Source organism: Dactylosporangium sp. CS-047395 (assembly GCF_050942185.1).
In the GTDB taxonomy this organism is placed as follows: domain Bacteria; phylum Actinomycetota; class Actinomycetes; order Mycobacteriales; family Micromonosporaceae; genus Dactylosporangium.
Genome location: NZ_CP192015.1, coordinates 7225374 through 7283044, shown reverse-complemented (window position 1 = coordinate 7283044; position 57671 = coordinate 7225374). Strand labels below are relative to the sequence as shown.

The 57671-nt window shown below is 72.4% G+C and carries 49 protein-coding genes (1 of these 49 only partly in view); 30 read left to right on the top strand and 19 right to left on the bottom strand.

Annotation, left to right across the window (positions count from 1 at the left end; all coding sequences use genetic code 11):
* Positions 1-168 precede the first annotated feature (168 nt).
* On the top strand, positions 169-1260 hold the full coding sequence (locus ACQP00_RS34320) for a serine hydrolase domain-containing protein (protein WP_433203544.1): 1092 nt from the start codon (positions 169-171) through the stop codon (positions 1258-1260).
* Here ACQP00_RS34320 and ACQP00_RS34315 read toward each other — a convergent pair.
* A complete protein-coding gene (locus tag ACQP00_RS34315; protein WP_433203541.1) occupies positions 1257-1934 on the bottom strand; it encodes a DinB family protein in 678 nt (225 codons plus the stop codon). The genes ACQP00_RS34320 and ACQP00_RS34315 overlap by 4 nt on opposite strands.
* A 49-nt stretch (positions 1935-1983) precedes the next feature.
* On the opposite strand from ACQP00_RS34315, the gene ACQP00_RS34310 reads away from it, so the two are divergent.
* Both ACQP00_RS34310 and ACQP00_RS34305 read left to right on the top strand, forming a co-directional pair.
* Positions 1984-2337, top strand: a complete 354-nt coding sequence (locus tag ACQP00_RS34310; protein ID WP_433203538.1) for a histone-like nucleoid-structuring protein Lsr2 — start codon at positions 1984-1986, stop codon at positions 2335-2337.
* A gap of 52 nt (positions 2338-2389) precedes the next feature.
* Positions 2390-3361 (top strand): glycosyltransferase, encoded by a 972-nt coding sequence (locus tag ACQP00_RS34305; protein WP_433203535.1) that lies wholly within the window; start codon positions 2390-2392, stop codon positions 3359-3361.
* Here ACQP00_RS34305 and ACQP00_RS34300 read toward each other — a convergent pair.
* Genes ACQP00_RS34300 through ACQP00_RS34285 form a run of 4 tightly spaced genes read right to left on the bottom strand, consistent with a single transcriptional unit; the run spans position 3356 to position 5345 of the window.
* Positions 3356-3610, bottom strand: a complete 255-nt coding sequence (locus ACQP00_RS34300; RefSeq protein WP_433203532.1) for a hypothetical protein — start codon at positions 3608-3610, stop codon at positions 3356-3358. The two genes, ACQP00_RS34305 and ACQP00_RS34300, sit on opposite strands and share 6 nt — an antisense overlap.
* Positions 3611-3649: 39 nt before the next feature.
* Entirely contained in the window at positions 3650-4060 is a 411-nt protein-coding gene (locus ACQP00_RS34295) for a VOC family protein (protein WP_433203530.1), read from the bottom strand.
* A complete protein-coding gene (locus ACQP00_RS34290) occupies positions 4057-4902 on the bottom strand; it encodes a helix-turn-helix domain-containing protein (protein WP_433203527.1) in 846 nt (281 codons plus the stop codon). The genes ACQP00_RS34295 and ACQP00_RS34290 overlap by 4 nt, the downstream gene beginning before the upstream one ends.
* 20 nt (positions 4903-4922) lie before the next feature.
* On the bottom strand, positions 4923-5345 hold the full coding sequence (locus ACQP00_RS34285; RefSeq protein ID WP_433203524.1) for an STAS domain-containing protein: 423 nt from the start codon (positions 5343-5345) through the stop codon (positions 4923-4925).
* A 470-nt stretch (positions 5346-5815) separates the two neighbouring features.
* On the opposite strand from ACQP00_RS34285, the gene ACQP00_RS34280 reads away from it, so the two are divergent.
* The 5 genes from ACQP00_RS34280 (at position 5816) to ACQP00_RS34260 (ending at position 10875) form a co-directional block, all read left to right on the top strand.
* Positions 5816-8032: a choice-of-anchor J domain-containing protein gene (locus tag ACQP00_RS34280; protein WP_433203521.1), complete on the top strand. Its 2217-nt coding sequence runs from the start codon at positions 5816-5818 to the stop codon at positions 8030-8032.
* A gap of 76 nt (positions 8033-8108) precedes the next feature.
* A complete protein-coding gene (locus ACQP00_RS34275; protein ID WP_433203518.1) occupies positions 8109-9392 on the top strand; it encodes a hypothetical protein in 1284 nt (427 codons plus the stop codon).
* 78 nt (positions 9393-9470) lie between these two features.
* Complete coding sequence (locus ACQP00_RS34270; protein WP_433203515.1) at positions 9471-10145, top strand: hypothetical protein; 675 nt, start codon at positions 9471-9473, stop codon at positions 10143-10145.
* Entirely contained in the window at positions 10034-10681 is a 648-nt protein-coding gene (locus ACQP00_RS34265) for a cytochrome P450 (protein WP_433224093.1), read from the top strand. Before ACQP00_RS34270 ends, ACQP00_RS34265 begins: the two co-directional genes overlap by 112 nt.
* Positions 10678-10875 carry a ferredoxin gene (locus tag ACQP00_RS34260; protein ID WP_433203512.1) on the top strand — a complete coding sequence of 66 codons (198 nt, stop codon included), beginning with the start codon at positions 10678-10680 and terminating at the stop codon, positions 10873-10875. Before ACQP00_RS34265 ends, ACQP00_RS34260 begins: the two co-directional genes overlap by 4 nt.
* Here ACQP00_RS34260 and ACQP00_RS34255 read toward each other — a convergent pair.
* Genes ACQP00_RS34255 through ACQP00_RS34245 form a run of 3 tightly spaced genes read right to left on the bottom strand, consistent with a single transcriptional unit; the run spans position 10872 to position 14821 of the window.
* Complete coding sequence (locus ACQP00_RS34255; RefSeq protein WP_433203509.1) at positions 10872-12551, bottom strand: MFS transporter; 1680 nt, start codon at positions 12549-12551, stop codon at positions 10872-10874. The genes ACQP00_RS34260 and ACQP00_RS34255 overlap by 4 nt on opposite strands.
* The gene (locus ACQP00_RS34250; protein ID WP_433203506.1) at positions 12548-12970 is read right to left on the bottom strand and encodes a MarR family winged helix-turn-helix transcriptional regulator; all 423 of its coding nucleotides are present in this window, start codon (positions 12968-12970) and stop codon (positions 12548-12550) included. The genes ACQP00_RS34255 and ACQP00_RS34250 overlap by 4 nt, the downstream gene beginning before the upstream one ends.
* A 39-nt stretch (positions 12971-13009) precedes the next feature.
* A complete protein-coding gene (locus ACQP00_RS34245; RefSeq protein ID WP_433203503.1) occupies positions 13010-14821 on the bottom strand; it encodes a discoidin domain-containing protein in 1812 nt (603 codons plus the stop codon).
* 289 nt (positions 14822-15110) lie between these two features.
* Here ACQP00_RS34245 and ACQP00_RS34240 point away from each other — a divergent pair, with 289 nt between their 5' ends.
* Complete coding sequence (locus ACQP00_RS34240) at positions 15111-16565, top strand: MFS transporter (RefSeq protein WP_433203500.1); 1455 nt, start codon at positions 15111-15113, stop codon at positions 16563-16565.
* 50 nt (positions 16566-16615) lie between these two features.
* On the opposite strand, the gene ACQP00_RS34235 is transcribed toward ACQP00_RS34240, so the two are convergent.
* A complete protein-coding gene (locus ACQP00_RS34235) occupies positions 16616-17221 on the bottom strand; it encodes a DUF6518 family protein (RefSeq protein ID WP_433203497.1) in 606 nt (201 codons plus the stop codon).
* Positions 17222-17269: 48 nt separating this feature from the next.
* Between ACQP00_RS34235 and ACQP00_RS34230 the strand changes: the two genes are divergently transcribed.
* The 10 genes from ACQP00_RS34230 to ACQP00_RS34185 all read left to right on the top strand — a co-directional run bounded on the left by ACQP00_RS34230 (position 17270) and on the right by ACQP00_RS34185 (position 30586).
* The gene (locus tag ACQP00_RS34230) at positions 17270-17677 is read left to right on the top strand and encodes a nuclear transport factor 2 family protein (RefSeq protein ID WP_433203494.1); all 408 of its coding nucleotides are present in this window, start codon (positions 17270-17272) and stop codon (positions 17675-17677) included.
* A 146-nt stretch (positions 17678-17823) separates the two neighbouring features.
* Positions 17824-18729 carry a hypothetical protein gene (locus ACQP00_RS34225; protein WP_433203491.1) on the top strand — a complete coding sequence of 302 codons (906 nt, stop codon included), beginning with the start codon at positions 17824-17826 and terminating at the stop codon, positions 18727-18729.
* Positions 18726-20111: a CHAT domain-containing protein gene (locus tag ACQP00_RS34220; protein WP_433203488.1), complete on the top strand. Its 1386-nt coding sequence runs from the start codon at positions 18726-18728 to the stop codon at positions 20109-20111. Before ACQP00_RS34225 ends, ACQP00_RS34220 begins: the two co-directional genes overlap by 4 nt.
* On the top strand, positions 20108-24169 hold the full coding sequence (locus ACQP00_RS34215; protein ID WP_433203485.1) for a tetratricopeptide repeat protein: 4062 nt from the start codon (positions 20108-20110) through the stop codon (positions 24167-24169). Before ACQP00_RS34220 ends, ACQP00_RS34215 begins: the two co-directional genes overlap by 4 nt.
* Positions 24170-24230: 61 nt before the next feature.
* Positions 24231-25421 carry a metallophosphoesterase gene (locus ACQP00_RS34210; RefSeq protein WP_433203482.1) on the top strand — a complete coding sequence of 397 codons (1191 nt, stop codon included), beginning with the start codon at positions 24231-24233 and terminating at the stop codon, positions 25419-25421.
* Positions 25422-25500: 79 nt separating this feature from the next.
* Positions 25501-26067, top strand: coding sequence for a hypothetical protein (locus tag ACQP00_RS34205; RefSeq protein ID WP_433203479.1), 567 nt, complete (start codon positions 25501-25503; stop codon positions 26065-26067).
* Complete coding sequence (locus ACQP00_RS34200; protein WP_433203477.1) at positions 26064-27428, top strand: flotillin family protein; 1365 nt, start codon at positions 26064-26066, stop codon at positions 27426-27428. Before ACQP00_RS34205 ends, ACQP00_RS34200 begins: the two co-directional genes overlap by 4 nt.
* A 56-nt stretch (positions 27429-27484) precedes the next feature.
* Positions 27485-28747, top strand: a complete 1263-nt coding sequence (locus ACQP00_RS34195) for a cytochrome P450 (protein WP_433203474.1) — start codon at positions 27485-27487, stop codon at positions 28745-28747.
* A gap of 3 nt (positions 28748-28750) precedes the next feature.
* A complete protein-coding gene (locus ACQP00_RS34190) occupies positions 28751-30088 on the top strand; it encodes an MFS transporter (protein WP_433203471.1) in 1338 nt (445 codons plus the stop codon).
* A gap of 57 nt (positions 30089-30145) precedes the next feature.
* On the top strand, positions 30146-30586 hold the full coding sequence (locus ACQP00_RS34185) for a universal stress protein (RefSeq protein ID WP_433043954.1): 441 nt from the start codon (positions 30146-30148) through the stop codon (positions 30584-30586).
* Here the strand turns inward: ACQP00_RS34185 and ACQP00_RS34180 are convergent.
* The 3 genes from ACQP00_RS34180 to ACQP00_RS34170 are packed head-to-tail and all read right to left on the bottom strand — an operon-like array spanning position 30570 to position 33923.
* The gene (locus ACQP00_RS34180) at positions 30570-31169 is read right to left on the bottom strand and encodes an O-methyltransferase (RefSeq protein ID WP_433203468.1); all 600 of its coding nucleotides are present in this window, start codon (positions 31167-31169) and stop codon (positions 30570-30572) included. The two genes, ACQP00_RS34185 and ACQP00_RS34180, sit on opposite strands and share 17 nt — an antisense overlap.
* Positions 31141-32904, bottom strand: a complete 1764-nt coding sequence (locus ACQP00_RS34175; RefSeq protein WP_433203465.1) for a PAS domain-containing protein — start codon at positions 32902-32904, stop codon at positions 31141-31143. Before ACQP00_RS34175 ends, ACQP00_RS34180 begins: the two co-directional genes overlap by 29 nt.
* Before the next feature lie 47 nt (positions 32905-32951).
* Positions 32952-33923 carry a phosphotransferase family protein gene (locus tag ACQP00_RS34170; protein ID WP_433203462.1) on the bottom strand — a complete coding sequence of 324 codons (972 nt, stop codon included), beginning with the start codon at positions 33921-33923 and terminating at the stop codon, positions 32952-32954.
* A 152-nt stretch (positions 33924-34075) separates the two neighbouring features.
* On the opposite strand from ACQP00_RS34170, the gene ACQP00_RS34165 reads away from it, so the two are divergent.
* From ACQP00_RS34165 to ACQP00_RS34155, 3 genes are all read left to right on the top strand, one after another.
* Positions 34076-36046 (top strand): hypothetical protein, encoded by a 1971-nt coding sequence (locus tag ACQP00_RS34165; protein ID WP_433203459.1) that lies wholly within the window; start codon positions 34076-34078, stop codon positions 36044-36046.
* Between the two features lie 18 nt (positions 36047-36064).
* Positions 36065-37099, top strand: a complete 1035-nt coding sequence (locus ACQP00_RS34160; protein WP_433203456.1) for an FAD-dependent oxidoreductase — start codon at positions 36065-36067, stop codon at positions 37097-37099.
* Positions 37100-37217: 118 nt separating this feature from the next.
* On the top strand, positions 37218-37721 hold the full coding sequence (locus tag ACQP00_RS34155) for a hypothetical protein (protein WP_433203453.1): 504 nt from the start codon (positions 37218-37220) through the stop codon (positions 37719-37721).
* On the opposite strand, the gene ACQP00_RS34150 is transcribed toward ACQP00_RS34155, so the two are convergent.
* From ACQP00_RS34150 to ACQP00_RS34130, 5 genes are all read right to left on the bottom strand, one after another.
* The gene (locus ACQP00_RS34150) at positions 37718-38872 is read right to left on the bottom strand and encodes an SWIM zinc finger family protein (protein ID WP_433203450.1); all 1155 of its coding nucleotides are present in this window, start codon (positions 38870-38872) and stop codon (positions 37718-37720) included. The genes ACQP00_RS34155 and ACQP00_RS34150 overlap by 4 nt on opposite strands.
* A gap of 90 nt (positions 38873-38962) precedes the next feature.
* Positions 38963-41755 carry a DUF6493 family protein gene (locus ACQP00_RS34145; RefSeq protein WP_433203447.1) on the bottom strand — a complete coding sequence of 931 codons (2793 nt, stop codon included), beginning with the start codon at positions 41753-41755 and terminating at the stop codon, positions 38963-38965.
* 132 nt (positions 41756-41887) lie between these two features.
* A complete protein-coding gene (locus ACQP00_RS34140; RefSeq protein WP_433203444.1) occupies positions 41888-43462 on the bottom strand; it encodes an ABC-F family ATP-binding cassette domain-containing protein in 1575 nt (524 codons plus the stop codon).
* 107 nt (positions 43463-43569) lie between these two features.
* The gene (locus ACQP00_RS34135; RefSeq protein ID WP_433203441.1) at positions 43570-44463 is read right to left on the bottom strand and encodes a septum formation family protein; all 894 of its coding nucleotides are present in this window, start codon (positions 44461-44463) and stop codon (positions 43570-43572) included.
* Positions 44464-44552: 89 nt separating this feature from the next.
* The gene (locus ACQP00_RS34130; RefSeq protein ID WP_433203438.1) at positions 44553-45275 is read right to left on the bottom strand and encodes a tyrosine-protein phosphatase; all 723 of its coding nucleotides are present in this window, start codon (positions 45273-45275) and stop codon (positions 44553-44555) included.
* A gap of 62 nt (positions 45276-45337) precedes the next feature.
* On the opposite strand from ACQP00_RS34130, the gene ACQP00_RS34125 reads away from it, so the two are divergent.
* The 3 genes from ACQP00_RS34125 to ACQP00_RS34115 all read left to right on the top strand — a co-directional run bounded on the left by ACQP00_RS34125 (position 45338) and on the right by ACQP00_RS34115 (position 48649).
* Entirely contained in the window at positions 45338-46480 is a 1143-nt protein-coding gene (locus ACQP00_RS34125) for an FUSC family protein (protein ID WP_433203435.1), read from the top strand.
* A gap of 138 nt (positions 46481-46618) precedes the next feature.
* Positions 46619-47818, top strand: a complete 1200-nt coding sequence (locus ACQP00_RS34120; protein WP_433203432.1) for a polysaccharide lyase family 7 protein — start codon at positions 46619-46621, stop codon at positions 47816-47818.
* A gap of 174 nt (positions 47819-47992) precedes the next feature.
* Positions 47993-48649: a DUF3159 domain-containing protein gene (locus ACQP00_RS34115; protein WP_433224091.1), complete on the top strand. Its 657-nt coding sequence runs from the start codon at positions 47993-47995 to the stop codon at positions 48647-48649.
* Between the two features lie 31 nt (positions 48650-48680).
* Here the strand turns inward: ACQP00_RS34115 and ACQP00_RS34110 are convergent, their stop codons facing one another.
* A complete protein-coding gene (locus tag ACQP00_RS34110) occupies positions 48681-49031 on the bottom strand; it encodes an STAS domain-containing protein (RefSeq protein ID WP_433203430.1) in 351 nt (116 codons plus the stop codon).
* Between the two features lie 253 nt (positions 49032-49284).
* Here ACQP00_RS34110 and ACQP00_RS34105 point away from each other — a divergent pair, with 253 nt between their 5' ends.
* Positions 49285-49941: a hypothetical protein gene (locus ACQP00_RS34105; protein WP_433203427.1), complete on the top strand. Its 657-nt coding sequence runs from the start codon at positions 49285-49287 to the stop codon at positions 49939-49941.
* Here ACQP00_RS34105 and ACQP00_RS34100 read toward each other — a convergent pair.
* Positions 49938-50411, bottom strand: a complete 474-nt coding sequence (locus ACQP00_RS34100) for a type II toxin-antitoxin system PemK/MazF family toxin (RefSeq protein ID WP_433203424.1) — start codon at positions 50409-50411, stop codon at positions 49938-49940. The genes ACQP00_RS34105 and ACQP00_RS34100 overlap by 4 nt on opposite strands.
* 61 nt (positions 50412-50472) lie before the next feature.
* Here ACQP00_RS34100 and sthA point away from each other — a divergent pair, with 61 nt between their 5' ends.
* From sthA to ACQP00_RS34080, 4 genes are all read left to right on the top strand, one after another.
* A complete protein-coding gene (gene sthA, locus ACQP00_RS34095) occupies positions 50473-51876 on the top strand; it encodes a Si-specific NAD(P)(+) transhydrogenase (RefSeq protein WP_433203421.1) in 1404 nt (467 codons plus the stop codon).
* 19 nt (positions 51877-51895) lie between these two features.
* Positions 51896-53392, top strand: a complete 1497-nt coding sequence (locus tag ACQP00_RS34090) for an NTF2-like N-terminal transpeptidase domain-containing protein (protein WP_433203418.1) — start codon at positions 51896-51898, stop codon at positions 53390-53392.
* Positions 53393-53497: 105 nt separating this feature from the next.
* On the top strand, positions 53498-54598 hold the full coding sequence (locus ACQP00_RS34085) for an MFS transporter (protein ID WP_433203415.1): 1101 nt from the start codon (positions 53498-53500) through the stop codon (positions 54596-54598).
* Positions 54599-54831: 233 nt separating this feature from the next.
* Positions 54832-57671, top strand: partial view of an EAL domain-containing protein gene (locus ACQP00_RS34080; protein WP_433203412.1) — the 5' portion only. The gene runs 265 nt beyond the window's last position; the window shows 2840 of its 3105 coding nt (coding positions 1-2840); its start codon is at positions 54832-54834; its stop codon lies off the right edge, out of view.

Here is a 57671-nt window from a genome sequence, read left to right as displayed (position 1 = left end):
TTCTGGTGTACCGCCGAATCGCTCCTGCCGCGCCGGCGAGCTTGACTTCGGCCGCCCCCGCACGCAGCGGAGTCTTTGCCAGGCTATTGCCAGCCTTCACCGGGTTCTGCCAGGCGATCGGCCACCTTGGGGTGCAGTGCAGTTGCCGGCGTCGTTATCTTGGGTTGCGTGCTGGACTGGAGCGAGCGCGACCCGGCCGGCGTCGACCGGGCGGGCCTGGAGCGGGCGGCCGGCCTGGCCCGCGCCCGCGGCGGCGCCGGGCACCTCGTGGTGGTGCGCGACGGCACGGTGGTGCTCGACCGGGCGCACGGCTGCGGGCCCGACGCGCTGTTCTGGCTCTTCTCCGTCAGCAAGCCGTTCGTGGCCCTGCTGGTGCACCGGCTGATCGAGCGCGGCGCCCTCGGCCTCGACGACCCCCTCGCCAAGCACTGGCCCGAGTTCGCCACCAACGGAAAAGCCGCCATTTCGGTACGCCACGTGCTCCAACACCGCTCCGGGCTCCCGGTCGCCAGGTCCACCGTGCAGGACGCGCTCGCCATGGCCGACTGGAACGCCTCGGTGCGGGCGCTGGAACTGGCCCGCCCGCGCTTCGAGCCGGGGGAGGGGCCCGCGTACCAGTACATCAGCTTCGGGTTCCTGCTCGGCGAGCTCGTCCACCGCGTCACCGGCGCCACCGTCGGCGAGCTGCTCGAGGCCGAGATCCTGCGGCCCCTGGGGATGCGCGACACGTTCCTCGGCCTGCCCGACGCCCAGTGGTCCCGGCACGTGCCGGTCCGCGGCCGGGGCCCCGGACAGCAGGTGGCCGCCGCCTTCATCAACCGCCGAGCGGTCCGCCGGGCCGTCATCCCCGCCGCCGGCGTCTCGGCCACCGCGCGGGACCTCGCGGTGCTCTACACGCTGCTGGTGCGCGGCGGCGACCTGGGCGGGGTGCGGCTGCTGCGGCCGGAGACCCTGGCCCTGGCCACCACCCCGACCAGCGACGGCACCGTCGACGCCCACATCGGGCTGCCGATCCGCTGGTCCTACGGGTTCCAGCTGGGCGGGCCGGGCCTCGACCCGCTGCGGCCGCGGCCGATGGGCCGGACCATCAGCGGGGACGCATTCGGCCACAACGGCAGCAATGTCTGCGTCGCCTGGGCCGATCCGGCCCGCCGCCTGGTGATGGTGTACCTGACGAATCTGCTCGGGCCCCGGATCGCCGCCGCGACCGCCCAGAACACCATCAGCGAGGCCGTGCTGGCCGCCTGCCCGCCTGTTTAGCCGCGGGCGCCGTAAAGGTCGCGCAGGACGCCGATCTCGCCGCCGTGGTGCATCGTTTCACGGTTCACGTGCACGATCAGGGCGGCCATCGGTTCGGCCGAGAAATAGGCGCCCTTCGGTCCTAGTGGCGTGCGCATCCCCTCGTCGTCCAGCGCCGCGATGTGGTCGTGCCATTGCCGGTAACTGTCGTGCAGGAACGCGACGCCGGCCGCGGCCGTGTGCGGCAGGTCGGCGGGCACGTGGCGCGGATCGAACATGTCCGCGCCGGGGACGTCATCCGGGCCGGGGAAGAAGGTGGCTGTCCGGATTGCGAAACAGCCGACCGCGATGTGCATCATCCGCCACGCGATCGTCGTCACCGGCTGGGGTTGCCGCTGCGTGGTGACCCCGTCCGGGCGGAATCGGCCGTCCTCGCCGGCCCGCACGCTCCAGCTGCCGGGCACGGGTTCCCAGAAGTATTCGTCGTCGCCGAGGCCATTCAGCCGGGGCCAGAGGTGCGCGTCCCAGTAGAACTCCAGCTGCGCGACGAGGAGCCGGCCCCAGTCCAGCGGCGGTGCGCCCATACCCGCCACCCTAGTGCCGGTGGCCGGTAATTGTGCCGACACGAACGGTGATGGACAATTTTTCCCCGCTATCTGGCGGGACATCAATTGATTGGCGATACTGTTTTCCACGGGCACCGTTTCTACGTCTGGCCCAACTCACTCACGGGAGGTCGGCCGCATGGCCAAGCGTGTCATTCAGGAACTGATCGACGATCTGGACGGTAAGCCCGCCGATGAGAGTGTGACGTTCGGCCTCGATGGCGTGCAGTATTCGATCGACCTGTCCAAGAAGAACGCGGAGAAACTGCGCGCCGCGCTCAAGCCCTACATTTCCGCCGGCACCAAGGTGGGCCGCAGCGCGACCGTCGGCGGCCGCGCGGCGCTCGGCCGGGGCCGGGGCACGACCCGCGGCGACCGCGACCAGAACCGGGCCATCCGGGAATGGGCCCAGGGCGCCGGTTTCCAGGTCTCCGACCGCGGGCGGATCAAGCAGGAGATCGTCGACCAGTACCACGCGACCACCGGCCGCTGATCGGGCACCGCAAAGCACTCAAGGCCGCCGGACCGGGGCCGATCGGGCCGGTGTGAACCTGGTCGCGGTGCTGATCGTCCGCAACGAGGCGGCCAACCTGCCCGGCTGCCTGTCCTCGCTCGGCGGGATCGTCGACGCCGTCCACGTGCACGACACCGGGTCGATCGACGCCACGGCCGACATCGCCCGGTCGCACGGCGCCTCGGTGAGCAGCGGCCCGTGGACCGACGACTTCGCGGCCGCGCGCAACGCCGCCGTCGCCGCCGCCGGGCGGCCCGGCTGGGTCCTCAGCATCGACGCCGACGACCGGGCCGAGGCCGACCCGGCCCGGCTGCGGGCCGTGCTCGCCGGCGCCCGCACCGACGCGTTCCTGGTGCAGATCGACAACGCGCACGACGAGCTGCCGTACACCCTGCACACCCCGCGCGTCTTCCGCCCGGACCGGGTGCACTGGGAGGGCCGCGTCCACGAGCGGCTGGTGCCCGAGCACGGCGTCTGGACCGCCCTGCCCCGCGAGGCGCTGCGGCTGACCCACATCGGGTACGAGGAGCCGGAGACCCGCCGCCGCAAGGCCGTGCGCAACATCGCCATCGGCGAGGCCGAGCTGGCCACCGTCACCGACCCCGGCCTGCTGGCGACCACCCTGCTCGACCTGGGCCGCAGCTACGTCGGGGCGGGCCGGGCCCAGGACGCGGTCGACACCTTCGAGCGGCTGCGGGCCCACTGCGCCCCCGGCGACCGGCAGTGGGTCCTCGGCACCGACGCGCTGGCCCGGCTGCTGCTCGGGGCCGGGCACGACGACGCCGTGGTATTCCTGGCCCGGGAGCTGCGCGACCAGGGTGCCGACCGGCAGTACTGCGACTGGCTGGAGGCCCAGGCGCTGGCCCAGCTCGGGCAGGCCGCCGAGGCGTGGCGCCTGCTCGGCGGCGTGCGCCACGTCGTCGACCCGGCCGGGCGGGTCTATCCGCCGACCCATCTCGCCGAGCTCCGGCGGCTGCTCGGCGAGCTGGTCAAGGTGTCATAGGTCCGGTCCAGCGCGGTCGGTCATCAGCTGGCGGATCGAGACCGGCCCGCCCGCGGCCTCCGCGATCTCCACGGCGCGCTCGAGGGAATCGACGTCGATCAGCCAGTACCAGCGAAACGCACTTTCGATGCCGCCGTGAACGCGGACGGTGAGGCTCGGGTCGGCGAGGTGACCGGCGTCGACCACCTCACCGCCCAGCTCGGCCGGCGGCGCCGCCCCCAACCCGTGCAGCAGCAGGAACTTCGTCATGCCCCAGGGTCGGAGCCGCGCCGCGCTGCTCGACATCGGTCAGGACGGGATCGGCTCGCCGGGGTAGGTGCCGAACGACCACAGGTTGCCCTCGGGGTCGCGCACCGAGAACCCGCGTGAGCCGTAGTCGGTCTCGTTCATCTCCTGCAGGATCTCCGCCCCGGCCTTCTTGGCCCGCTCGTAGAGCCCGTCGGGGTCGGCGGTGACCACGTAGGCGCCGAAGGTGCCCGGGCGCAGCGTCCAGGGCGAGCCGTCGTTGCGGTCGCTGCCGAGCATGATGCCGCCGCCCTCGGGCCACAGCATCTCGGCGTGGTGGATCACGTCGCCCTCGCCGTAGGCGGCGGACTCGACGAAGCCGAACGCGTCGGCGAGGAAGGTCATCAGGGCGCGGGCGTCGGTCGCGCGCAGGGTCGGCCACACGGTCGGCGGCGGGGTCTTGGCATCACTCATAGGGCCGAGTCTGCCCCGGCCAGGTCCACCGGCGATTGCACGTTTCGGAACTCGGCCGCCCACCACCGGCCGGGCGGGAGTCCGGCCAGCGCCGCGAACTCCCGGGTGAGGTGGGCCTGGTCGTAGTAGCCGCAGGCGATCGCGAGCTCGGCCAGCGGGTAGCCGCCGCCCGACCCGATGAGCAGCCGCCGGGCCCGGTCGAACCGGGTCACCCGGGCGGCCACCTTGGGCGCGAGGCCGATCTCGACGCCGAACCGCCGCGCCAGGTACCGCGCGCTCCACCCGGTCTCCCCGGCCAGCTCGGCCGGGGAGACGGCCCCGCCCGACGCGCACAGCCGCCGCCACGCGAACGCCACCTCCGGCGCGGGCGCGAGCTCCGGGTCGGCCCGCCGGGTCAGCAGCTCGTCGACGACCCGGAAGCGGGCCGGCCAGTCCGCGGCGAGGGCGGCCCGCTCCCGCAGCTCGGCCGCGAACGGCCCGAGCACGTCGGCCCCGTCCAGGTCGGCCCCGGCCAGCGCACCGGCCGGCAGCCCGAGCAGCGCCCGGGCCCCCAGCGGCGACAGCGCCACCTGAATCCCGGCCGCGTCACCGCTCTGCTCGATGATCGCGGGCGTGGTGTGCAGGCCACCGATGACGGTGTCGTACAGCCCCGGTCGCGCGGCGGGGTCGGGGTGCGCCACGATCCGCAGCGGGGCGTCGAGGGTGATGACCAGCGTCAGGTACGGCGAGGGCAGACCCCGGTGCCGGCCCGGCGGCAGCCCGCGCTGCGCGTAGCCGGTGTAGAAGTCCGCGTACGGCCGCACCGCCGGCGCCGGCCGCCACCGCACATGCACCGACTCCATGCCGACCAGGCTAAACCCGATCAGGCGCTGCGGCGCTCGGCCCGGTTCATCGGCCAGGACGTCTGGGCCGGGATGTTCTCCGGCTCGGCGATCAGGGCATTCGCGTCGCCGTCGAGGGCGGCCTGCACGGAGCGGTACGTCGGGATCGAGTGCAGTGATCCGCACTCACGCAGCGTGTGCACGACGTGGGTGTTCGGCGCGGCCAGGACCAGGGCGCCGCCCTGTTCGGCGGCGATGCCCGCGGTCACGCGCAGCATCATCACGCCGGTGCAGTCGATGGCGGCCACGGCCGCGAGATCGACGACGATCCGGAGCTCCGGCCGCAACAGCGCCTGCGACAGCGCCGTCTCCAGTTGCATCGCACTGGCCGCCACCAGCGCCCCGTGACAGGACAGCACCGTGGCGGCAGCGAGTCGTTCCACCGCGAGGGTCAGGGCTGCCATGCTGCGACGATACGGTCTGCGGTGACGGTGGGTGAACCACTGTCCAGCCGACAACCCCATCCGTCCGGCCGGTCCCTCCACCACCGGACGTCGCAATCGGTGATCGTCTGACCGGCGGCGGTCGTGGTCCGGCCGGGTGTTTTCGGGGCGAATTCCTCCCGCTGTGCAACCCGATGACCGGTTCGTGCGTCACGGAATCGAGGGACAGCAATCTGGTCGTCACGCTCCGCAGTCGAGCCGAGCGGACGATCCCCGACGGGTGCCGGTCGAACCCAAACATCGACGATAATCACGGTTTGGCGGCGCTGGGCAAGCCCGGCAACCCCTTGCGAAAACCCTCGGCCTTCGAAGCGACGACCGTCGGTATGGACGGCGACGATAGTGTGCGGTGTCAATACGATGCCGCACTCGTCGCTCCGGACCCGGCGGCCACCCCGCCCGGCCCGGCGCGTCGTCGTAAAGGAGGCTTCATGGTAAGGAAAGGCCTGGCCACGACCGCGGCCGTCGCCCTGGCCATCCCGGTGCTCGTCGCGCTGCCGGCTACTTCGGCACTCGCGGCCCCGGCGAAGGCCCCGGCGAAGTCGTCGGGTGTGTCCGACGTGCGGGAGATGACCCGCAAGTCCTTCAGCACGTTGGACGGCAAGGCTGTCGACACGTCGAAGAAGGCGAACGCGAAGGCGCAGTCGCGCTCAGCGCTCGCCGCGGGGACCACCCCGGCGGTCGGCACCGTGCGTCAGTGGCTGGCTTCGGACGACACGCAGGGCTCGCTGTACCGCAAGGACTACGTCCTGCGCGGTGTCGGCCAGCACATCGAGGTGTGGGTGGCCGTGGACACCTCGTTCCCGGCGGGCGACTGCCGGGCGCAGATCCCGAACTCCACCACCATCACCGATGCGCAGGTGACGGACTTCATCAAGGAGTTCGACACCAACATGTACCCGAAGGAGACCGCCGCCTTCGCCACCCCGCCCGACCGCGACGGCAGCAACGCCATCGTCGGCCCGGACGCGAACGGGCACGGCGGCGACTACTCGGGTGGCGGCGAGAAGACCGTCACGCTCGTCGACAACGTCCGGGACGACAACTACTACGAGTTCCCGGCCAACCCGACGTACATCGCCGGCTTCTTCTCCTCGCAGATCAACGAGCTCGTCGACCGCAACGTCATGACCATCGACGCGTTCGACTGGGCGCACCGCACCGGTGCCAACCCGGCCGACGAGCCGACGGCTGACCTGTGCACCAGCCGCCCGACGCGCCCGCGCCTCTACGAGGGCACGTTCGCGCACGAGTGGCAGCACCTGGTCGAGTACTACTCGGACCCGAACGAGGTCACCTGGATGAACGAGGGCCTGAGCGACTTCGCCCAGGTGCTCACCGGGTACGTCAACGGCGCCCTGAAGATCGACGAAAAGGGCAACGACAGTCACATCAACTGCTTCCAGGGCTGGGGCAGCGTGCAGACGCCCTACAACCCCAACCCGCGTGACTGCAACGGGCCCCAGAACTCGCTCAACCTCTGGGGTGAGGGCAACACCGGCAGTGGCGTGCTCGCCGACTACGGCAACGCGTTCCAGCTGATGCTGTACCTCTACGACCACTACGGTCAGGACATCATCGAGCGTCTGCACCGTGACGCGGACCTGCAGGGCATCCCGAGCCTCGAAGCCGCCCTCAAGGCGGAAGGGGCCAAGGACGTCTACACGGTCCTGCACGACTTCCAGAGCTCGGTGCTGCTCGACCGGATCGTCGGGGACTCCCAGTGGGGCATCGTCCTCGGGGCCGACAAGAAGAAGGTCACGTCCAAGAGCGTCCGGTCCACGGTGAACTTCGCCAACGCCTCGGCGTACGACAAGCCCGGCGCGGCTCCCAACGGTGCGGACTACGTCCTGCTGCAGAAGAACGGCAAGGCCCTGGCCGGGAAGGATCTGCGCTCGCTCAAGTTCACGGGCGCGAAGACCCTGCCGACCCTGCCGCTGAACTGGACGCTGGTCAACAACGACCCGGACCGGCCCGGCAACTCGGTGCTGTTCTCCGGCAACGCGAACAACACCGACAACTCCGCGGTGCTCTCGGTGACCGTTCCGGCCACCAACGCGACGCTGACGTTCGACGCCAAGTACGGCGCCGAGCAGGGTTACGACTACGGCTACGTCCAGGTCTCGACCGACGGCGGCAGCACGTACACGTCGATCCCCGGTGACAAGACCGGCGACGCGCCGCTCGGGCCCGGCCTGAACGGCACGACCGCCGGCTTCGAGCCGCACTCGTTCGACCTGTCGGCGTACGCCGGCAAGTCGATCCTGGTGTCGTTCCGCTACGTCTCCGACGGTGGCGTGAACGAGGGTGGTCTCCTGATCGACAACATCGCGCTCGGCGGCACCGTGCTGAGCGACGGTTCCAGCCTGGCCCCGTTCAAGTCGCCGACGCAGATCAAGCCGGTTTCGGTCAACAACTGGAACCTCAAGCTGATCGGCATCGACGAGAAGAACTCCTTCGCCTGGCAGTTCGAGTTCAACGGCAAGGACAATGTCTCGCTCAACTGGATCCAGCTGGCGCTGCTGTCGCTGTTCCCGAAGGTCGTGGCCGTCGTGGCCTACGACGAGCCGACGGAGCAGGTCCAGCAGTACGCGCCGTACACCCTCGTGGTGAACGGCGTGACCCAGCCGGGTGGCGGCGGAGCCTGACGGTTGCGCTAGCACGGCAGGCGGCCCCATCGTCCATTGCGGACGGTGGGGCCGCTTCCCGTTGTAGGGTCGGCGCGTGGCCGAGTATCTGCGCGTGATGCCGCGCTACGGGCTGACCCGCGGCCAGATCGACCGGGCCCAGCGGCTCCGGGCGGACGGCGACTGGGCCGGTGCGTGCGCCGCGGCGGGGATCGCGGTCGAAGTGCAAGGGTCCGACCTCCCGCCGGCCGACCTGCCCTACTTCGCGCCGGACCTGCTGCGCTGGCACAGCATGCGCCTGCGCCACCACCAGCGGCTCAACTACACCAGCCACGAACTGCGCGACCGCGGCGGCGAGCTGACCCTGCCGATCTGGCTCGGCCCGGACGGCACGCACGCGATCGGGCTGGGGGTGCGGAGCGTCCCGCCGTACCAGAGCAGGCTCTTCATCGCGAAGCCGGGTGAGTTCTCGCCGGGCGCCTCGCTCGACGCCGCCCCGCAGTATTGGGACGTCCGGCACGCCGGTGACCTGCTGACCCGCTGCGGCGGAGGCGGCCCGCACGCCGAGCACGTCTACGCGCTGCTCGCGGCCGGCCGCATCACCGAGGCGTGGACGGCGGCCGGCTTCGAGGTCGACCCGCACACGCACCACTCGACCAACAAGAGGGAGCACCTGTTCGGCCGGCACCTGCTGTGGAACCTCGGCGAGTTCACGCCCGCCCTCCCGGTCCTCGCCGCCACCGCGCGGGACTGGGCCCTGGCCCGCGGCCACACCGCCGTCTGGCTGACGGTCGAGCGCTCCGAGCCCGTCATGATCGTGCTCGACCGCTTGGACACCGACCGCCCGCGGCTGCGCGGCGAGTGGGTCGGCTCCCCGTGGCTGGCGGGCGTGCCGCGGCTGCCGGTGATGCTGCAGGACCGCCCGCCCGACTGGATCGACCTGGTGGCGGGCCAGGTTGGCGCCGCCGACCTGCACCCGCTGGTGGCTTCCGCGTTGGTACCGCACGAGCCCGCCACCGGCCCGCGCGCCCTACGCATGCCGGGGCCGGCGGTGGTCGACTGCGACGGCGAGCAGCACGAGGTCGTGGCCCGCGACGGCACCCTCGTGGTGCCCCACCCGGCCGCCGAGATCGAGCGCGAACTGGCGCTGCGGGCGATGGGCGGTCCGGTGCCGCCGGGCTGCGCCGGAGTGGTGTACGGCTGGCGGACCGGGATATATGAAGTTCCGGAGCCGCTGCACTCGTTCCAGCGGGAACTCGACGAGCGCATCCGGTACGGCGAGGTGGAAACCGTGGCGGAGCTGATCGCGGCGGGTCTCGACCCGGCGATGCGGTTGCGGGACGGCCGATCGCTCCATTACTTTCGGTCCAAGCAGCAGTGACCCGTGGTAAGGTCGCCATCGATCTAACTCGATGACTCTCCTCGGCGCCCCGCCGAAATGGATGCAGGAGGTCACCCCATGACCGCTGTGACGGAGGCGGCTCCGCGGCTGCCCTTCGACCGGCCCAACATCCTCGAGATCGCCCCGCTCTACGACGTTCTGCGCCGGGAGGCGCCGATCACCCGGGTGACCACGCCCGCGGGTGATCCGGCCTGGCTCGTCACCGCGTACGCCGAGGCCCGCCAGATCTTCGGCGACAAGCGCTTCGGCCGCTCCCATCCGCACCCCGAGCGTGCGTCCCGGATCACCCACGCGGCGCTGCAGGAGGGGCCGACGGGCGACTTCGACACCGAGGAGCGCGAGCACACCCGGATGCGCCGGCTGCTCGCGCCCGCGTTCTCGGCGGCCCGGATGCGCCGGCTCGGCACGCGCATCGAGGAGCTGACCGCGCGCTGCCTCGACGACATGCAGGCCGCGCGGGACGCCGATCCCGGTGCGCCGGTGAACCTGCACGAGTACCTGTCGTTCCCGCTGCCCGTGCTCGTCATCTGCTCGGGGTGCCCTACGAGGACCGGGCCCGGTTCCGCGATCTGTCGCAGCGCGTGGGGCGGATCGACGGCGGGGCCGACGCGCGGGTGGCGATGCTGGAGTTCCGGCAGTACACGGCGGGGCTGGCCGAGCAGAAGCGGCGGGACCCCACGCCGGACGTCATCTCCGACCTCGTCACCGCGCAGACGACGGACGCCACGCTGACCGACGACGAGGTGGCCCGCCTGGCCGCCGGGCTCATCTTCGCCGGCCACGAGACCACGTCGACCCGCATCGACCTCGGCACGCTGCTGCTGCTCGCCGACCTCACCCGCCGCGACCGGTTCCTGGCCGACCCGGAGGCGGAGGTGGCCGCGACCGTCGAGGAGATCCTGCGCATCACCGCGCCGGGCGGGCTGGGGCTGCTGCGGTACGCCCACGACGACGTCGAGGTCGGCGGGGTCACCATCGCCCGCGGCGACGCGGTCATCATCTCCAGCAACGCGGCCAACCGCGACGACACCGTCTTCGCCGAGCCGGACACCTTTGACGTGGACCGCAGGCCCAACGTGCACCTGGCCTTCGGCCACGGCGCGCACGTCTGCATCGGGGCGAACCTGGCCCGCACCGAGCTGCGCACCGTGTTCCCGGCCCTGCTGCGCCGCTTCCCGACCCTGCGCCTGGCCGTGCCGGTCGACGCCATCGAGGTCCACGCGAACCGGCTCACCGGGGCGGTGGACGAGGTCCCGGTGATCTGGTGAAGGTCCGCGCCGACACCGGGCTCTGCGTCGCGTCGGGCATGTGCGTGCTCAACGTGCCCGACGTGTTCGACCAGCGCGAGTCCGACGGCGTGGTCGAGCTCGTCCTCGCCGAGCCGCCGTCGTCGTTGGAGGACGCCGTCCGCTCAGCCGTGCTCGGCTGCCCGTCCGGCGCCCTCTCCGTAGACGAGGACTAGACCTGCCGAACGTGGCGTCCGCGCGAAGCTGAGGCGATCGCGGCCAGGACGGTCATGATGGTGGCCGCGCCGAAGACGACGACCAGGCCGTCGTGGAACGGCTGGGCGATCAGGTTCGGGAAGAACTCGTGGCCGGTCAGCGTCGCCGCGTTCGCCGGTGGGAGGGTCGGCAGCACGCCGAAGGGCGCCAGCAGGTGCTCGACCGGGTTGCTGCCCAGGAACGCCGCGAACAGGGTGCTCACCGGCGGCAGCGAGGCGACCGAGGCGGCCACATCGTGCGGTACACCCTGGGCGGACAGGCCGCTCGTCAGCGTCTCCGGCAGGGCGCGGGCCAGGCCGACCACCATCAGGGAGAAGAACACGCCGATCGACAGGGACGTGCCGGCGTTCTGGAACGTGGCGCGCATGCCCGACGCGACGCCGCGCTGGTCGGCCGGGACGCTGCTCATGATGGCTGAGGTGTTGGGGGCGGAGAACATGCCCTGGCCCAGGCCGCTGACGACGAGCAGGGTGGCGAAGAGCGGGTAGGGGAAGTCGATCGGGATGAGCAGCAGCCCGAGGAAGGCGGCCGCGACCAGGATCAGGCCGGTGGTGGAGAAGAGGCGGGCGCCGAAGCGGTCGGAGAGGTAGCCGGAGAGCGGCCCGGCGATGAGGAACCCGGCGGTCAGCGGCAGCATGAAGATGCCCGCCCACAGCGGGGTGTCCTCGAACTTGTAGCCGTGCAGCGGCAGCCAGATGCCCTGCAGCCAGATGATGAGCATGAACTGCATGCCGCCGCGGGCGATGGAGACCAGCAGGGCGGCCAGGTTGCCGGCGGCGAACGCGCGCACCTTGAACAGGCCGAGGCGGAACATCGGGTGGGCGATGCGCGACTCGACGATCACGAACCCGACGAGCAGCAGCACCCCGAGGCCGATGCCGCCGAGGACCTTCGGGCTGGTCCAGCCGGTCGGGTGGCCGCCGTAGGGCTGGATGCCGTACGTCATGGAGGCGAGGATCAGCAGCGTGCCCGCGGCGAACGTGACGTTGCCGAGCCAGTCGACGGGGGAGCGGTGCCGCTCGCCGGTCTCGCGCAGGCTGCGGTAGGACCAGATGGTGCCCACGACGCCGACCGGCACGCTGACCCAGAACACCGCCCGCCAGTCGATCGCGGCGAGCACCCCGCCCAGGAGCAGCCCGAGGAACTGCCCGGCCAGCGCGGTGATCTGGTTGATGCCCAGCGCCATGCCGCGCTGGCGGGCCGGGAACGCGTCGGTGAGGATGGCCGCCGAGTTGGCCGTGAGCATCGCGCCGCCGAACGCCTGCACGATCCGCCAGCAGATCAGCCACATCGCTCCGGCCCCGGCGCGGAACGGGTCGAAGGAGAGCGCGACCGAGGCGATCGCGAAAATCAGGAAGCCGAGGTTGTACATCCTGACCCGGCCGAACATGTCGCCCAGGCGCCCGAGCGCGACCACCAGCACGGCCGACACGAGCAGGTAGCCCATGATCATCCACAGCAGGTAGCCGATGTTGCCGGGCGCCAGCGGATCGAGGCCGATGCCGCGGAAGATGGCCGGCAGCGAGATGATGACGATCGAGCCGTCGATGGTGGCCATGAGCATGCCGAGCGTGGTGTTCGACAGCGCGATCCACTTGTACCGGTCGGGCTTCGTCTCCTGCAGGGTGGCGGTCACAGCTCCTCCGCCAGCTTGTCCAGCAGCCGGGCGGCCTCCACCAGCGAGCGGCGTTCGTCCTCGCTGAGCCGCGCGATCGCTTCGGCCAGCGCGTGGGTCTTGAGCGAGCGGCGGTCGTTGAGCAACCGCGCGCCCTCGCCGGTGATCGTCATGAGCACCCGGCGCCCGTCGTCCGGGTCGGGCGAACGGCTCACCAGGCCGCGCTGCTCCAGCGTCTGCAGGGTGCTCCCCATCGCCTGGGGCTTGACCCGCTCGTCGGCGGCCAGTTCGCCGGGCGCCGTCGGGCCGCCGCGGTCCAGCCGCGACAGGACCGACGCCTCCGACAGCGTCAGCTCACCAGGAACGTGCGTCTGCCGGAGGCGCCGGACCAGCCGCCCGACCGCGATCTGCAGCGCGGCGGCGGCACTTTCGATCTCCATGTAGTAAACGTAGACTGATAAAGCTGGGTTGACTAGTTCCTAGAAGCCGACCGCGACGAGCAGGTACTGCGGGCTGCCGTGCGACACGAACGACGACTGGCCGGCGTAGTCGTCGTACGGGAAGCCGTAGGCGAGGTGGTTGATGGCGTGGTCGTGCCAGAACTTGGCGTAGTAGTTCGCCGGCGCGGCCAGGTAGTACGTGCCGGGGTTCGACCAGTCCGCCTGCGGCCGTTCGCGCACGTGCCGGTTGAGCGTGGAACAGTTGGTCGGGTCGTTGGCGAGCACCCCGGCGCAGCCGAAGATGTCCGACGTCGGCGCGTTGATGCCGAACTGCTGGGCGTACGCGGTGAAGTAGTTCTGGTTCACGCCGCCGGAGCGGAACGTCGGGTCGCTGCCCGGCGCGATGATCCGGTACGGCGCCTGCGACTGGGCGAGCACCTTGAACTGCTGCGGCACCTCGGCGATGAACTTCGCGAAGGTGGCCTCGCGGGTCTCGGTGAACGTCTGGTAGTCCTCGCCGACCTGCACGTCGTAGCCGTCCTTGGCGTGCAGGCGCATCGCGATCTTCAGGCCGAACGCGTCGACCCGCGTGGTGTTGCCGTTGAACACGTTGGCGCCCACGGTGAACTCGATGAAGTCGTAGTACTGGCCGTTCGGTTGCCCGACGTAGAAGTACATCCGGCCCGCGCTGTTGGCCGGCATGTCGAGGTACGGCTGCTCGGCGATCGAGTGGGTCTGCCCGTTGAAGCTCCAGTAGACCTGGCTGTCCGGGTACCGCCCGTTGGTGCGGTTGAGCACCTTCACCATGACTACGTTCTGGGCGGCCGGGATGCCGCTGGTGTCGCCCCAGAACTGGTCCGGCGGCGGCGGGCTGCTCGGCGGGTTGCTGGTCGGCGGGGGCGGCGATGCGGCCGAGACCCGCACGCCGAACTCGAAGAGCGAGTAGCCGTAGGCGGTGGCGCGGGCCGTGCCGTACATCCGCACGTAGCGGCCGGAGCCGGTGACGGTCAGGTGCTGCACGCCGCCCGTGCCGGTGGTGGTGCTGTAGATGCTCGTCCAGGCGGTGCCGTTCGTCGAGGTCTGGATCGAGAAAGACTTGCCGTAGGCGGCCTCCCAAGTGAGGTCGATGCCGCAGATGGTCGCGGTGGCGCCCAGGTCGACCTGGAGCCACTGCGGGTCGCTGAAGGCGCTGGACCAGCGGGTGTTCGTGTTGCCGTCGAACGCGGCCGAGGCCGGGCTGGCGGCGTTCTCGGTCGAGGACGCGGTCGCGGGCTTGCCCTGCGCGTAGTTCGACGTGCCGCAGGACCCGCCGCCGCTGATCGTGCCGAAGACCTGGAACTCGAAGAGCGAGTAGCCGTAGGCGGTGCCGCGGGCCGTGCCGTTCATCCGCACGTACCGGCCGGAGCCGGAGACCGCGAGGGTCTGCACGCCGCCGGTGCCGGTCGTCGTGCTGTAGATGTTTGTCCAGGTGGAACCGTTGGTAGACGTCTGGATCTGGAAGGACTTCGCGTACGCCGCCTCCCAGTTCAGCACCACCTGGTCGATCGTGGCGCTCTGGCCCAGGTCGACCTGGAGCCACTGGGGGTCGCTGAACGCGCTCGACCAGCGGGTGGCGGTGTTGCCGTCGGTGGCCGCCGAGGCGGGCGTGCCGGCGTTCTCGGAGGACGAGGCGGTGGTGGTTCTGCCCTGCGACAGCAGCGTGCTGGCGGCGCTCGCGGTGCCGATCGTGACGGCCGCGTAGCCCGCGAGGAGCACCGCCACGGAGAGCGCGCTCACGAGGAGCCCGCGCCGGTGCTTGCTGGGCCGCCGGTCGACGTGCGCCGGGGCCGAGGGTCTGGTTGTTTCGGACATCAAGGCTGCTCCCTGACGTGGATGGGGCGTCCTCGACCGCCGCCGCGCCTCGGTAGGCGCGCCGGTTCAGGCGGTGGACCGGCGCTGGCGGGCGGGGTCGCAGGCGGGTGATGAGAGAGCGCTCTCTCGATGTCAGCCTCATCCATCCGGCCGAATCCGTCAAGTGGCGGGTTTTGATGTCTGACGCTTCGGGCACGTGCCATCACAGATGGGCACGTGGTCGTGTCCACAGGCGCCTGGGAGGTGCACGTTGGCTGAGACGCATTCCGCATCGGCCCCGACCGGAGGCGTGATCCGAAGTCTGATCCCGGCCCGGATCGACCGCCTGACGTGGGCGCCGTTCCACACCCGCATGGTGCTCGCGCTCGGAACCGCCTGGGTGCTCGACGGCCTCGAGATCACGATCGCCAGTGCCGTCGGAGCGGTGCTCAACAAGCAGGAGACGCTCGGGCTCTCCAGCACGCAGGTCGGCGCGATCGCCACCGTCTACCTGCTCGGCGAGGTCTTCGGCGCGCTGTTCTTCGGCCGCCTGTCCGACGCCCTCGGGCGCAAGAACCTCTTCATCGTCACCCTCGGCGTGTACCTGGCCGGCAACGCACTCACCGCCCTGACCTGGGGCAACGACGTGAGCGGCCTGATCTTCCTGTACCTGACGAGGTTCATCGCCGGAGCCGGCATCGGCGGCGAGTACGCCGCGATCAACTCCGCCATCGACGAGATGATGCCCGCGAAGTACCGCGGCCGCGTCGACATCGGCGTGAACGGCACCTACTGGGGCGGCGCGATCATCGGCACGCTCGGGACGTACGTGCTGCTCAACCACATCTCGCTGAACATCTCCTGGCGGCTGGGCTTCCTCATCGGCCCGATCATCGGTCTGCTCATCTGGAACCTGCGGCGGCACCTGCCGGAGAGCCCGCGCTGGCTCATCATGCATGGCCGTGAGCAGGAGGCCGAGGCGGCGATCAAGCAGATCGAGGACGACGTCGAGCGCTCCGGGCAGACCCTGGCCCCGGTCGACGAGAACCACGCCATCGAGGTCAAGCCGGCCTCGGGGCACGGCTACTTCGCGCTGATCAAGGTGCTCTTCACCCGGCTGCCGGCCAGATCGGTGCTGTCGGCCAGCCTCATGATCACGCAGTCGTTCCTGTACAACGCGATCTTCTTCACCTACACGCTGGTGCTGTCGAAGTTCTACCACGTCGACGCCGAGAAGACCCCGATCTACCTGATCGCCTTCGCGGTGGGCAACCTGGCCGGCCCGCTGCTGCTCGGCCACCTCTTCGACACCGTCGGCCGGCGCAAGATGATCGCCGGCACCTACATCCTCTCGGCCGTGCTGCTGGCCATCTCGGCCTGGATGTTCGACGCCGGCATCCTCAACGCGTTCACCCAGACGCTCGCCTGGTGCATCATCTTCTTCTTCGCCTCGGCGGGGGCCAGCGCGGCGTACCTCACCGTCTCGGAGATCTTCCCGCTGGAGATCCGGGCCCAGGCGATCGCGGTCTTCTTCGCCATCGCCCAGTGCTTCGGCGCCATCGGCCCGATCTTCTACGGCTGGCTGATCGGCGAGGGCACCGACCCCGGCAAGCTGTTCATCGGCTACCTCGTCGGCGCCGCCGTCATGCTCATCGGCGGCGTGGTCGAGATAGTCCTGGGCGTGGACGCGGAGGGCAAGTCCCTCGAACACGTGGCCACCCCACTGACCGCGGTCTCCGTCGGCGGCACCCGCATCGAGGAATAGTTTTTTGCAGGGCGGCGTCCGGGACTTCCCGGGCGCCGCCCTTCGTGTGCTCAGCGCGTGAAGGCCACGTCGAGCACCGAGTCCAGGGCGAGGTAGCCCAGCAGCCCGACGGCGGTCGCGGGCACGAGGGCCGCCACGGCGAGCGCGCGCTCCGCGACACCGCGGCCCAGCGCGAGCGGGACGGCCACGCCGATCGCGGCCACGAGCGCGGCCTCACCGACCGGCCGGTCGCTCACGACGAGGTAGCCGGCCTCGGCCAGGAACACCCCGCCGAGCACGCACAGCCCGACGACCCGCCGCCCCCGCCGCTCGTCGCGCCACCAGGCCCCGGCGGTCGCGAAGACCGGGCCGGCCGCCAGCCCCACGACGGACCACCCGACCGGCCCGGTCAGCACGTCGGCGCCGACGTGGCGGTGCTCGAACACGACGAGCCCGCCGTAGTACCCGGCGACCGCGCCCACCAGGACCGCGATGCCCGCGATCCAGAGCCGCCACCGTCCGGTGCGCACCACCGCGCCGGCCGCGAACGCGCCGACCGCCCACACCGCCCCCGAGTTCACCAGGCGGCTGGAGTTCCCCGGCAGCACGGTGTTGAGCAACAGCGACAACACGCCGAGCGCGACCCCGCCGGCGGCACACAGGAAAGCTGTCTTCACGGCCGCGATCCTGCCAGCCCCGTCGCCGCGCCGTGCGACCATCCGGGTATGGCGCGGCGCCCCCTTCCGGCCCTGGCGGCCACCGTCGGCTTCATCGACCGCATCAACCGCGGCGACCCGGCCGGCCTGGCCGAGCTGATGCATCCGGACCATCGCCTGGTCGTGCTGGACGAGCCCCCGCTCGTCGGCCGGGACGCCAATGTCGAGGCGTGGCGCGGCTATTTCACCGCGTTTCCGGAGTACGTCATCCATCCGCGGCACCTCACCGCCGCGGGCGGGCGGGTCGCCGTGCTCGGCACCACGACCGGGTCGCATCTCGGGCTTCCCGATGAGGAGGAGTCGCGGCTCACCGTCATCTGGCTCGCCGAGGTCGAGCAGGGCCGGCTGACGCTGTGGCGGATCTGCCCCGATACCCCGGATGTGCGGCGGGCGGCCGGCGTGCCGGATGGCGTGTGAACGCCGCCATCGCGATTTCTGGCGATTTTCCGGTGCATTCCTGGACTTCCCGGCGACCGAAAGCCGACGTATTTCGATCGTGATCTTTATTGGCGTGCGAGAATATGCAGATCTTGCCGCCCGGATCTCGATCTGATTGGTGCGCCATGGTGGGGGGAGAGTTCCAGTTCACCGCGGAGCCGAACGAGGAGCGCGGCACGCTGCTGCGGGAGGCTGCGCGGCGGGTCGACGCGCTCACCGGGCACCTGGGTGAGGTCGGGCGCGGGGCCGATCCGCACGAGGAACTGTTCGGCGATCTGCTGCGCGGGATGGCCGAGGATTCAGTGGCATTCGGCGCCTTTCCCGACGTATTGCCGGTACCAATTCTGGATCTTCCTGGGGCCGACCAGACCTCCGCGGCGTGGCGGGCCGCGCTCGACGAGGGATTCACGTTCTGGTGGGTGCGGCTGCCCGCGTTGTTGTTTCCGCGCAAGGGGTGGGGGTTCACGCGGCTGGAATTCCGGGTCGAGTTCAGTCCCGGGGAGACCGATCCGCGCAACCGGCCGAAGGCCTTCGACATCCTGCCCAACCGGCGGTTCGACACGCTGGTCGCGGCCGGGGTCGAGCTGAACGTCGGGGTCGGCGCGGACGGGCACTTCTCGGTGCGCACCGGGGAGCTGCCGCTGCCGGGCGGGACCGCCGGCGGTGCGGTCGCCGCGCAGGTCGGGGCGGCGGTGCGGCTCGACATCGTGCCGGTGCGGTTCCGGATGGCCAAGGCGAAGGTGAACCACACCGCCGTGGGGCTGGAGCAGGTGTTCTGGCGGCTCGACGGGGCCGAGTTCTTCGCCGAGAACCCGCCCCAGATGATCGTGATCCTGCAGGTGCCGCGGGCGACGGAGGACGTGCGGGTGGCGGCCGCGATGCGCGCGTACCGGCGGCTGATGCTGCTGCCGGCCGGGCTGCAGACGATGATCCGCCAGCTGCCCGAGGCGCTGCGCACGTTCTTCGCCCAGGGCGCGCCGATCGGGGCGACGGCCGACTACGACCTGACGCCGATCGTGAGGGGCACATGAGCGAGCTGGCGATCGAGGAGTTTCTCGTCCGGGTGGGGCCCGATCGGCGGATCGAGGCGCAGTGGCAGCACGCCGGGTCGAGCCAGTCGATCACCGGGCTGCTGGAGATCGACGACCTGCGGCAGCGGACCGTGAACGCGTTCGTGGACCTGTTGCGCAGCAACCGGTTGCGCAAGGTGGACGAGCTGAAGCTGCTCGGCGAGCACCTGTTCGTGACGCTGTTCGGCGCGCCCGAGGACCACCCGCGGCAGAACGGTCCGGGGATGCTGTTCCGCCAGGCCATCCAGGGCGACGGCGAGCAGGACCGCGCCGGGGGCCGGTTGCTGCGCATCGTGCTGGAGGTCGGGGCCGGGGCCGAGTGGCTCGCCTCGTGGCCGTGGGAGTACCTCTACGTGCCGCAGAACCGCGACTACCCGGACAGCGGCATCTTCCTCGGCGAGAGCCGCAAGTTCATGCTGACCCGCAAGCTTCCGCTGGCCGTGGCCCCGCGCATGATCCAGGTGCGGCCGCCGCTGCGGGTGCTGTTCGTCGTGCTCGGGCCGAGCAACCTCGACCCGATCGAGTACGAGGCGGTGCTGGAGACGCTCACCCGGCTGCGCGACGCCGGCGACGAGGAGCGCATCGACCTGCGGGTGCTCAGCCAGGAGCACGGCCCCGACGGGACGCGCTTCCCGCCGGACGAGGATCTGGCCGTACAAGCGACGTGGGCTTCGTTCCTCAACAGCGTCGAGCAGTTCGACCCGCACATCGTGCACGTCATCTCGCACGGCCGCTACTCCACCGACGCCGACGGCGGCGCCCGCGGCGAGGTGGCGTTTCCCAGCGACGACACGACGGCCGAGTGGATCGCCGACCGCGACCTCGCCAACCAGCTCAACGAGAGCGGCAGCTCGCTGCGCCTGGTGTTCCTGCAGTCGTGCGAGTCGGCGACGACCTCGTCGAACCAGTACCACGTGATCTCCGGCATGGCCCAGTCGCTGGCCCAGAAGAACATCCCGGCCGTGGTCGCCATGCACTTCAAGATCAAGAGTTTGCTGGCCAACACGTTCGCCCGCGCCTTCTACGAGAACCTCGTCGCCCGCCACCCGATCGAGGTGGCGATGCACGTGGCCCGGCGGCAGCTGTACCTGGGCGGGATGGCCGACGAGGCGCATCGCAGCGGGTTCGGGCTGCCCGTGCTGTACCTGCGCGAGTCGAGCCCGCTGCTGACCCCGCCGGTGCCGCAGAAGTCCACGCCGACGCGCCGGCGCAGCGCCCGCGTCGCCGTTCCCGGCGGCGCCGACGACCGCGCCGACGCCGCCCAGCTGCTCGCGCGGCTCGACCAGCCCGACCGCGCCGGTGCCGAGGCCGCCAAGCCCACCTGGAGGAGGGCCGACCGGTGAACGCCCCGCCCCGCCCGGCCGCCGGCGAGCTGCCGCTGATCGTGCCCATCCTCGTCGCGCTCGGGCGGACCCTGGGCCGGCACGGGCGGCACCACGAGGCCTCCGACGCGCTGCGCCGCGCGCTCGCCGAGCCCGAGGAGAAGCCGGTCGGCGACGTGCTGCTCGCCCTGGTCGACGCGCTGCTGGCGGCCGGCGAGCGGGACGAGGCGCTGCGGGTGGTCCTGGAGCACGGCCGGACCACGCCCGGCGCGGTCGTGCGGGCGCTGCCCCGGCTCACCCGGCACCTGCGCCCGGCGGTCCTGCGCCCGGCCCTCGAGCTGCTGGAGCACCAGGACTGGGCGGCCGTCGTGGCCGACCCGGGCACCCCGGCGCCGACCCGGCGGGCGCTGCTGGCCTTCCTGGTGCGGGCCCGGCTGTCGCTGAACGAGCCGGAGGCGGCCACCGCGCTGCTCGCCGCGGCCGCCGACCTCGCCGAGGACGACCAGGAGCTGCTGGTGCTGCGCAGCGACGCGCTGCTCGGCGTGCGGGACCTCGACGGGGCGGTGCTCGCCCTGACGGCGGCCGACGGCCGGCCCGGCCCGCTCACGGCGGGCATCCGGCTGCGCCTGGCCGGGCTGTACGAGCAGCTGGGCCGGGCCGAGGACGCCCTGGCCCAGCTCGATGCGGCCGAGGCGGCCGGGGACCGCTCCGAGAACCCGCCCGCGCTGCGCGCCCTGGTGCTCCTGCAGCGGCACGACCTCGACGGGGCCCGGGCCGCGTTCGAGGCGGCCCGGCGGCTGGGGCCGGACTCGGTCGCGACCACCCGGGCCGGCGCGTGCGTGCACCTGGCCGCGCACGACTACCAGGCGGCGACCGAGACCGCCGACGCCGGCCTGACCCGCCACCCGGGCCACAGCGGGCTGTCGTTCCTGCGCTTCCAGGCCCTCGTCGAGAAGGCCGAGGACACCGCCGACATCGAGCGGCGCCTCGCGCAGTTCCTGCACCGGATGCCGGCCGCGACCCTGCAGGAGTACGCCGAACGCGCCGCCCGCATCCGCCCCGCCGACGACCCGGCCGTGCACTACTTCCTCGCCGCCCTCGGCCAGGCGCGCCGGCAGCCGGCCGAGGCCCTGCGCGCGGTCGACACCGCGCTCACCCTGCTGACCGAGCCCGCGCCGGCCGAGCCGGACCCGCTGGAGCTGCCCGCCCGCCGGCTGCGGGCCGAGGTGCTGGAGCCGCTGCTGCCCGCCGAGGCGGCCGCGGAGTACGAGCGGGCCGGGCTGCTCGCCTACCCCCTCAGCCAGCTGGACGAGGCGGCCCGGCTGCTCGGCGCGGCGGAGCGGCTGGGCGGGCTCGGTCAGCTCGGCCGGTGGGAGCTCGCCGACGCGCTGCAGCTGACCTGCGCCGTGCCGGCCGCCGCGATGACGATCGACCGGCCGCAGCTGGACCGCGCGCTCGCCGTTTGGGAGGAGGCCATGCGGCGCGAGCTGCCGGACAACACCAACGCCTGGCCGTACCTCACCCGCGCCCAGATCGCCCTGCACTACGCCCGGATCGACCGCCGGCCGGTGGCCCGCGTGGCCGAGGCCGCCGCGTGGCTGGAGTGCTACGACTCGCTGATCGAGAGCAGCGACGACTCGATCGACGTGTTCACCGCGATCGTGGCGCTGCTCGGCGTCTACGGGGTGAGCCGCGACGTGCAGTGGTCCCTCGCGCGGGCGGCCGGGCCCACCCAGTACGCGCCGGACGGCAACCGGCTGGCCACGGCGGCCGCCAACGCCGGCGACCTGGACCTGGTCGCCGAGGGCGTCGAGCGGATCGACCGGGAGGCCGAGCCGTCCGTCTACGTCAACACCCGGACGCGGCTGGAGATCCTGCGCGGCGACGGGGCCGCCGCGCTGGCCGCGATCGATGCGGAGCCGGAGGAGTACCGCGACGAGTTCTACGTGTGGTGGCGCGCGCTGGCCGAGGGGCTCGGCGGCGATCGGGAGGCCGTGGAGGCGACGCTGGCGGCGCCGACCACGGCGACGGCCTGGGAGGGCATCGCGGTCTGGCTGCGCCTGCTGGCCGGGGAGCCGCAGCAGGCGCTGACGATCCTGGCCGGCCTCGGCGACGAGCAGAGTTGGAGCACGGACGTGGCCTTCGAGCGCGCGCTGTGCCGGCTCGCCGAGGGCCCCGGCGAGGACCCCGAGGCCGAGGCGGTCGCGATCCGGCGGGCCCACACCTGCCGGTCCTTCGAGGACGTCAGCCACCTGCCGGTCCTGGCCGACCTGCTGAGCTGGCGGTACCCCCGGGCCGCCCCCGCGTTCGCCCGCATCGCGGCGGCGGCGAAGGCGCGCCTGGCCGACGGGCCCTGGCCGTTGAGCGCCGAGGCCGACCTGGCCCACCTGGAGACCCTGGCCGGCGAGGAGTCGGAGGGCTGGGCGGGGGTGGCCGCGCGGGCGCTGCGGGCCCGGCTCGCGATGGCCCGGGGGGCCTGGGGTGACGCGATCGCCGCGTACCGCTCGCTGATCGGCGACCTGGACCGGTTCCCCGAGGCCGAGGCCGGGCTGGCGTGGGTGCTGGCCAAGCTGCGCGAGGACGGCGACCCGGTCGAGGCCCTCGACGCGATCGAGGAGGCCGTCGGCGAGCTGCGCCGGCGCGGTTCCCGCCGGATGGAGCACTTCCTGATCGAGCTGACCCTCGGCGACGCGCACTGCGACGGCGGGCGGGTGGAGCGCGGGACCGCGTTGTTCCGGCTGGTGGCCGACCGTCCCGGACCGCCGCGCCCGCTCGCGCTGGCCGCCATCCGGCTGCACCTGGTCGCGCTGGTGAACGACGACGCCGAGGAGTCGCAGGCGTGGCTCGGCCGCGCCCTGGAGGCCTTCCTGGCCGGCGACGACGCGCCGTACTTCGACGCCGCGGGGGAGGTCAACAATCTGGCTGGGACCCCGGCGTCGGAGGCCTGGCGGATGGTGGTCGAAGCGTGGGCGCCCCGGGCCGCCGACACCCGGCCCGAGCGCGCGCTGCTGCACATGGCCGGCCGCTTCTATCTGGCCTACTCACTGGCCGAGGAGGGGCAAAGCGCCGAGGCCGAGCAGGAGTACCGGGCGGTGCTGGAGACCGGCCGTCCGGCGCTGGGCGCCGAGGACCCCAACATGCTGACCACCTGGCAGAACCTGGCCACCGTCATCGGCGACCAGGGCCGGGCCGAGGAGGCGGTCGCCGAGTTCCGCGCGCTGCTGCCGATCCAGCGCCGGGTCCTCGGCGCGGACGCGGCGCTCACCCTCGACTGCTGGACCCGCCTGACCCAGCAGCTGGCCCTGGCCGGCCGGTGGGAGGAGGCGGACGCCGAGCTGCCGGACCTCATCGCGGCCCGCCGGCGGACCGGGGGCGACGACGCGCCGGGGACGCTGACCGCCCGCTTCGAGCAGGCCTGGGTCTGGCACAACCAGGGCCGGTACGCCGAGGCGGAGGAGGAGTACCGCGCGGTGGCCGAGGGCCGGGCCCGCACCCTCCCGCCGGACGACCCGGCCACGCTCGTCGCGCGCGGGGAGCGGTGCCTGCCGCTGGTCGCGCTGGGCCGGCTGGACGAGGCGACGGCGGAGCTGCGGGACGTGATCGAGGCCCGGGTGCGCACGGCCGGCCCGGAGCACGACGCGACCCTGGCGGCGCGCAAGCAGCTGGGCGAGGTGCTCGCCGAGGCGGACGAGATGGACGCCGCCGAGGAGCAGCTCCGGATCGTGGCCGACGTCCGGTCGCAGGCCCTCGGCCCCGAGCACCCGGCGGCGCTGGTGGCCCGGCGCGACCTCGCCGGCGTGCACGCCGGACAGGACCGCTGGGCGGAGGCCGCCACCGAGGTCCGCGACCTGCTGGGGCCGTGGCGCACGGCCTTCGGCGACGTCCACCAGGACACCGTGGACACCTGGTCGGGCCTGGTGACCATCCTGGTCAACGCGGGCGCGCCGGAGGAGGCCGACGCGGAGCTGCTCGAGCTCATCCGGGTGCAGGAGGAACTGCTCGGCCCGGACGACGAGCGGGTGGCGGACCTGCGGGCCTGGCGCGAGGACCTGCTGTTCGAGAAGGAGCCCGAGACCTGAGCGCACCGCGATCACAGCGGGCTCTCAGGATTGGGATGGCACTGCGTGTCATGATGGTCCGATGGCGACTACCGACGCGGTTCCCGGCCCCGCTGCCGTCAGGCGGCGTTCCCTCCTGCGGCCCCTGGCGTTCACGGCGACCCTGACCGTGGTCCTCGGGCTGCTGTTCGGGGTGCCCTGGTGGTCGCTGGTCATGGCCGGCAACGACTGGCCGCTCGCGGTCCGGGTGACCGGGACCGTCGTCTTCGCGCTCGCGCTGGTCGTCTTCCCCGTCACCATGTTCCTCGGCCACGGCCGCCGCGTCGACTGGGCGGCCAAGCTGGCCGACACGATCCTCGGCGCGGTGTGGATCCTCTTCGTCTGGGCCGTCGCCGGCGACCTGCTGCGCCTGGCCCTGCTGGCCGGGGGCGTCGAGGACCCGGTGCGCTCGCGGGTCGCCGCCGGGTTCACCGCGGTGGTGGCGCTCGGGCTGGGCCTGTGGGGGTACCGCGAGGCCATGCGCGTCCCCCGCGTGCGCCGGGTCGAGGTGCGCATCCCGCGGCTCGGGGCCGGGCTCGACGGGCTGAAGATCGTGCAGCTCACCGACACCCACTACGGGCCGATCGACCGGGTCGCGTGGTCCAAGGGCGTCACCGAGGTGGTCAACGGGCTCGGCGCGGACATCGTGGCGCACACCGGGGACATCGCCGACGGCACGCCGGGTCAGCGCACCGCGCAGGCGGCGCCGCTGGCCGACGTCCGGGCCGGGCTGGCGCGGGTGTACGTGACCGGCAACCACGAGTACTTCGGCGAGGCCCAGGGCTGGCTCGACCACATGCAGCACCTCGGCTGGGAGCCGCTGCACAACCGGCACATCGTCGTCGAGCGGGGCGGCGACCGGCTCGTCGTGGCCGGGGTCGACGACCGCACCGCCGCCGGGACCGGGCTCGAAGGGCACCGGGCCGACCACGCGCTCGCCCTCGACGGCGCCGACCGCGACCTGCCGGTGCTGCTGCTCGCCCACCAGCCCAAGCAGATCGACGCGGCCGTCGAGCACGGGATCGACCTGCAGATCTCCGGGCACACCCACGGCGGGCAGATCTGGCCGTTCCACTACCTGGTGCGCATCGACCAGCCGGTGGTGCAGGGGCTGACCCGGCACGGCGGGCGGACGCAGCTGTACACCAGCCGGGGCACCGGATTCTGGGGCCCGCCCTTCCGCGTCTTCGCGCCCAGCGAGATCACCGAGATCACCCTGCGCGCGGGGGAGTGACGCACATCTCTTGACGGCGGGCGTACGTTCGGAAGTGCGGGTCCCGGCGCCCTGACACCGGGACCAACGGGGATGGCACATGAGCGCCGTGACGCTCGCCTTCTTGGGCCTGGGTGGCCTGAGCCTGCTGTTGCTGTTGCTCTCCTTCCGCTTCCGCCACCTGGGACACCTGCGTCTCGGGCACCGGCTGCACCTTCCCCGGCGGGCGCGCGGACCGTCCTACACGCTCCCGGCGACGAGCGGGTTCCTCGGCGGGTTCGGGTTCGGCGGGGCGATCGCCATCGAGGCGACCCACCGCACCGGCCCGTCCGCCGTGCTCGCCGGGTGCGTCGCCGGCGTCGTCGTCGGGGTGCCGCTGGCCTGGGCGGCCGCCCGGCTCGTGGCCGCCGTCGCCGGGATGCGCACCGACGCCACACCCGAGAGCGCGGGGCTCGTCGGGACCACCGGGATCGTCATCAGCGAGATCCCGGCGGGCGGGCTCGGTCAGGTGCGGCTGTCGTACGCCGGGCAGCCGATGAAGTTCAACGCGCGGGCGGACGGCCCACTCGCGCTCGGCGTCGAGGTGCTGGTGATCGGCGTCCCGACGCCCTCCAGCGTGCTCGTGACGCCGCTGCAGGCCGTTCTCAACATTGAGGAAGGGTCATGAGTCCCCTGTTGGTCGCCGTCGGCGGCTTAGCCGTCCTCGTCGTGCTCCTCGTCGCCTCCGTGCTGTCCCGGGTCCGCGTGGCCGGGCCCAACGAGGCGTTCATCGTCACCGGCCGCAAGGGCCGCGCCGTCAAGAGCGCCGACGGCACGCTCACCACCGACCTGTCGGGCCAGAAGGTCGTCATGGGCGCATCGGTCTTCGTGCTGCCGGTGGTGCAGCGTCTGTACCGCCTGGACCTCTCCAGCCGCGAGTTCCCGGTCAGGGTCACGGCCGCGGTCAGCAAGCAGGGCATCCGCTGCGACGCCGAGGCGGTGGCCATCGTGAAGGTGGGCGGCACCGCCGAGATGATCCGCCCGGCCGCCCAGCGCTTCCTGCACCAGCAGGACCGCATCGAGGACTTCACCGCCCAGGTGCTCTCCGGCGCGCTGCGCAGCGTCATCGGGCGGCTCACCATCGAGGAGATCATCCGGGACCGGGCCGGGTTCGCCACCCATGTCGCCGAGGAGGCCGAGCTCACCCTCACCCACCAGGGCCTCGTCCTGGACGTGTTCCAGCTGGAGGACATCCGCACGGCCGGCACCTACCTGGAGGACCTGGGCAGGCCGGAGGCGGCGCGGGTCTACCGGGCCGCCGCCATCGCCGAGGCCCAGGCCCGGCAGGGCGCGGAGCAGGAGCGGATGCGGGCCGAGGAGGCGATCGCCGAGGCCGAGCGGAATCTGGCGGTCAAGCGCGCCACGGTACAGGCCGAGATCGACGCGGCCAACGCCCGCTCGGCCAGCGCCGGTCCGATCGCGGAGGCCGAGATGCAGCAGGCGGTCCTCGCCGAGCAGCAGAAGGCGGCCGAGCGCAACGCCGAGCTCAAGCAGCGCCAGCTCGACACCGAGGTGCGCAAGCCCGCCGACGCCGAGCGCTACCGCGTGGAGCAGGAGGCCGAGGCGGCCAAGAACGCGGTGATCGCGCGGGCCGAGGGCGACCGGGCCCGGCGGGCCGCGGGCGCGGAGGCGGTGCGGCTGGAGGGCATGGCCGAGGCCGACGCCGTGCTGGCCCGCGGGCAGGCCGACGCGGCGGCGATGCGGGCCAAGGCGGAGGCGTTCGAGCAGTACGGCCAGGCGGCCATCCTCGACCTGCTCGTCCGCGTGATGCCGGAGGTGGTCGGCGCGGCCAGCGCGCCGATCGGCGAGATCGACCAGCTCACCGTCATCTCCACCGAGGGCGCCACCGCGCTCACCAAGTCGGTGGCCAGCAACGTGGCCCAGGGCCTGCAGCTCGGCACCGACCTGACCGGGATCGACCTCAAGGCGCTGCTGGCCGGGCTGGCGGGCGGCAACGGGAGCCGGCCGGAGGCGATCGAGGCGAAGTAGACCCCGGGCCCGCCCGCTTGGTACCGTGGAGTACCAAGCGGGCGAGGGGGTTGGCCATGCTGGTCGGGACGGCGGTCCGGTGGGGGACCAAGCACGGGTTCATGCGCGCCGGGATCAAGGCCGCCGCACGCCAGGGCGACGAGCAGGCGCGATTCTTCGACGATCCGGCGGTACGAGCGGATCCCTATGCCTTTTATCGCCAGGTGCGGGAGGCCGGGCGGGTCGTGCGGGGGCGGCTCATGTGGGCCACCGCGCACCACGACCTGGCGGCGGCCGTCCTGCGCCACGACGCGTTCGGGGTCGGGTTCACCGATCGGCCGCTGCCGGCGCCGATCGCGCTCGCGTTCCGGTTCAGCCGGCGCAGCTCCCCGATCGGACCGGTCGACCCGCCGTCGATGCTCGTGACGGATCCGCCCGACCACACGCGGTACCGCCGGCTGGTCTCGAAGGTCTTCACCGCCCGCGCGATCGAGGGACTGCGCCCGCGGATCGAGCAGACGTGCGCGGAACTGTTGCGCGACAAGCCCACCGACCTCGTCGCCGACTTCGCCGCGCTGCTGCCGGTGACCGTGATCGCGGAGATCCTCGGCGTCCCGCTGGACATGCGGCGGCAGTTCCTGGCCTGGGGCAACGCGGCCGCGCCGACGCTCGACCTGGGGCTGCCGTTCTCGACGTACCGCCGCACGGAACGCAACATCCGGCACGTCAACGACTGGATGCGCGGGCACTTCGCGCGGCTGCGCAAGGAGCCGGGCGACGACCTGCTCAGCCAGCTGGTGCAGCTGGACGACCTGAGCGAGGACGAGCTGCTGGCCACGGCCGGGCTGCTGCTCGCGGCCGGCTTCGAGACCACGGTGAACCTGCTCGGCACCGGCGCCTGGCTGCTGATGCGCCACCCGGAGCAGCTCGCGGTGCTGCGCGACGAGCCGCAGCGGTGGGGCAACGCGGTCGAGGAGACGCTGCGCTTCGACTCGCCGGTCCAGGTCACCGCGCGGGTCTGCCGCCGGGCCACCGAGTTCGGCGGGGAAGCCATCCAGCCCGGGCACGTGGTCATGGCCATGCTCGGCGGGGCCAACCGCGACCCGGCCGTCTTCGCCGACCCGGACACCTTCGATGTGACCCGCGCGAACGCGCGCGAGCACCTATCGTTCTCGGGTGGGGTGCACTACTGCCTGGGCGCGGCGCTGGCCCGGCTGGAGGGGGAGATCGGGTTGCGGATGCTGTTCGAGCGCTACCCCGACCTGCGCCCCGACGGCACACCCACCCGCCGTACCACCCGGGTCCTGCGCGGCTTCGAGACCTTGCCGGTGACCATGTGACGCATGCCTGAAGCGGCCTTCGACCGTCGGCTGATCGCGCCGATGGTGCTGGGCTCGATCCTCAACCCGGTCAACTCCAGCATCGTCGCCGTCGCGCTCATCCCGATCGGGGCTGCGTTCGGGGCGCCGCCGTCGCAGACCGCCTGGCTGGTGTCGTCGCTGTACCTGGCCACCGCGCTCGGCCAGCCGGTCGTCGGGCGGCTCATCGACCTCTTCGGCCCGCGCCGGCTCTTCCTGATCAGCACCACCCTGGTCGGCGTGGCCGGGATCGTCGGCACCGTCGCGCCCAGCCTGGGCGTGCTCGTCGCGGCCCGGGTGCTGCTCGGGATCGGCACCTGCGCCGGGTACCCGGCGGCCATGGCCCTGCTGCACAGCGAGGCCGAGCGCACCGGCCGGGACAGCCCGGCCGGGGTGCTCACCACCCTGGCCGTGGCCAACCAGACCATCGCCGTGCTCGGCCCCCTGCTCGGCGGCCTGCTCATCGGGCTGGGCGGCTGGCGGCTGACCTTCGCGCTCAACATCCCGCTGTCGGTCGTCGCGGTCACCCTCGGCCTCCTGCGCCTGCCCAAACAGGTGCCCGGCCGCCGCCGTGACGGCTTGGCCCAGATCGACCTGCCGGGCATGGGGCTGTTCGCGGTGATGCTGTTCTCGCTGCTGCTGTTGCTCATGAACCTGCGCCATTGGTACCTCCTGATCGTCACGGTCGCCGCCGGTGCCGCCTTCACCTGGCGGGAGCTGCGGGCCGGGACGCCGTTCATCGACCTGCGGGTGCTGGGCGGCAACGTGCCCCTCGTGGCCACGTACGCCCGGACCCTCGTCGCCTACGTCGTCTCCTACGCGTTCCTGTACGGCTTCACGCAGTGGACCGAGGAGTCGTACGGCCTGTCGCCGCTGCACGCCGGCCTGGTCCAGGCCCCGATGTTCCTGATCGGCATCGGCGTCTCGGTGACCGTCGGCCGGCACGGCGGCGTCTACGGCAAGCTCCTGCTCGGCGCGGTGGGCCAGGTCGCGGCCTGCGCGCTGATGCTGGGCCTGAGCGCCGCCAGCCCGATCTGGATGCTGGTCCTGGTGGCCGTGGTCTTCGGCATCCCGCAGGGCGCCAACAGCCTCGGCCTGCAGAACTCGGTGTACTTCCAGGCCGACCCCGACCGGATCGGCTCGTCGGCCGGCCTGCTGCGCACCTTCGGCTACCTCGGCGCGATCGTCGCCTCGGCCGCCACCGCCGCGGCGTACGGCAGCGACGCTTCGACCGCCGGCATGCACGAGCTGGCCTGGCTCATGCTCGGCGGCAGCGTGCTGTTCCTCGTCATCACCGCCTTCGACCGCGGTCTGCGCCGATAGCTCACGTTTGGCAATCCCCGGCGAGACGTCCGGGAATCCTTACGGCATCCTGTTCCCGTGCAGTTCGAACTCGGTACCGACGGCCCCAAGGTGATCGTGGTCGGTGTCGACGGCTCGGACACGTCCATGCGCGCCGGCGCCTACGCGGCCGGCCTGGCCCGGCGGCAGCGGGCCCGCCTGGTCGTCGTCTACGTGACCGGGGCGCCGGCCGCGAGCCGCCTGGTCGCCGAGGCCGCCGGCGCCGTCGAGCAGGCCATCGCCGAGTCCATCGAGGACATGCGCCGCCAGGTCCACGAGGGCGCCCTGCACACCGGCGTGACGACCGACTTCGTGGCCGTGCGCGGCGACCCTTACTCGGAACTGGTCCGCATCGCCACGGAGCTGCGCGCGGACGCGGTCGTGGTGGGCGCGAGCCGCCGCTTCGGCCACCGGTTCGTGGGCTCGCTCGCGGTCCGCCTGGTGAAGTCCGGCCGCTGGCCGGTCACCGTGGTGCCCTGAGCCCGGGCAGGTAGGTGGCGAGGACGGTCGCGGCGTCCGGCGTGACGCGGACCTCGGTGGCGCGCAGGTCGGGGTGGTCCAGCCAGTAGCGGCGGGGCTCGTCGACGCGGCCTTCGTACAACGGCGGCCAGCTCGTCGCCGGGGTGAAGTCGTCCATGGCGATCAGCCCGCCGGGGCGCAGCCACTCGGCCGGGTCCAGCGGCGGCTCGGCGCCCTTGCCCTGGCCGCCGCCGTCGAGCACCAGCAGGTCGAAGGGGCCGTCGGCCAGCAGGTCGCGCCAGTCGCCGTGCAGGACGCGCACGGCCGGCTCGGCCCGGAACAGCTCGGCGGCGTCCTTGCAGCGCTCCGGGTCGCGCTCGATGCTCACCAGGCGGGCGGCCGGGTCCGCGCCCGACAGCAGCCAGGCCAGGCCGGCGCCGCAGCCCGTGCCGGTCTCGCCGATGACGCCCGGCCCGACGCCGCGGGCCAGCAGGCGCAGCAGCTCGCCGTGCTCCGGGCGGCAGGACTGGCTGAATCCGGTCCGGGCGGCCAGGTCCAGGGCCTGGCCGACGAGATCATTGGAACTTGCGGGAGGAGCTGTCACGGTTCTGGGCCGCCGGGGTGTCGGTGAAGGCGCGGCGCAGCAGTTCGTGCTCGGTGCGCCGGTCCTCGGTCACGTCGTGGAGGGTGACGACCATGCCGCGGACCAGGCGGTCGTCGCGCAGGTCGCGGAAGATGACCTCGAGCAGGACGCGGCTGCCGTCCGGGCGGCGCAGGCTCCACTGGTCGCGGGTGCCGTCGCGGTCGTCCTCGCGGGCCCGTTCGACGGTGCGGGCGACCTGCTCGCGGTCCTCGGGGGCGACGATCTCGCGCAGGGTGGCGAACGGGGTCGGCCAGATGCCGAGGACCTCGGCGACCGACGGGCTGGTGTAGCGGATGCGCTGGTCGTCGTCGAGGACGAGGACCACGTCGCCGCCGTGCTCGGTGACCGCCCGCAGGTAGGCGTCGCTGTCGCGGCGGCTCGCGGCATCGGTCAGGCCGATCCGGGCCAGGGCGAGGGCGGCCTGGCCGGCCACCACGGAGACGGCGTCGATCGCGGTGAGCAGGTCGCGGCGGCGGCCGGCCACGTAGAGCACGCCGGCGTCGAGCGGGCAGACCAGCACGTGGTCCCACTCGGAGAGCTTGGCGCTCCACAGCGGCGGGATGTCGCCGACCGGCTGGATGCGCGGCTCGGACAGCTCGCCCAGCGGCAGCAGGTCGGTGAGGGTGAAGTCGACGACGATCGCGTGCGGGGCCTCGGCCGGCAGCAGGGTGCCGACGGCGGACTTCACCGCGGCCGCGACCTGGCCGGCGTCGGCCGCGCCGACGAGCACGGTGCCGGTCTCGCGCAGGGCCCGCTCCCGGCGCAGGGCGCTGGCGTGCTTGCCGACCGCGTCGCTGAGCCGGACCACGAGCAGCACCAGCGTGATGCCGGAGGTGACGGCGATCATCGGGCCGTCGTGCACGCCGCCGGTGAGGGCCTGCACCATGAGAATCAGCGGGGCGAACGCGACGCAGGCGAGCAGCAGCACCAGGCCCAGGCCGTGCACGGACTCGCGGGCGGCGCGCACCGGGCCGGTCGGCGGGGCGGTCAGCCGGGCCATCGAGGGGATCAGCGCGGCGGCGCCCCACGCCGTGTACAGCAGCACGTAGGCGACGTCGGCCGGGCCGCCGGGGCCGATGGTGTCGTGGGCGGCCTTGCCCACGCCGTACCAGACGTCGCCGACGAGCATGCCGACCGCGCCGACGGCGAGCAGGATCGCCGACGGGTTGCGCGGGGCGGCGGTGACCAGGCGGACGGTGACCACCAGGACCAGCACGTCACCGAGGGTGAACACGGCCTGGGTGGACCAGTCGGCCGCGCTCATCCCGCCGTCCAGCCGCGGCGAGGCGATGAAGACCCAGGCCGCCAGCAGCGCGGCGGTGCCCAGCGCGAGCAGGTCGAGCAGGCGGGTCCGGTCGTCGAGGAAGGTGCTGGTCCGGGTCAGGCCGATCAGGGCCACCGCGACCAGCGGGAACATCGCCAGGTAGGCGACGTCGGCCAGGGTGGAGGTCGGTTCCCACGCGTACAGCAGGTCGCCGGTCATCATGGCCAGCAGCGCGGCGGCGAGCGCCCACCACGGGCCGGACCGCTGCGGGCGGCCGCGCACGATGCCGGTGCCGATCGCGCCGGCCGAGACGAGGCCGATCACCGCCCAGACGGCCGAGTTGAGGGCCGGCCAGATCGCGAGCACGCCGGCCAGCGCCGCCATGAGCACGGCGTAGCCCGCCAGCAGTCGCCTTCCGCGCAGCACACCCATCGACATCCTCACCGTAGGTGACGTCATCTATATCACAAAGTGATCGTTCAGCGCAGGTCCCGCAGCTCCGAAAGCAGCCATGGGGTGACCCATTCCCGGCGTTCCCGCTCAGTTTCGCCCACCATCGCGCGGCTCGGCATCTCGATCAACAACAACAGGCAGAACTGCATCCGGTACAGCATGAGCCTCCTGCGTTGTGCATCTGTTAAACGCACCTGCTCCGAAGTTTCGAAATAGCCCGCGAGCACCGGGTTTTCCGGCTCGTCCTCGATCCGCCGGCCGAGCGCGGGGGACACCAGGTCGTAGAGCGGGTCGCCCCAGAAGTACCGCTCGCCGTCGACCATGCCGGTGAGCCGGCCGCCCTCGGTCAGGATGTTGCCGTCCCACAGGTCGAAGTGGACGAGCGCGGGGGTGCCGACCACGCCGAGCGCCGCCGCGTGCCGCTCGATCGTCGCCAGGACCTCGGCTTCGGGGACCGGCAGGGTCACGTCCCAGTCGCGGCCGTCGGCGAGCAGGTCCGTGGTCATCGCCGTGAACGCCGCCGGCCAGCCGGGGCCGGACGCGCGCCCGGCACCGTCGTAGCCGAAGCGGGCCCCGGACACGGTGTGCAGGCGGTGGAGGGCTTGACCGAGCTCGTGGCGTACAACTGCCGCGGTTTCCGGCTTTTCTGACAGCTCCGACAGGGGACGGCCGGGCAGGCGTCCGACCAGCACCAGGTCGTCGTCGGCGGCCAGCACCGGCGGCACCGGAACGCCGCCGACCGCCCCGGCCAGCCGGTAGTAGCGCGCCTCGGCGGCGATGACCCCGCGCTCGTAGCGCAGCAGCGGCACCCCGGGCGGCGGGCCGATCTTCACCACCGCCTCGGTGCCGTCGTCGAGCGTCGCGTGCCAGACCGCCGCGAACGTGCCGCCGGACAGCGGTCCACAGTGGACGGCGGTGCGCCCGAAATGGGCCTGGAGCAGGGCCGCCACCTCGGCCGGCGTCAATTGCCGCTGGGTCGGGCTGAGTACGTGGGCCACGGGTCCACCCTACCGATGCGTCATACATTGACGATCATCGGCGGCATGATCCGATTGAACATTGATCGCGATTATTGCCAAGGAAAGGGTGGTGGAAAGGACCTTGCTGGTCATAGCGTGCTCGAAACGGCCTGACTCAATGGGGAGGCAGAGTGAGGAAAAGGCTAGCGAGCATTACCGTGGCCGGCCTGATCGCCGGCGTCGCGGTGGTGGTCGCCCAGGCACCGGCGAGCGCGGCACCCAAGGCCCCGTCCGGTGACCTGCAGGCGGGGATCAAGCGGCAGCTCGCCGCGGGCATCCAGGTGGTGCCGAAGCAGTCCGCGGCCGGCAAGCTCGCCGCGAGCAGCACCGCGAACCCGTGGACGGCACTGCTGCCGGACCCGGGCAAGGTCGACAAGTACTACTGGTCGGAGCGGGCCAAGGCCGCCTCCGCCAGCCGCGCGCAGCAGAAGCTCGCCCAGAACAAGGGCCTGGCCGCGGCGAACCCGATCATCCACGACGAGGCCGAGCCCAAGGGCACCAACGGCGCCAACGACACGCCCGCCACGGCCGAGCTGATCAAGGGCTTCGGCACGGGCAAGAAGCTCAACAACAAGGTCCGCGTGCTCGGTCAGCTCGACCCGGACGCGCTGCCCACGCCGAGCACGGTGAGCCCGGCGACCGAGGACGACGGCTCGATCCCGCTGTCGTTCGAGTTCAACCTGGGCACCAGCCGCGGGGCGTACGCCACGACGGCGTCGATCGGTGACGGCCCGCACGGCACCGCCGGGGACGGCACCGGCGACTTCGACTTCAGCAAGGTCCACGCCCGCGCCGGCCAGCAGATCACCGCGGCCACCTCGGGCGACCTGGACACCGTGGCCGCCCTGTACGACGCGAGCGGCGTGCTCGTCGCGGCCGACGACGACAGCGGGCCGGGCTTCAGCAGCCTGCTGACCTACACGTTCCCGGACTCCGGCGACTACTTCCTGATGATCTCCGGGTACGGCCTGGGCACCGTGCTGCCCGCGGACCCGTTCGACTCGGGCAGCGGCCTCGGCGCCGGCAAGGAGGGCCCGTACGGCATCACCGTGTCCCTGGCCTTCCCGGACCTCGACTACTACGCCGTGGACCTCGTCGCCGGCGACGTGCTCGGCGGCTCGGTCACCGGGGTCAGCCCCACGCTGATCGTCCGCGATCCGGCCGGGAAGGTCGTGTTCGGCTCCGAGCAGGACGCGAGCTTCATCTACGCGCCCGCCTCACCGCTGCCCGGCGGCGGCAACGCGGTCGTGTCCTACGTGGCGCCGCGCGACGGGCGCTACACGATCCAGCCGGGCGGGGTCTCCGGCGCGTACGACCTGACGCTCGAGGCGTACCGGCCGGGCCCGGAGGCGCTGGAGCAGGGCACCACCCAGACGCTGTACCTCGACTTCGACGGCGCGCGGGTCAACACCGCCATCTTCGGCGGCCCCGGCGTGCGCCAGCTGAGCCCGCTGCAGGGCTTCCTGGGCCGGTGGGGGCTCACCGCGGCCGACGAGGACAAGGTGATCAACCAGGTCATCGCCACGGTGCGGGAGAACATCCTGACCGACGCGAAGGAGCGCGGCACCGACCCGCGTATCGGGCTGAAGATCCTCAACAGCCGCGACGACCCCGACCCGTTCGGCCAGCCCAACGTGCACCGGATCGTCGTCGGCGGCACGATCGCCGAGTCCGGCGTCGACACGATCGGCATCGCCCAGTTCATCGACCCGGGCAACTACGCGACCGAGGACACCGCGCTGGTCCTGCTCGACGTGCTGTCGGACCGCACCGGCGCGGCGTCGCTGAACACGTACATCACCCCGGCCAGCAACAAGATCAAGTTCATCGGCCGGGCGCTGGGCAACGTGATCAGCCACGAGGCCGGGCACCTGTACGGCAGCTTCCACACCGACCCGCTCAACGCCACACCCAACCTCATGGACGCCGGCGGCGCCTTCCCGGGCCTGTTCGGCGTCGGTCCCGACAACATCGGCGGCACCGCCGACGACTTCGACTACGACTTCGGCGACGACGAGCTCACGCCCGACGAGGGCTTCATCGGCACCGAGGACACCCTGAACACCACGGCATGGGCCCTGGTGAAGGGCAAGGCCAAGTAAGGTCCGTCACCGCCTGACATGATCCGTGCCCGCGGCGGGGTTGTACCCGCCGTGGACACGGACGTGGTGGTGATCGGCGCGGGGCAGGCCGGGCTCTCGGCCGCCTACTGGCTGCGCAGGCGCGGCCTGTCCTTCGTCGTCCTCGACTCGTCCTCAGGACCTGGCGGGGCTTGGCAGCATCGGTCGCCCTCGTTGTCCGTGGGTGCCCTGCATCGCATTTTCGATCTGCCGGGGTACCCGTTCACGCCGCCCGCATCGGGCTCGGCGGCTTCGGTGGTCTCCTCGTACTTCCGGGACTATGAATCGGCCTTTGCACTGCCCGTGGTGCGACCGTTCCGCGTTGAGTCCGTTTCAAGGCTTGCATCCGGCTTTCAGGTCGGCCCGTACATCGCCTCTGGCGTGATCAACGCGACCGGCACCTGGACCGCGCCCTACGTGCCCTTCTACCCCGGGACGTTCGCCGGGCGGCAGTTGCACTACGCCGACTACCGGGGGCCCGAGGAGTTCGCCGGGCAGCGGGTGCTGGTCGTCGGCGGGGGCGCTTCGGCGATCCACGTGCTGGCCGAGCTGCCGTCGGCGTACTGGGTCACGCGCAGCGAGCCGGTGTTCCACCGCGACTTCACCGAGGAGTACGGGCGGGACGTGGTGGCCCGGGTCGCCGAGCGCGTGGCCGCCGGGCTGCCGCCGCGCAGTGTCGTCAGCGTCACCGGGCTGGGGTGGACCGACCTCGCCCGGACGGCGCAGGCGCGCGGGAACCTGGAGCGGCACCCGATGTTCGACCGGCTGGTGGCGGGCGGGGCGATGTGGGGCTCGCACTTCGAGCCGTTCGACGCGATCATCTGGGCCACCGGGTTCCGGGCGGCGCTGTCGCACCTGGCGCCGCTGCACCTGCGCGAGCCGGGTGGCGGGATCCGCATGGAGGGCACCCGCGTGGTCCGCGAGCCGCGCCTGCACCTGGTCGGCTACGGCCCCTCGGCCAGCACCGTCGGCGCCAACCGCGCCGGCCGCGCCGCCGTCCACGAACTGGCCTCCCGGGATCTTGCTCTCTGTTAATTCGCAACGGCAGGGTGCGAGGGTATGGACATCGACGGGCGCGACTGCCAGAGTCTGCGCCGTGGCTGACAATCGGTTACCGGTCCTTCGCACTCGGGTACGGTCGGTCGGTGGCGCCGTGAAGGCGAACCCGGGGCTGTACTTCGGGGCGTTCCCCAGCTCCGACTGGCCGCTGGTGATCGCCGCGTGGACGGCGGCCGACCTGCTGCGTCTCGCCCCCGACACCGCCTCCGTCGACCTGGTGCTGCACCGCGGGGGTGCGCTGTCGGCCACCGTGCACGGCGCCACCGTGACCGCGCCGCCCCACGCCGACCTGCGGCCGGTGGCGGACATCATCCGCGCCGGGATGTGGTACACCGAACTGTCGCGCAACACCACCGTCCACACGACGTCGGAGCGGGCGGCGCCGCCGTCCGGGCCGCGGCGGGTCTGGACCGGGCTGACCGTGACCGTGCGCTCGGAGCTCGACGCGGCGGTGTTCGGGCTGCCGGACGGGTCGTGGTGGCGGGACGGCATCCCGCGGTTCGCGAAGATCCTGGCCACGCCCCGGCACCGGCCACCGGACGGGCGGCACGTGCACGTGTTCGACGAGGCGGCGGGGGACGTCGCCGAGCTTCCCTAGGCTTTCGCCGCCCGGTACGCGAGGATGTGTTTGCAGGGGCCGCGGTCGAGGCCGTGTTTGGCGTACCACTGGCAGGTGCAGCGGTCTCCTTGAGCGGTCGCGCGCACGACGTACCTCGTGTCTCCACTGTGGACCACGGCGCCGCTGTCGGTGAGCTCGACCGGCAGATCGCGGGCGTTGCGCATTCTCGGCTGGGCTTGCGGGTCGACGGCGAACGGCAGGACGCGGTGGAAGACCCGGCCGTCGGCCAGATCGAAGCCGCCTTCGTGGTTCGTTTGTTGCAAGACGCCGCCTTCGCCTGGGAATGCGCGGCTCGGCGATGGGCTGAGCATGGCTGTGAAGCGGGCTCCGGGCAGGTCGAGGATCCAGGCGGATGCGGTACCGTGTCCGTACGTCCGGACCCTGGTTGCCCGGCGCAGCAACGGTTCCACGACCCGCAGCCGAGCCGGCCCGGCGATGCCCACCGCGCCCGGGGCCGGCTTCGTGGCCAGCTTCGGGCCGCCCGGCGCCGGCACCGCGTACAGGTCGCCGTGCTGCGGGCCGCGCGCCTGGGACTGCAGGAACCGCCGGACGGCGACGGCCGAATACTCGGCGGCCGGCGCCATCGCCCGTGCGCTCAGGTGCACCTCGGCCAGGCTGCGGACCCAGCGCTCGGGCAGCGGCACCCGCCGCTCGAGCACGGCACCGTCCATCGTGGTCACCCGCAGCTCATCGTCGCCGACGGCCAGGTGCATGGGGTCGAGCCCGCCGATGCCGGAGAGTGCGTCGCGCATGGGGGGATTGAAATCCACGTTGGTCGTACCGTGGCCGCGCAGTTGCCCGTCGAGCGAGCCGGGCAGAAGATCGAGGCGGCCGTAAACTCCGCAGCACACCGAAAGTGACTCGAACCGCAGGTAGCCGTCTTTGTCGGCGGTGACCACCGGATCGGCGGCCCGGACGGCGGCGGCGACCATGTTGGGCGGCGTGTAGAAGCGCGTCCGGGCGATCCGGGCCACCGCCAGCAACGCCGCCGCGACGGGTTCGGCGTGCTCGACGAAGCCACTGAAGAAGTACGGATGCAGGCTCGGCCCACCGCTCGTAGCCAGCACGACGCCGTCGCCGTCCACTGTGGATGGACGGCGGTAGTGGTAGGTTTGCTCGACGTCGGTCATGCTTGCTCGCGGAGGATTGCTCGGGCGGTTTTCGCGGCCTGGGTCATGCTTGCTCGCGGAGGATTGCTCGGGCGGTCTTGGCGGCCTGGGTCATGCTTGCTCGCGGAGGATTGCTCGGGCGGTCTTGGCGGCCTTGGTCGTGCCGGTGAAGCCTTCGAGCCACGCGCGCAGTTCCGGGCTCGCGAGCGGCGTCCCGGCCCGGACCGACTCCTCGTGCGGCGTCGTCTTTGGACTCGCGGGCGGTTTTCCGGCGCGGACCGACTCCTCATGCAGCGTCGTCAGCAGGGTGTGCAGGCCGGGATGGTCGCGGGGGAGCCGGGGAAGGGCACCGGCCAGGACCGCGACGCTCGCGGCGGACGAGCGGAGCGCCGACGCCCAGCGGCTCGCCGTCGCGTGGTGGGCGAGCTTCACCATGGCATCCGCAACGAGCGCCGGATCGAGCCGGTCGGGCACGAGGGCGGCGAACGCCTCGGCGGCCCGCGTACGGTGCCCGATCTCCGCCGCCGTCATCCCCGCCACCAGCACTCCCGCGGCGAGCGGCCCCATCCGCCCGGGATGCACGGCGAGCGCATCGAGGGTGGCGGAGGCGGAGTAGGCCCGCTCAGTCCCAGCCGCCCAGAGCATCTCCTCGAGCGCGGCGGCACAGAAGACCTCGGCGTCGTGCGGCCAGATCTGCGCGGCCCACAAAATCCAGTCGGGCCCCCCGTCCGGCTGACTCGACGACGCCACGGTGGGCTGATCGGCAGCCCAGCGGTGCAGGCGGAGGTCCTGCTCACACCAGCGCACGGTCCGGGTGTGCGGGCCTTCCTTGTACTGATGCTCTTGTACGGTCACCCGCAGCGCAATGCTCGCCGCCTGCCCTTGCCCGGGCTTGTCGAGCCCGGCCGCAATGAGCACCGGATCGTCGTCAAGCGGCGCACGGGCCCGGGCAGCGGCGATCCAGACGGCGGCGGTCTTCGGCTCGATGGGCGCCCGCAGGAACTGCCCCACGTCAACACCGCCAGCACCGCTCACGACCTCTCCACCGCCTGCGACAGCGTCCGACGCGGCGGCGGTCTTCGGTGCGGCGGTGTTCGGTGTGGCGGCGTTCGGTGTGGCGGCCGTGTTGGGTGTGCCGGCGGTGTTTGGTGTGGTGGCGGTGTTTGGCGTGGCGTCGGTATTTGGTGCGGCGGTGTTCGGTGCGGCGGTGTTCGGTGCGGCGGTGTTTGGTGTGGTGGTGTTCGGTGTGGTGGCGGTGTTCGTTGCGGCGCCGAGGGCATAGCGCACGGCGGCGCCAGCCTGGCCCGGGAGGTCGCTCGCGGCGCGAAGGGCAATCTCGCGCCCGTCGGGGTGGATGCGGAGCAGGGCGGCGACCAGATCGTGATGCAGCGGTTCCAGGCCGACGGAAGCACTGTGAGCAAGACGCGCGACGAGCACGTCCGGCGCGATCCACCCGGCGGCGTCGGTCGGTGTGGCCAGGAGCGTCCGGGGCTCTGCCTTGCCGGTGGCGATCGCGTGCACCTCTGCCAGTCGCTCGGCGAGCAGGTCACCCCGCACGGTCGGCGCCTGACCGAGCACGAGCGCGGCGACCTGATGCCGCAAAGCCCCGTCGTCGCCGCGGCGAAGCACCTTGCGCGCCGGCCCCTTCAGGTCACCGGAGACCCTTCCGGCGGCGACATCGGCGAGGAAGAGCTCGATCTCGTACGGCGTTGTCTCACCAGCCAGCAACGCCGCGACCCGCTCGTCGACCGACCGCTCCACCGCCGCCGCGACGGACGCCCCTGACACAGCAGCGGTGACCGGGGATGGGTGGGCCAGGTCCGCTGCGGGCGTGCTGTGGGTCCGTGGTCCGGCTGCTGCCCCGGGCGCGGCCGTCGGCTCGGGCGGGGCGGGCGTTGGTTGCGGGGTGGTCTGGGTGGTCGGGGTAGGCGGGGTGGTTGCCTGCAGCCAGGTCGTGGCCTCGCGGGCGATGGTGGGCTCCAGCAGGTCCAGGCGCTCGGCCACCGGGTCTCGGGCGTCAAGCGCTTGCAGCAGCGTCAGGGCGCGGTGCTGGACGTCGCGGTGCTGGTGCTCGAGGCCGAGGGCGTAGAGCTCCGTGACGGCGGGGGTCAGTGCCGGGTGGCGGGTGCGGATGCGGGTCAGCAGTGTGAGGACGGCCAGCGGGGTGTTCTTTGCCGGTACGGTCAGGGCCGCGCCGGCGCCGTTGACGAACGCGGGGTCGTCGAGGCCGCCGGCCTTGTCGACGGTGGTCAGGTGGCGTACGGCGAAGGCGACTGTGGCGGGGATCGGGGCGCTCAGCAGGCGGATCAGGCGGGGTTGGTCGAGTTCCTCCTTGGTCGGGGTCAGGGTGGTGTACAGCTGGGCGAAGAAGCCCGCGCGGTATGCGCTGAAGTCTCGGGACAGGGCGCGCAGGCACTCGTGCAGCAGGCGGGACCGGGGCAGGGTGCCGTCGGCGGCCAGGGTGCGCAGGGTGTCGGCCCAGCCGGTGCCGGCGTGGCTGTATTTGTCGACGTTGGTCAGGCTTACCTCGCCGCCGCCTTCGACCTCGAAGGCGCGCCACAGCAGGGATTCGCGCAGTTCCTGGTCGGCGCGGATCGCGGTTGGGCGGGGTTCGGGGTCCCAGCGGTCGCCGAGCGCTGAGATCATTGCCAGGACGTAGGGTTCGTCGTGGTTGAGGGTCACCTCCCCTAGGCGTTCCAGGGTGCGGATGCCGGTGAAGATCGCCCGCTGGGGCCAGTGGGCGGCGATGTGCTCGACGACCCGTTCCACGTCGCGTTGCAGCGAGGCCGGCGCCTTGGTCGCGGGTGGGGCGGGGTCGAGCTGCCACAGGACGGACATGAGGTACCAGTGGCCGTCCTCCGGCACGTCACGCAGCCGCCGGTAGACCTCGTCGATCGGAACCATCGGCGGTCAGCCTAACGTCCGGGTACGACACTTTCCGGCGTAAACGCTGTCCGGTGGCCGTAGCCGGCGGCCATCGGTGCGTTCGGGAGTCAGCCTAGCCACGGGGTACGACATTTTCCCCGCGAGCAATAGTCAACCGAGGTGCAGCGTGCGGCCCTGCCAACGCTGGCGCAGCCAGCGGTCGTGGCTCGCCACCACGAAGGCGCCCGGGCCGGTGTTGAGCGCCTCCTCCAGCTCGTCGCACAACGCGGGCGAGAGGTGGTTCGTCGGCTCGTCGAGCAGCAGCAGATCCGGCGGCGCCGCGATCAGCAGGGCCAGGTCGAGCCGGCGCCGCTGGCCCACCGACAGGTCCCCGACCGGCTTGGCGGCGTCGCGGGCGCGGAGGAGGCCGAGGCTTCGCAACGGTACCGACGCTGCTTGTTCTTCACCGAGCACCGCCGCGTAGGTCTCCATCGCCGTGCGGTCGAGGCGATCGAAGGTCGTGTCCTGCGCGAGCAGACCGACGCGCAGCCCGGGCCGTCGCCGCACCCCCGCGGCGGGCAGGCGACCCGCGATGACGGCGAGCAGCGTGGACTTTCCGGTGCCGTTCGCGCCCGTGACCAGCAGCCGCTCGCCGGCCGGGAGGTCGAGGCGGTCGAGCGTCAGGCGGTCCGGAACCCGGACGTCGCGCAGGGAGAGCAGCAGGCCGTCGCCATCGCCATCGACGGCTAGTGCGGCGGCCCGGAATCGCAGCGGGGGCGGGGGTTTGCGGACCTGCGTGCGGGTGAGGGTGTCGAGGCGGCGCGCGGCGTTGCGGACGCGGCGGGAGATCTGGGCCTCGACGCGCCCCGCCGTGCGGCCGTAGTTCATTTTCTCGTTGTCGCGCTTGGGCCGGTTGTGCGCGACCTGGTGCGCGGTCACCCCGGCGGCGTGCCGCAGTTCGGCGAGCTCCTCCTGCTCCTCGGCGAAGCGGCGTTCCCAGCGCTCGCGTTCGGCCGCGCGTTCGGCCTGGTACGCGGAGTACCCGCCGCCGAAGCGTACCGGGCCGTCCACCGCCGGGTCGAGGTCGAGCAGATCGGTGCAGACGGCGTCGAGCAGCGCGCGATCGTGGCTGGCCAGCACGACCGCACCGGGCTGGCCGCGCAGCTGCTCCTCCAGGAACGCCGCGGCGCTGTCGTCGAGGTGGTTGGTCGGCTCGTCCAGCAGCAACGCGGCCGGGCGGCGCACGAGCAGGGCGGCGAGCGCGAGCCGGCCCCGCTGTCCTCCGGAAAGCGTTTCCAAAGGCCTCGCATATGGTACCGCCGCAAGCCCCAACCCATCGAGCACGATCTCCGCCCGCCGGTCCGCGTCCCAGGCGTCGAGTTCCTGCGCGCGCTCCAGCAGCACGGCGTAGTCGTCGAGGCGCCCGGCGGCGAGCGCCTCGTCCATGGCGGCCAGGCAGGCGCGGGACTCGCGCACCGCGTCGGCGACCACATCGGCGACGGTCGCGAGCGGGTCGAACGGCATCTCCTGGTGCAGATGGCCGAGGTCGGGCGGGCGCGTGACGGTGCCGCCGTCGGGCTCGTCGGCCCCGGCCAGCAGCCGCAGCAGCGTCGACTTGCCGGTGCCGTTCTCGCCGATCAGCCCGATGCGGCGGCCCGGGGCGGCGGTGAGGGAGACGCCGTCGAGCACGCGGCGGGTGCCGAACGTGCGCACGAGGTCGTGAGCGATGAGCGGTACGAGAGACACAACAGACCACCGGCGGATCGACGCTTCCGCCCGCCGGGCACGAGGTCCTCAGGCGCGGGCGCGGGAAGGTCCGGTGATCACATCGCCCTCAACGTACCACGGCACCGTCAGACCTGGGCGTTGCCGATACCCTTGATCGACTTGCTGATCTTCTTGCCGTCGATCACGGCGTAGCAGCGGGCGGTGTGGTTGCCCGCGGCCCATTCGAGCTTGCCGCCGGTCTGCCAGTACCCGTACGACAACGAGCGCTGCGTGCCGTACGCCGATTTGGTCATGCCGGTGTACGCCAGCAGCTGCGACTCGCACAGCCCGTCGAACGCCGCCGTGAACGCCTTGCCGTCGGCCGGGAAGTCCTTGGCCGGACTGGTGATGGTACCGACGAACTCGACATCGTGCGCCGCCGTGCACGCCGCCGGGGTGATGTCGTCCCACGAGTCGGCCGTCATCCCGACCGATGCGCCGCAGGTGAGCCGCAGCTCCCCGCCGCCCGCGAGCGTCCCCTTCAGCGTGGTCTTGCGCAGGTCGAGCGTGCCGGCCTCGGAGCGCAGGGCGGCGGCGTCGCACCGGTAGTACCGCGCGCCGCCGTTCCACTGGCTCGGGGGCGGCGGGGTCACCATGACGTACACGCGGCCGGTTCCCCAGGCGGCGCCGAGGAACTCGTCGGCCGCCTTGACGCACTCGCTCCACGCCGGCGCGAGGGCCTCGCCGGTGGGCGGGTTCGAGCCCTTCGCGGCGTCGCCGGTCAAGTGCCCGATGGTGACCGTCTCGATCGAGTGGTCGGAGTCGCACGCCTGCCGGGTCGCCGCGACGGTGCCGAGGTCGCGGGCGTTGACGGCGGTGGACAGCCAGCACCAGCCGGGCTCCGGCTCCGGCACCTTGGCCGCCGCCAGCATGCCCCAGTCGTCGACCAGGTCGCCGTCGCCGGCCTTCACCGGGCCGCAGCCGGCGGTCGCCAGCAGCAGCGCCACGGCGCATGCTGCGAGCAGCGCGATGCGCTTCATCGTTCGTTCGCCTCCCCCGCGAATGATGCGAGGGGGACTATGTCAACTTCTCGTGTGAACCGGAATCAACCGAACAGTGGAGCCGGCCGTCACGCCGGTCGCTCCAACAGGTTCTCCTCGAGGCGGGCGAGGGTGGTGGGAGGCAGCCCGAGGTACGAGCGAACGGAACCGTGCCGCGCGCGCAGATCGGCCAGGAAGAGCGTCATCGTCTCGGCCGGCGACAGCAGCCACCGCGCCGGCATCTTGGCGACCTCGGGGTTCAGCGCGCGCAGGAACGCCATGCTGCGGTCGGTCGCGCCCTGGGTCAGCGCGTAATCCTCGGCGATCACCTCGTCCGGCACGCCGAGGGCGCTCAGCGTCACGGCCGAGACCACCCCGGTCCGGTCCTTGCCGGCCACGCAGTGCACGACGACGGGCGCGTTCTCGGCGTCCGCGATGACCTCGACCGCGGCGACGACCGCGGCCCGGCCGTCCTCGGCGAGGTCCAGATAGCGGTCGGCCAGCCAGCGGGCGTCACTGATCTCGGCGGCGTCCGCCGACTCTTCCCATTCCGCGTGTACCGGATGCAGGTGGTGATACCGCAGCCCGTCGAACGCGTGCACCCGTCCGTCCCGCTCGATCTCGCGCGGCCGGCGCAGGTCGATGACGGTGCGGACCCCGAGCGCGGTGAACGACGCGGCGTCCTGCGGGTCGATGCGGCTGAGCGAGTCGGACCGGAACAGGCGCCGCCAGCGGGTGACGCGGCCGTCGGTCGTGGGGTAGCCGCCGAGATCGCGGAAGTTGAACAGGTTGGGGTGGTCGTAGCTGCGCACGGATTGGACCCTAACGCGTGGTTCGTGGCAGTAGATAGCCTCGAAGTTGAGAGGATCGAAACGTGCGACGCAGACCTCACGAAGTCGTCACCGAGCCGCTCGGGACGCTGCTGGCCAGCGTGCCGCAGAGCAAGCCGAGCTGGCTCACGATCGCCAAGACGACCATGGCGGCGACGGTCGCGTGGGTGCTCGCCCGGCAGCTCGGCGAGAACGTGGCCGTGCTGTTCGCGCCGGTGATCGCCGTGCTGACACTCCAGGCCAGCGTGTACGGGTCGATCGCCACCGGGCTGCAGCTGCTCTTCGCCAACCTCATCGGCACGGCGCTCGCCATCGCCTGGACGCAGCTGCTCGGGCTCACCTGGTGGTCCCTCGCCCTGGCCGCGTTCGCCGCGCTCGCGGTGGCCCGGCAGATCACCAACACGCCGCTCGCCCGCAACCAGCTCACCATCGCCACCCTCGCGGTGCTGGTGCTCGCGCCGGTCGCGAAGGGGTACGGCCAATGGCGCTTCACCGATGTCGCCATCGGCTCGGTGGTCGGGCTGACGATCGCGGTGGTCATCCCCGAGCGGCCCCGCGTCAAGCGCATCCAGTCGACGCTCGACGCCTGGGGCCGTACCGCGGTCGCCGTGCTGCGCTCGATCGCGGACGAGCTCGCGACCCGCTCGGACCCGGCCGCGTCGCCGGCCGACGGTCCGCTCGAGCCCGGGCAGCGGCACGGGTGGATCGAGGAGTCGCGCAAGCTCAACGAGGTCGGCGCGGAGGCCAGCGGGGCGGTCGCCGGGGTCGAGGAGGTCACCCTGCTCAACGTGTTCGCGCGGGGGCTGCGCCGCGAGGTCCGGCAGTTGCGCCGCGAGCAGGCGTGGCTGGTCGGCGTCACGCTGCAGGTGCGGGCGATCTCGCTGGCCGTGGACCGGTTGTACGACCGGCCGGGTCAGCCGCCCGCACTCAAGCGGGACACGCTGCGCGCGCTGCTCAACGCGCTGGCCGATCTGCTCGCGCAGCGGCTGGACGGGCAGGGCGTGAACGACACCTCGCTGCGGGCCGCGCTGATCGCGGCCGTCGAGCGGGTGCACCGGGTGTTTCCGACCGCGCTGGCCGCGCTCGACTCGGTGTCGCTGCTGGGGCGCCTCGATCAGCTCCGGCAGGACATCGCCGGTGAGAGCGCGGAGGCCTTGATCGACGCGAACACACTGCCCCGGAACTGACCGCCTACGACTTTTTATTCATGCGCTGAGCTGCGCAGACGCGCTTCAAGGCGGGCGGGCGGCGTTGACAAGACATCGATGGAGGCGTTTATTGGCAGCCACTCTGCCAATCACTGCCACCTCGGCAAGGGGTCGCCCATGCAACGCCGTTCGAAGATCCTCATCGCGTTCACCGCCACCGCCGTCGCCGGCGCGCTCGGAGTGCTCGGGGTCACCGCCGCCACCGCCGCCACGGCCGGGCCCATCACCGGGCTCGGCGGGAAGTGCGTCGACGTCGCCGCCGCGTCGAGCGCCAACGGGGCGGCGATCCAGCTGTACGACTGCAACGGGACCACCGCGCAGAGCTGGACGGTCGGGAACAGTGACGGCACCGTCCGCGCGCTCGGCAAGTGCCTCGACGTGACCGCCGCCTCGACCGCCAACGGGGCCAAAATTCAGCTGTACGACTGCAACGGGACCGCCGCGCAGCAGTGGACCGTCAACGGGGGCGCGCTGGTCAACACCGGTTCCGGCAAGTGCCTCGACGCCACCGGCCAGAGTTCCGCCAACGGGACCCGGCTGCAGATCTGGACCTGCACCGGCGCCGCGAACCAGGCGTGGACCCTGCCCGGCGGCAGCACCACGCCCACCACGCCGGCGGCCGGGCTCGACCCGAACGTCGCGCCCGGCGGGAACTTCGACCTGTCGATCTGGCAGCTCCAGTTGCCGACGGGCAGCCCGGGCTCGCCGACGCAGATCCCGCCCGCGCAGCTCAAGGGGGCCAACGGGTACGTCAACCCGGCGTACTTCTTCACCGACAAGACCGACGGCTCGATGACGTTCTGGGCGCCGGAGAAGGGCGTCACCACGCCGAACTCCAACTATGCGCGCTCCGAACTGCGCGAGATGAACGCCAACGGCAGCGCGGCCGACTGGAAGCTGGCCGGTTCGCACAAGCTCTCCGCCACCCTGCGCATCCCGTCGGTGACCAAGAACGTGTGCGTCGGGCAGATCCACCTCGGCACCGGCGGCCCGTCGACGAAGCCGCTGCTGGAGCTGTACTACCGGCCCAACGGCGACATCGTCCTCGGCACCGAGAACTCGCCCGACGGCGGCCAGACGCTGCACACGGTCGGCAATGTGCCGCTCGGGGTGAAATGGAGCTACGTGATCGCGGTGAGCGGTGGGAACACCATCAAGCTGACCGTGAACGGCAGCACCACGAGCTACGCGATCCCGGCGTCGTTCAACCAGTACGGGATGTACTTCAAGGCCGGCTCCTACAACCAGTCCTCCTCCGACAGCACGACCAACGGTGCGAAGGTCAAGTTCTATGCGCTGACGGTCAACCACGGCTAGCCAACCTTGTCTCGCCCGCGACCGTAGGACAGGCTAACCTTCGTTCGATCGGTCGCGGGCTGGGCTTGCCGGTCTCGTCAGGCTCGCCGGTGAGGCGGTTGGTGAGTGAGGCGGCTCGTGAGTGAGGCGGGGAGCATGACGGGCGAGCGGGTCGCGGACGAGGTGCCGGACGAGATGCCGGGCGAGGTGCCTGGTGAGTCGCTGAGTGACCTGCTCGGCGGGTGGCGGTCGGCCGTGGAGACTGCGGTGCCGGTGCTGGGCTTCGCCGGCGGGTGGCTGGTCAGCGGGCGGTCGATCGCGTGGGGTGCGGGCATTGCGATCGGCGCGGGGGCCGCGGTCGCCGTGTGGCGGGTTGCGCAGCGGCGGCGGCCGGTCGGTACGGTGCTGAGTCTGCTGGTGGTCTGCGCCGGGGCGTTGGTCGCGCTGCGCACCGGGCGGGCGGCGGACTTCTTCGGCGTCCGCGTGCTCACCAACGCCGTGTCCGCGCTCGCCTGGGCCGGGAGCATCCTGGTCCGCTGGCCGTTCCTCGGGCTGATCGTCGGCACGGTGCTGGGACAGAAGACCCGCTGGCGGCGCGATCCGGACCTTTTGCGGGCCTATCAGCGGGCCAGCTGGGTCTGGGTGCTGCAGTACGTCATCAGGCTGGTCGTGTTCGTCCCGCTCTGGGCGGCCGGCTGGGTGCTGACGCTCGCCGCGGCGCAGACGATCCTCACCTGGCCGCTCGTGGCCGCGTGCCTGGCCGTGAGCTGGTGGGTGCTGCGCCGGGCGCTGCCGGAAGGGCACCCCGGCATCCGCCACCCACGCACGCCACAGCCGGACAGCGCCGGGTGAACGCGGTCGGGCAGTGTCGGCTGGATGGCGGCTAGGAGGCCGGCTTCGACAGGGCCGCCAGCGCCTCGTCCACCGTGTCGGTCAGGGTCAGCACCCGGTCCAGGGCGGTCAGGTCGAAGATCCGGCGGATGCGGGCGTGCGGGCACACCACCGCGAAGCCGCCGTCCTCGCGCAGCCGCTTGTGGATCGAGACCAGCACCCGCAGCGCGGTGGAGTCGATGAAGTCTACCTGTGACAGGTCGAGCACGAGCCGGGTCTCGCCGTCGTCCAGGGTCTGGTGCAGCAGCGTGTGCAGCTCCGGTGAAGTGGCCACATCGAGGGCGCCGGACGGCGTGACCACCACGCAACCACCGACGGTGCCGGTCGCGATGCCGTCGGTCATTTTCGCCCCCATGCCCTGTTACGCTGCGTCAATCGAGGTCCCTCTCCTGTCGGACGTCGGCATGTTACCGCCCCCATCGCCGGGGCTCGCGATCCCACGCCACTTTTGAAACCAGCGCGTGTCGGATTGCACCCGAGCCGCCGCGGAGAGCGCGGCGGAGAGATAGGAACGCGCAGGGGCGTGACCCCAATGGCGCCGTCGGCGTTGAACCTTCCGACCCCACGACAAGCGACGCGCGACGGGATGACACGCCATGGACGGGACCGCGACCGAACAGCTCAGCATGACCGCCGCCGAGTTGTCGTTTCTGCTGGCCAGCGGGGACAAGCAGGGGCAGACGCCGCGGCTGCTGGGGCTGACCGAGGCCGACCGGGCCGACGCCGTGCTCAGTGCCGGGGTCGGGTCGCTGCTGCTGCGCCACCTGGCGGCCCCGGCCGACGGCAGCGGCAGCCGGCTCGACCTCGCCCCGGCCATCGCCGCGGTCGCCGCCGGGTTGCGCGAGGTGCGCGGGTTCGTGCAGGTCGGGCTGACCGCCGAGGACCACGCCGACGGGGTGCTGCTGCTGCACGCCGAGCGGATCAGGGTGATGGTCGCGGCCCGGGCGTACCGCACGTATGACCTCTCACCGATCCCGGCCGACTCCGACGCGCGCGAGGCGTTGCTCTCCGTGGCCGACCGGTTCCTGCACCGCCACCGGCCGGCCGTGGCCACGTTCACCGCCGCGTCGGCCGCGGACTTCGAGCGGGGCATCCCGCAGCCCAAGGCCACCCTGTCCTCCAAGGCCGACGGCACGTGGCTGGTGGTCACCCGCGACGGCGCCGAGACCAAGGCCGATGACTTCGACGCCGCCGCCACCCTGATGCGCGACGAGCTGGGCAAGATGATGCCCACCCCGGTGACCCAGAGCTAAGACCAGCCGTACCCGGAGCGCAGCTCGGCCGCGATGCGGTCGAAGCGCTCCCGGTCCAGCACCGCACCTTCGCGCCGGATGCCGTGCGCGGGCACGGTCAGCACCCGGTCGAGGCGCACCCAGCTCGGCCGCTTGTCGCGGTCCCACGACCCGGGGCCCAGCGCGAACCAGTTGCGCTGCCCGTCCCGGTCGTGCTGGCTGGAGAGCATCAGGCCGAGCACGTCGCCGCCCTTGCGCCCGACGACCAGCACCGGGCGGTCCTTGCCCTGCGTGGGGTCCTCCTCATACTGCACCCACGTCCACACGATCTCGCCCGGGTCGGCGTCCCCGTCGAGGTTGGGGGAGTACTCGAGCAGCTTCTGGCTCTCCTGGCGCTTCGGGGGCGGCCCGGGCACCGGGTGCGGAGCCGCAGGGGAACGACGCTGGCGCAGGCCCAGTCGAGTGGCCACGGCCTGAAGGATTCGTTTCACGCGGACGACCATAACCGCACATGCCTTTACGCTGCCCGGCACGCCGGGGACACTGTCGACCATGTACGACTTCGATGTCCTCGTGCTCGGCTCCGGGCCGGGCGGGCAGAAGGCCGCCATCGCCGCGGCCAAGCTCGACCGCCGGGTCGCCGTGGTGGAACGCCGGAACATGATCGGCGGGGTCTGCATCAACACCGGCACCATTCCGAGCAAGACGCTGCGTGAGGCGGTCCTGTACCTGACCGGCCTGAACCAGCGCGAGATGTACGGGCAGAGCTACCGGGTCAAGGAGGACATCACCGTCGGCGACCTCGGGGCCCGGACCCAGCACGTGATCGGGCGCGAGATCGAGGTCATCCGCAGCCAGCTGGCCCGCAACCGGGTGCGGCTGCTGCAGGGCACGGGCCGCTTCACCGACCCGCACACCATCGCGCTGGAGGACGAGCAGGGCCGCGAGTCGCAGGTCACCGCGGAGAAGATCATCATCGCGGCGGGGACCCGGCCGGCCCGGCCGGACAGCGTCGACTTCGACGATGTGACGATCATCGACTCCGACGGCATCCTGAACCTGGACAAGGTGCCCGGCTCGATGGTGGTCGTGGGCGCCGGGGTGATCGGCATCGAGTACGCGTCGATGTTCGCCGCCCTGGGCACCAAGGTGACCGTGGTCGAGCGGCGCGAGCGGATGCTCGACTTCTGCGACCTGGAGATCATCGAGGCGCTGAAGTACCACCTGCGGGACCTGTCGGTCTCGTTCCGCTTCCGCGAGACCGTCGCGGCCGTCGAGCGGCACGGGCGCACCGCGGTCGCGGTGCTGGCCAGCGGCAAGCGCATCGCGGCCGACACGGTGATGTACTCGGCCGGTCGCCAGGGCGCGGCGGACCTGCTGGGGCTGGACAAGGCCGGGCTGACCTACGACAACCGCGGCCGGATCGCGGTCGACGAGCACTTCCAGACCGAGGTCCCGCACATCTACGCGGTCGGCGACATCATCGGCTTCCCGGCGCTGGCCTCGACGTCGATGGAGCAGGGCCGGCTGGCCGCCCACCACGCCTGCGACGAGCCGGTGCGCAGCATGGACCAGGTGCAGCCGATCGGCATCTACACCATCCCGGAGATCAGCTTCGTCGGGCGCACCGAGGACGACCTCACCGACGCGAGCATCCCGTTCGAGGTGGGCATCTCCCGCTACCGCGAGCTGGCCCGCGGCCAGATCATCGGCGACTCGTACGGGATGCTGAAGATCATCGTGTCGCCGGAGGACCGCAAGATCCTCGGCGTGCACGTCTTCGGCACCGGGGCCACCGAGCTCGTCCACATCGGACAGACCGTGATGGGCTGCGGCGGGACGGTGGACTACCTGGTCGACGCGGTCTTCAACTACCCGACGCTCGCGGAGTCGTACAAGGTTGCCGCGCTTGACGCGATGAACAAGATGCGGTCCGTCTCGCGGCTGACCGCATAGCCGGTTGTAGGGTCGGCGGGTGCGAAGGTTCCTGCTGCTGCTCGGCGCGCTGCTGCTGGTCGCGCCCCTGGTGACCGGGTGCGACGACGACGCGGACAAGGCCGTGAACGACCGGTTCACGGCCTTCCTCGACGGCTGGCGCAAGGCCGACTTCGCCGGCTTCGGCACCCTGCTCACGCCGCAGGGCCGCACCCTCGACCCGGCCGCGGCCAAGGAGCTGCTCGCCGGCACCGAGGGCGACCTGTCCGCGCGCCGGCCGACGCTGACCCCGCACGGCAAGCCGAGGATCGAGGCGGCCGACGCCACCCTGGCCGTCGGCGTGGCCTGGACCCTGCCGGACGGGCGGAGCTGGACCTACGACACCGCCGTGCACGCGCGCATGCTCGGCAAACGCTGGCAGGTGTACTTCGGGCCGGATACCGTCCACCCCGGGCTGGAGGACGGCCAGCACCTCGCGATCCGCTCCACGGCGGCCAAGCGCGGGAAGATCGTGGCCGCCGACGACAGCCCGATCGCCGCCGAGACGCCCGTCGTCTACGTCGGGGTCGAGCCGCAGCGGGTGCCCGACGTCAACGCCCTCGTGCAGCACCTCGACGCCGTGTTCCGCTCGGTGAAGGTCGACGTCGACGTGCAGGGGCTGCCGGCGAAGCTGCAGGCGGCCAAGCCGGACGCGTTCGTCGACCTGGTGACCCTGCGCCGCACCGACTTCGACCAGATCGCCCAGGACCTCAACGGCGCGGCCGGGGTGCGCACCCGCGAGGGCACGCTCACCCTGCCGATGACGCGCACGTTCGCCCGGGCCCTGCTCGGCACCTCCGGCCCCGCCACGAAGGAGCTCATCGAGGCGAGCAACGGGGCCCTCAAGGCCGGTGACGTCTCCGGCCTCACCGGTCTGCTGCGACGGTACGACCAGCAGCTGCGCGGTCTCCCCGGCCTGTCGGTCGTCCCGATGGGAGACGAGCCCGGCGAGCCGCTGTTCACCCTCCCCGCGCAGGACGGCGCCGCGATCGCCACCACCATCGACGTCAAGACGCAGCAGGCCGCCGACGCCGCCGTCGCCGCGACCGCGAAGCCCTCGGCGCTCGTGGCCGTGCGGGTCAGCGACGGCGCCGTCCTCGCGGTCGCGAACGGCCCGGGCGCCACGGGGTACAACCTGGCGTTCCTGGGCGAAATCCCCGGTCCGGCCTGGCCCGTGGACCCGGCCAAGCTCGGCGCCGGCACCGACTGGAAGCTCGGCGCGGACGCGTTCCCCGGTCGTTCCGCCCCGAACGGCGTGGTCGCGTCGCCGCTCGGGTACGCCGCGGCCGCCGCCGCCCTGGCGCGGGGCACGTGGCAGCCGCCGGTGCTGATCCGGGGCACCAAGGCCGAGGCCGGCGCGGCGGTGTCGGGGACGCTGAGCGCGCCGAACCTGAGCGTGGGCGTGCGCGACGGGATCGCGTACTGCGCGTACGTCACCGACTCCGGCAGCGCGGCGGCCACGCCGATATCGGACGCGTTCCTGGCCGCGATCCAGTAGGGTCCCGGCATGCCGTTTGGTTGACGTCGCGCCCCTGAACCGCTGCCCGCCGATGTCCGCCGCCTGAGCCGCCGCGGGGTCGGCTGGGCGCTGCTGTCCGACGCGGTGCCGCTGTATCCGCTGTACGCCCTGCTGTTCACCGACACGGGCCTGTCCGGCGGCGAGATCTCGCTGCTGTTCGCGATCTGGTCGACGGTCGGGATCGTCGCCGAGGTGCCCACCGGTGCGCTCGCCGACCGCTTCTCCCGCCGGGCCAACCTGGTCGCGGCCGGGCTGCTGCAGGCGGCCGGCTTCGCGCTGTGGACGGTGCTGCCCTCGTTCTGGGTGTTCGCGGCCGGGTTCGTGGTGTGGGGCCTCGGCGGGGCGCTGGCCAGCGGCGCGCTCGAGGCGCTGCTGTACGACGGGCTGCTCGCGGCCGGGCACGAGAGCCGGTACGTCCGCGTCTCCGGCCAGATCACCGCGGCCGGGCTGGTCGCGCAGATCCCCGCCGCCGTGGCCGCCGCGGTGCTGTTCCCGCTCGGCGGGTACCCCCTGGTGGGCTGGGTGAGCGTCGCCATCTGCCTGACCGCCGCCCTGCTCGCCACGCGCCTGCCCGAGGTGCGCAACGGTTCCGGCGACGACGGGGACGACGAGGAGCTCGGCTACCTCGCGACCCTGCGCGACGGCGTGCGCGAGGCGGCCCGGCGCCCGGCCGTGCGCACCGCCGCGCTGGTGCTCGCCGCGCTGGCCGGGCTGGACGCGTTCGAGGAGTACTTCCCGCTGCTGACCGCCGAGTGGGGGGTACCGACGGCGCTGAACCCCGCGGCCACGCTCGTCATCACGCTCGGCGGGGCCGCCGGTGCCGCGCTCGCCGCGAAGGCCGGACGCCTGCCGGGGTGGGGGCTGGCCGGGCTGATGCTCGCCGCCGGGCTCGCGCTCGCCGGTTCGGCTGCGCTGCACCGCCCGGCCGGGATCGTGCTCGTCGCCGGGTTCTACGCGTTGTACCGACTCGTGCTCGTCATCGCCGACGCCCGTCTGCAGGCGGTCATCGACGGGGCCGCGCGGGCCACCATCACGTCGGTCGCGGCCCTGGCCACCGAGCTTTCGGCCATGCTGCTGTACGCCGCCTGGGCCCTCGGCGGGCCGTGGTGCGTGGCCGCGCTGACCGCCGCGCTGTCGGTGACGTTGGCCGGAAGGACGAATGACGGCGAAAGACTGCGTGAATGAATCGCCGGTACCGGTCGCCCAGCGTAAAACGGTCCATCGCGCGGTGTAGATATGACGGGCATTGATCGGTACCATCAAATTCGCCAAATGCGCAAATGGCGTCAAAAGCGTCGTGCGGGCCACTCGGAACGATCCTGTCAGGTACTCCTCATCGGGCAGCGAACTGGGTAGCGTCTGCCTCGCCGCGAGCGCGCGGGTCGGGGCTGGTGGTCGCAGACAAAGGACAGCTGAGGGTGAACGGGTCGGCACGCGGGGTGCTGGCGGGTTACGCCGGTGCGATGGCGGTCCTGGTGATCGCCAACTTCGCGCTGCCCGGACTCCACCCCGTGCTGTGGTCCGCGATCGGCTACGGCAGCGCGGGCGCGATGCTGCTCGGGGTACACCTGCACAAGCCCCGCCGCCGGGCACCCTGGCTGCTGCTGGCCGGCGCCGTCGCCTGCTTCATCACCGGGGACCTCATCGCGGACGTGCTGACCCGCCTGCACGCCCGGGCGTTCCCCTCGCTGGCCGACGCGTTCTACCTCACCGTGTACGTGCTGATCGCCGCGGCCATGGTCTGGCTCTACCGGCTCGGGGTGGTGCGCCGCGACCCGAGCGGGCTGTTCGACGCGATCACCCTCACCGCCGGCCTGGGGCTGCTGTCCTACATCTTCCTCATCCGGCCCTATGTGGACAATCCCGACCTGTCCATGCTGGATCGCGCCATCTCCATCGCGTACCCGCTCGCCGACATCGTCGTGCTGCTCGTCGGTGCGCGGCTCATCGCGTCGGTGCGCTTCGACGCCGCCGTGGCGCTGCTCGCCCTCGGCGGCGCCGGCCTGCTCAGCTCCGACGTGGGCTACGGCCTGCACCAGCTCTCCGGCGGCGGCTGGGCCACCGGCGGGCCGACCGACATCGGCTGGGCCGCCTTCTACGTGCTGTGGGGCGTGGCCGCGCTGCACCCCTCGATGCGGCAGCTCACCGAGCCCCGCGTCCAGCGCGCCGGCGACGAGCGCCTGGGCCGCCTGCTGCTGCTCGGGCTGTCGCTGTTCATCGCTCCGATCGTGCTGTTCGTCGAGATGCGGGGAGGCCGGGTGCGCGACGCCGCCGCCATCGCCGCCGTGTCCGCGCTGCTGTCCGGACTGGTCCTGCTGCGGCTGGGCCGGGCCGTGCGCGCGCAACGGCTCACCGTGCAACGGGAACGGCGCCTGCGCAGCGCGGGCGCCGCGCTGCTCATGGCCACCGACGCCGCGGCCGTCACCGCCACGGTCCGCGACGCCGTCGGCGAGCTGCTGCCGCCCGGGCGCGCGCACGCCGTGGACATCGGCCCGGCGGTGGGGCCGAAGGTGGCCATGCCGTACACGTCCACATTGGACCCGGCCGTCGCCGCCGAGCTGGGCGACTTCGAGTTCACCCTGTGCTGCCCCCTCGCGCTGGCCGACGGGCGGGCGGCGGAGCGGGCGCTGTACATCGCCGCCGACGAGGTGGTGCTCGTCGGGCTGCAGGAGGTCGCCCAGATCCTCGCCACCCAGGCCGCGATGGCCCTGGAGCGCATCGCGCTGGGCGAGGAGGTCGGCCGGCGCAACAACGAGGCGTACTTCCGGACCCTCGTGCTCAACACCGCCGACGTCATCCTCATCGTGGGCGAGGACGACCTCGTCACCTACGCCAGCCCGTCCGCGCGGGCGCTGTTCGGGTGGGACCTCGTCGGCACCCCGCTGCCGGTCGCGTTCGCCGAGGACAGCGCGGCCGAGGTCAGCCGCCGCCTGGCCGAGGCGCGCACGACCCAGGCCCCGGAGCGCCGCTCGCTGCCGCCGGACCTGCCCCGCCGCCCCGTCGACGGCCGCCCGGACAGCGACCGGCCCGGCCCGGACCTGCAGGTGACCGGCCCTGACGGGCGGCCGGCGCTGGTCGAGGCGGCCTTCCGCGACCTGCGCGCCGAGCAGACGGTGCGCGGGATCGTGGTGACGCTGCGGGACGTGACCGAGCGGAGCCGGTTGCAGGCCGAGCTGTACCAGCGGGCGACCTTCGACGCGCTCACCGGCCTGCCCAACCGCGAGGTTTTCCTGACCCGGGTCCAGGAGGCGGTCGCGTCCGGGGCCGAGACGGGCGCCACGGTCGGCGTGCTCATCGTCGAGCTGGACGACTTCAAGGTGGTCAACGACACGTTCGGCCACGGCGCCGGCGACGCGCTGCTGGTCGCGGTCGGGCAGCGGCTCACCGAGGCGCTGCGGGCCGTCGACGGCTCCTACGGCGCGGCCGGCACCGTGGCCCGCCTCGGCGGCGACGAGTTCGCGGCCCTGGTCCGCCGGGCCGGCACCTCGGCCGACGTGGAGCGGGTGGCCGAGCGGGTGCTGCAGAGCTTCAAGGCGCCGTTCGAGCTCGCCCACGGCACCGTGACCGCGACGGCCAGCATCGGCGTGTCCACCACCGCCGAGGCCGCCACCGCCCAGGAGCTGCTGCGCCACGCCGACCTCGCGGTGTACGTGGCCAAGGACGCGGGCCGGGACCGCTGGCGGCGCTTCGAGTCGTCGCTGCACAGCGCCGTCGTCGAGCGTCACAAGCTGCGCGCCGACCTGGACCGGGCGATCGCCGACAAGGCGTTCCTGCTGCACTTCCAGCCGATCGTCACGCTCGCCGACGACCGCACCCGCGGCTTCGAGGCGCTCGTGCGCTGGGACCATCCGACCCGGGGCATGGTGCCGCCGGACGAGTTCATCTCGGTGGCCGAGGAGAGCGGGCTCATCGTGCCGCTCGGCGCGTGGGTCCTGAGCAACGCGATCACGGCGGCGGCGCAGTGGCGGATCGCGTACCCCGAGGATGAGATCTATGTCTCGGTGAACGTCTCCGCGCGGCAGCTGCGCTCGCCCGATTTCGCGCCATGGGTACTCGCCGAGATCGACCGGGTCGGCCTGCCGCCCGGCGGGCTGCTGCTGGAGATGACCGAGAGCCTGCTGCTGCACGACGACGGCGAGGTCGCGGCCGAGCTCGCGGCCCTGCGCCAGGCCGGGGTGCGCATCGCGATCGACGACTTCGGCACCGGGTTCTCGTCGCTGTCCTACCTGCGCCGGCTCCCGGTCGACGTGCTCAAGCT

Bases quoted from the DNA above. Each gene is read 5' to 3' on its own strand.
- ACQP00_RS34310 (WP_433203538.1), top strand. From the start codon at position 1,984: ATGGCCAAGCGTGTCATTCAGGAACTGATCGACGATCTGGACGGTAAG.
- ACQP00_RS34300 (WP_433203532.1), bottom strand. From the start codon at position 3,610: ATGACGAAGTTCCTGCTGCTGCACGGGTTGGGGGCGGCGCCGCCGGCC.
- ACQP00_RS34295 (WP_433203530.1), bottom strand. From the start codon at position 4,060: ATGAGTGATGCCAAGACCCCGCCGCCGACCGTGTGGCCGACCCTGCGC.
- ACQP00_RS34290 (WP_433203527.1), bottom strand. From the start codon at position 4,902: ATGGAGTCGGTGCATGTGCGGTGGCGGCCGGCGCCGGCGGTGCGGCCG.
- ACQP00_RS34285 (WP_433203524.1), bottom strand. From the start codon at position 5,345: ATGGCAGCCCTGACCCTCGCGGTGGAACGACTCGCTGCCGCCACGGTG.
- ACQP00_RS34280 (WP_433203521.1), top strand. From the start codon at position 5,816: ATGGTAAGGAAAGGCCTGGCCACGACCGCGGCCGTCGCCCTGGCCATC.
- ACQP00_RS34270 (WP_433203515.1), top strand. From the start codon at position 9,471: ATGACCGCTGTGACGGAGGCGGCTCCGCGGCTGCCCTTCGACCGGCCC.
- ACQP00_RS34265 (WP_433224093.1), top strand. From the start codon at position 10,034: ATGCTGGAGTTCCGGCAGTACACGGCGGGGCTGGCCGAGCAGAAGCGG.
- ACQP00_RS34250 (WP_433203506.1), bottom strand. From the start codon at position 12,970: ATGGAGATCGAAAGTGCCGCCGCCGCGCTGCAGATCGCGGTCGGGCGG.
- ACQP00_RS34245 (WP_433203503.1), bottom strand. From the start codon at position 14,821: ATGTCCGAAACAACCAGACCCTCGGCCCCGGCGCACGTCGACCGGCGG.
- ACQP00_RS34230 (WP_433203494.1), top strand. From the start codon at position 17,270: ATGGCGCGGCGCCCCCTTCCGGCCCTGGCGGCCACCGTCGGCTTCATC.
- ACQP00_RS34225 (WP_433203491.1), top strand. From the start codon at position 17,824: ATGGTGGGGGGAGAGTTCCAGTTCACCGCGGAGCCGAACGAGGAGCGC.
- ACQP00_RS34220 (WP_433203488.1), top strand. From the start codon at position 18,726: ATGAGCGAGCTGGCGATCGAGGAGTTTCTCGTCCGGGTGGGGCCCGAT.
- ACQP00_RS34210 (WP_433203482.1), top strand. From the start codon at position 24,231: ATGGCGACTACCGACGCGGTTCCCGGCCCCGCTGCCGTCAGGCGGCGT.
- ACQP00_RS34205 (WP_433203479.1), top strand. From the start codon at position 25,501: ATGAGCGCCGTGACGCTCGCCTTCTTGGGCCTGGGTGGCCTGAGCCTG.
- ACQP00_RS34200 (WP_433203477.1), top strand. From the start codon at position 26,064: ATGAGTCCCCTGTTGGTCGCCGTCGGCGGCTTAGCCGTCCTCGTCGTG.
- ACQP00_RS34195 (WP_433203474.1), top strand. From the start codon at position 27,485: ATGCTGGTCGGGACGGCGGTCCGGTGGGGGACCAAGCACGGGTTCATG.
- ACQP00_RS34190 (WP_433203471.1), top strand. From the start codon at position 28,751: ATGCCTGAAGCGGCCTTCGACCGTCGGCTGATCGCGCCGATGGTGCTG.
- ACQP00_RS34175 (WP_433203465.1), bottom strand. From the start codon at position 32,904: ATGGGTGTGCTGCGCGGAAGGCGACTGCTGGCGGGCTACGCCGTGCTC.
- ACQP00_RS34160 (WP_433203456.1), top strand. From the start codon at position 36,065: ATGATCCGTGCCCGCGGCGGGGTTGTACCCGCCGTGGACACGGACGTG.
- ACQP00_RS34150 (WP_433203450.1), bottom strand. From the start codon at position 38,872: ATGACCGACGTCGAGCAAACCTACCACTACCGCCGTCCATCCACAGTG.
- ACQP00_RS34145 (WP_433203447.1), bottom strand. From the start codon at position 41,755: ATGGTTCCGATCGACGAGGTCTACCGGCGGCTGCGTGACGTGCCGGAG.
- ACQP00_RS34135 (WP_433203441.1), bottom strand. From the start codon at position 44,463: ATGAAGCGCATCGCGCTGCTCGCAGCATGCGCCGTGGCGCTGCTGCTG.
- ACQP00_RS34120 (WP_433203432.1), top strand. From the start codon at position 46,619: ATGCAACGCCGTTCGAAGATCCTCATCGCGTTCACCGCCACCGCCGTC.
- ACQP00_RS34115 (WP_433224091.1), top strand. From the start codon at position 47,993: ATGCCGGGCGAGGTGCCTGGTGAGTCGCTGAGTGACCTGCTCGGCGGG.
- ACQP00_RS34110 (WP_433203430.1), bottom strand. From the start codon at position 49,031: ATGACCGACGGCATCGCGACCGGCACCGTCGGTGGTTGCGTGGTGGTC.
- ACQP00_RS34105 (WP_433203427.1), top strand. From the start codon at position 49,285: ATGGACGGGACCGCGACCGAACAGCTCAGCATGACCGCCGCCGAGTTG.
- sthA (WP_433203421.1), top strand. From the start codon at position 50,473: ATGTACGACTTCGATGTCCTCGTGCTCGGCTCCGGGCCGGGCGGGCAG.